This window comes from Micromonospora sp. NPDC020750 (assembly GCF_044334565.1).
GTDB lineage: Bacteria > Actinomycetota > Actinomycetes > Mycobacteriales > Micromonosporaceae > Micromonospora.
This window is the reverse complement of record NZ_JBIRTH010000015.1, coordinates 1-57083: the sequence shown is the minus strand read 5'-3', so window position 1 is coordinate 57083 and position 57083 is coordinate 1. Positions and strand designations below refer to the sequence as shown.

At 73.1% G+C, this 57083-nt stretch carries 51 protein-coding genes and 1 pseudogene (1 of these 52 running past the window's edge); 17 read left to right on the top strand and 35 right to left on the bottom strand.

Annotated elements, in window-relative coordinates:
- Window positions 1–233: the final stretch of a GNAT family N-acetyltransferase gene (locus tag ACH4T9_RS30335; protein ID WP_396674745.1), read on the top strand. It extends 352 nt beyond the left edge of the window; the window shows 233 of its 585 coding nt (coding positions 353–585); its start codon lies beyond the left edge, outside the window; it ends in the stop codon at window positions 231–233.
- Window positions 234–324: 91 nt separating this feature from the next.
- On the opposite strand, the gene ACH4T9_RS30330 is transcribed toward ACH4T9_RS30335, so the two are convergent.
- The 17 genes from ACH4T9_RS30330 to rimP all read right to left on the bottom strand — a co-directional run bounded on the left by ACH4T9_RS30330 (window position 325) and on the right by rimP (window position 18373).
- Window positions 325–807: a GNAT family N-acetyltransferase gene (locus tag ACH4T9_RS30330; protein WP_396674743.1), complete on the bottom strand. Its 483-nt coding sequence runs from the start codon at window positions 805–807 to the stop codon at window positions 325–327.
- Window positions 808–943: 136 nt separating this feature from the next.
- On the bottom strand, window positions 944–1717 hold the full coding sequence (gene dapB / locus ACH4T9_RS30325) for a 4-hydroxy-tetrahydrodipicolinate reductase (RefSeq protein WP_396674742.1): 774 nt from the start codon (window positions 1715–1717) through the stop codon (window positions 944–946).
- A gap of 87 nt (window positions 1718–1804) precedes the next feature.
- The gene (locus tag ACH4T9_RS30320) at window positions 1805–3172 is read right to left on the bottom strand and encodes a M16 family metallopeptidase (RefSeq protein WP_396674776.1); all 1368 of its coding nucleotides are present in this window, start codon (window positions 3170–3172) and stop codon (window positions 1805–1807) included.
- A gap of 140 nt (window positions 3173–3312) precedes the next feature.
- A complete protein-coding gene (locus ACH4T9_RS30315) occupies window positions 3313–5709 on the bottom strand; it encodes a polyribonucleotide nucleotidyltransferase (RefSeq protein WP_396674741.1) in 2397 nt (798 codons plus the stop codon).
- A gap of 233 nt (window positions 5710–5942) precedes the next feature.
- Window positions 5943–6212: a 30S ribosomal protein S15 gene (gene rpsO / locus ACH4T9_RS30310; RefSeq protein WP_007075299.1), complete on the bottom strand. Its 270-nt coding sequence runs from the start codon at window positions 6210–6212 to the stop codon at window positions 5943–5945.
- A 216-nt stretch (window positions 6213–6428) separates the two neighbouring features.
- Window positions 6429–7358 carry a bifunctional riboflavin kinase/FAD synthetase gene (locus tag ACH4T9_RS30305; protein WP_396674740.1) on the bottom strand — a complete coding sequence of 310 codons (930 nt, stop codon included), beginning with the start codon at window positions 7356–7358 and terminating at the stop codon, window positions 6429–6431.
- Window positions 7359–7417: 59 nt separating this feature from the next.
- Window positions 7418–8302, bottom strand: coding sequence for a tRNA pseudouridine(55) synthase TruB (truB, locus tag ACH4T9_RS30300; RefSeq protein ID WP_396674739.1), 885 nt, complete (start codon window positions 8300–8302; stop codon window positions 7418–7420).
- A 102-nt stretch (window positions 8303–8404) separates the two neighbouring features.
- Entirely contained in the window at window positions 8405–9733 is a 1329-nt protein-coding gene (locus ACH4T9_RS30295; RefSeq protein ID WP_396674738.1) for an MATE family efflux transporter, read from the bottom strand.
- A gap of 697 nt (window positions 9734–10430) precedes the next feature.
- Complete coding sequence (locus ACH4T9_RS30290) at window positions 10431–10640, bottom strand: DUF6186 family protein (RefSeq protein ID WP_396674774.1); 210 nt, start codon at window positions 10638–10640, stop codon at window positions 10431–10433.
- Complete coding sequence (locus ACH4T9_RS30285; RefSeq protein ID WP_396674736.1) at window positions 10640–11047, bottom strand: hypothetical protein; 408 nt, start codon at window positions 11045–11047, stop codon at window positions 10640–10642. The genes ACH4T9_RS30290 and ACH4T9_RS30285 overlap by 1 nt, the downstream gene beginning before the upstream one ends.
- A 64-nt stretch (window positions 11048–11111) precedes the next feature.
- A complete protein-coding gene (locus ACH4T9_RS30280; protein WP_396674735.1) occupies window positions 11112–12161 on the bottom strand; it encodes a bifunctional oligoribonuclease/PAP phosphatase NrnA in 1050 nt (349 codons plus the stop codon).
- The gene (gene rbfA / locus ACH4T9_RS30275; RefSeq protein ID WP_396674734.1) at window positions 12158–12649 is read right to left on the bottom strand and encodes a 30S ribosome-binding factor RbfA; all 492 of its coding nucleotides are present in this window, start codon (window positions 12647–12649) and stop codon (window positions 12158–12160) included. The genes ACH4T9_RS30280 and rbfA overlap by 4 nt, the downstream gene beginning before the upstream one ends.
- 138 nt (window positions 12650–12787) lie before the next feature.
- Window positions 12788–13081, bottom strand: coding sequence for a DUF503 domain-containing protein (locus ACH4T9_RS30270; protein WP_396674733.1), 294 nt, complete (start codon window positions 13079–13081; stop codon window positions 12788–12790).
- Between the two features lie 90 nt (window positions 13082–13171).
- On the bottom strand, window positions 13172–16207 hold the full coding sequence (infB, locus tag ACH4T9_RS30265; protein ID WP_396674732.1) for a translation initiation factor IF-2: 3036 nt from the start codon (window positions 16205–16207) through the stop codon (window positions 13172–13174).
- A 93-nt stretch (window positions 16208–16300) separates the two neighbouring features.
- A complete protein-coding gene (locus ACH4T9_RS30260) occupies window positions 16301–16633 on the bottom strand; it encodes a YlxR family protein (protein WP_350887882.1) in 333 nt (110 codons plus the stop codon).
- A 16-nt stretch (window positions 16634–16649) separates the two neighbouring features.
- Window positions 16650–17693, bottom strand: a complete 1044-nt coding sequence (gene nusA / locus ACH4T9_RS30255; RefSeq protein WP_396674731.1) for a transcription termination factor NusA — start codon at window positions 17691–17693, stop codon at window positions 16650–16652.
- Window positions 17690–18373: a ribosome maturation factor RimP gene (gene rimP, locus ACH4T9_RS30250; RefSeq protein ID WP_396674730.1), complete on the bottom strand. Its 684-nt coding sequence runs from the start codon at window positions 18371–18373 to the stop codon at window positions 17690–17692. The genes nusA and rimP overlap by 4 nt, the downstream gene beginning before the upstream one ends.
- A 228-nt stretch (window positions 18374–18601) precedes the next feature.
- Here rimP and ACH4T9_RS30245 point away from each other — a divergent pair, with 228 nt between their 5' ends.
- The 7 genes from ACH4T9_RS30245 (at window position 18602) to ACH4T9_RS30215 (ending at window position 25160) form a co-directional block, all read left to right on the top strand.
- Entirely contained in the window at window positions 18602–19054 is a 453-nt protein-coding gene (locus tag ACH4T9_RS30245; protein WP_396674773.1) for a hypothetical protein, read from the top strand.
- Window positions 19051–19500 (top strand): ferritin-like domain-containing protein, encoded by a 450-nt coding sequence (locus ACH4T9_RS30240; protein ID WP_396674729.1) that lies wholly within the window; start codon window positions 19051–19053, stop codon window positions 19498–19500. Before ACH4T9_RS30245 ends, ACH4T9_RS30240 begins: the two co-directional genes overlap by 4 nt.
- A gap of 90 nt (window positions 19501–19590) precedes the next feature.
- Window positions 19591–20190: a PadR family transcriptional regulator gene (locus ACH4T9_RS30235; protein WP_396674728.1), complete on the top strand. Its 600-nt coding sequence runs from the start codon at window positions 19591–19593 to the stop codon at window positions 20188–20190.
- Window positions 20187–20954: an ABC transporter ATP-binding protein gene (locus ACH4T9_RS30230; protein WP_396674726.1), complete on the top strand. Its 768-nt coding sequence runs from the start codon at window positions 20187–20189 to the stop codon at window positions 20952–20954. Before ACH4T9_RS30235 ends, ACH4T9_RS30230 begins: the two co-directional genes overlap by 4 nt.
- A complete protein-coding gene (locus tag ACH4T9_RS30225; RefSeq protein WP_396674725.1) occupies window positions 20951–23779 on the top strand; it encodes an FtsX-like permease family protein in 2829 nt (942 codons plus the stop codon). Before ACH4T9_RS30230 ends, ACH4T9_RS30225 begins: the two co-directional genes overlap by 4 nt.
- 97 nt (window positions 23780–23876) lie before the next feature.
- On the top strand, window positions 23877–24374 hold the full coding sequence (locus tag ACH4T9_RS30220; RefSeq protein ID WP_396674724.1) for a nitroreductase family deazaflavin-dependent oxidoreductase: 498 nt from the start codon (window positions 23877–23879) through the stop codon (window positions 24372–24374).
- A gap of 75 nt (window positions 24375–24449) precedes the next feature.
- Window positions 24450–25160: a nucleotidyltransferase domain-containing protein gene (locus tag ACH4T9_RS30215; protein ID WP_396674722.1), complete on the top strand. Its 711-nt coding sequence runs from the start codon at window positions 24450–24452 to the stop codon at window positions 25158–25160.
- Between the two features lie 37 nt (window positions 25161–25197).
- Here ACH4T9_RS30215 and ACH4T9_RS30210 read toward each other — a convergent pair whose 3' ends face one another.
- Both ACH4T9_RS30210 and map read right to left on the bottom strand, forming a co-directional pair.
- Entirely contained in the window at window positions 25198–25911 is a 714-nt protein-coding gene (locus tag ACH4T9_RS30210; protein ID WP_396674721.1) for a VIT1/CCC1 transporter family protein, read from the bottom strand.
- Window positions 25908–26765, bottom strand: a complete 858-nt coding sequence (gene map, locus ACH4T9_RS30205; protein WP_396674719.1) for a type I methionyl aminopeptidase — start codon at window positions 26763–26765, stop codon at window positions 25908–25910. Before map ends, ACH4T9_RS30210 begins: the two co-directional genes overlap by 4 nt.
- 128 nt (window positions 26766–26893) lie before the next feature.
- Between map and ACH4T9_RS30200 the strand changes: the two genes are divergently transcribed.
- On the top strand, window positions 26894–27208 hold the full coding sequence (locus tag ACH4T9_RS30200) for an STAS domain-containing protein (protein WP_396674717.1): 315 nt from the start codon (window positions 26894–26896) through the stop codon (window positions 27206–27208).
- A 37-nt stretch (window positions 27209–27245) separates the two neighbouring features.
- Here the strand turns inward: ACH4T9_RS30200 and ACH4T9_RS30195 are convergent, their stop codons facing one another.
- From ACH4T9_RS30195 to ACH4T9_RS30170, 6 genes are all read right to left on the bottom strand, one after another.
- Window positions 27246–30968: a SpoIIE family protein phosphatase gene (locus ACH4T9_RS30195; RefSeq protein ID WP_396674715.1), complete on the bottom strand. Its 3723-nt coding sequence runs from the start codon at window positions 30966–30968 to the stop codon at window positions 27246–27248.
- A gap of 239 nt (window positions 30969–31207) precedes the next feature.
- Window positions 31208–31759 (bottom strand): pyridoxamine 5'-phosphate oxidase family protein, encoded by a 552-nt coding sequence (locus tag ACH4T9_RS30190; RefSeq protein ID WP_396674714.1) that lies wholly within the window; start codon window positions 31757–31759, stop codon window positions 31208–31210.
- A gap of 107 nt (window positions 31760–31866) precedes the next feature.
- Window positions 31867–32634: a 3-oxoacyl-ACP reductase gene (locus ACH4T9_RS30185; RefSeq protein WP_396674713.1), complete on the bottom strand. Its 768-nt coding sequence runs from the start codon at window positions 32632–32634 to the stop codon at window positions 31867–31869.
- Window positions 32635–32638: 4 nt separating this feature from the next.
- Entirely contained in the window at window positions 32639–33994 is a 1356-nt protein-coding gene (locus tag ACH4T9_RS30180; RefSeq protein ID WP_396674711.1) for an aldehyde dehydrogenase family protein, read from the bottom strand.
- A gap of 49 nt (window positions 33995–34043) precedes the next feature.
- A complete protein-coding gene (locus ACH4T9_RS30175) occupies window positions 34044–35408 on the bottom strand; it encodes a glutamine synthetase family protein (protein WP_396674710.1) in 1365 nt (454 codons plus the stop codon).
- 85 nt (window positions 35409–35493) lie between these two features.
- Complete coding sequence (locus ACH4T9_RS30170; protein WP_396674708.1) at window positions 35494–35976, bottom strand: MarR family winged helix-turn-helix transcriptional regulator; 483 nt, start codon at window positions 35974–35976, stop codon at window positions 35494–35496.
- Window positions 35977–36067: 91 nt separating this feature from the next.
- On the opposite strand from ACH4T9_RS30170, the gene ACH4T9_RS30165 reads away from it, so the two are divergent.
- The gene (locus ACH4T9_RS30165) at window positions 36068–36925 is read left to right on the top strand and encodes a haloalkane dehalogenase (RefSeq protein ID WP_396674706.1); all 858 of its coding nucleotides are present in this window, start codon (window positions 36068–36070) and stop codon (window positions 36923–36925) included.
- Between the two features lie 35 nt (window positions 36926–36960).
- On the opposite strand, the gene ACH4T9_RS30160 is transcribed toward ACH4T9_RS30165, so the two are convergent.
- From ACH4T9_RS30160 to ACH4T9_RS30150, 3 genes are all read right to left on the bottom strand, one after another.
- Window positions 36961–37260 (bottom strand): hypothetical protein, encoded by a 300-nt coding sequence (locus ACH4T9_RS30160; protein ID WP_396674705.1) that lies wholly within the window; start codon window positions 37258–37260, stop codon window positions 36961–36963.
- Entirely contained in the window at window positions 37253–37444 is a 192-nt protein-coding gene (locus ACH4T9_RS30155; protein WP_396674703.1) for a hypothetical protein, read from the bottom strand. Before ACH4T9_RS30155 ends, ACH4T9_RS30160 begins: the two co-directional genes overlap by 8 nt.
- 77 nt (window positions 37445–37521) lie before the next feature.
- Window positions 37522–37779, bottom strand: a complete 258-nt coding sequence (locus ACH4T9_RS30150) for a hypothetical protein (protein ID WP_396674701.1) — start codon at window positions 37777–37779, stop codon at window positions 37522–37524.
- Between the two features lie 405 nt (window positions 37780–38184).
- On the opposite strand from ACH4T9_RS30150, the gene ACH4T9_RS30145 reads away from it, so the two are divergent.
- Both ACH4T9_RS30145 and ACH4T9_RS30140 read left to right on the top strand, forming a co-directional pair.
- Complete coding sequence (locus ACH4T9_RS30145; RefSeq protein WP_396674699.1) at window positions 38185–38982, top strand: helix-turn-helix transcriptional regulator; 798 nt, start codon at window positions 38185–38187, stop codon at window positions 38980–38982.
- Window positions 38973–39173: a DUF397 domain-containing protein gene (locus tag ACH4T9_RS30140; RefSeq protein WP_396674697.1), complete on the top strand. Its 201-nt coding sequence runs from the start codon at window positions 38973–38975 to the stop codon at window positions 39171–39173. Before ACH4T9_RS30145 ends, ACH4T9_RS30140 begins: the two co-directional genes overlap by 10 nt.
- Window positions 39174–39317: 144 nt before the next feature.
- Here ACH4T9_RS30140 and ACH4T9_RS30135 read toward each other — a convergent pair whose 3' ends face one another.
- Both ACH4T9_RS30135 and ACH4T9_RS30130 read right to left on the bottom strand, forming a co-directional pair.
- Window positions 39318–46211, bottom strand: coding sequence for a LamG-like jellyroll fold domain-containing protein (locus tag ACH4T9_RS30135; protein WP_396674695.1), 6894 nt, complete (start codon window positions 46209–46211; stop codon window positions 39318–39320).
- Window positions 46212–47064: 853 nt separating this feature from the next.
- Entirely contained in the window at window positions 47065–47268 is a 204-nt protein-coding gene (locus ACH4T9_RS30130) for a hypothetical protein (RefSeq protein ID WP_396674780.1), read from the bottom strand.
- Between the two features lie 154 nt (window positions 47269–47422).
- On the opposite strand from ACH4T9_RS30130, the gene ACH4T9_RS30125 reads away from it, so the two are divergent.
- Window positions 47423–48010, top strand: coding sequence for an AAA family ATPase (locus ACH4T9_RS30125; RefSeq protein ID WP_396674693.1), 588 nt, complete (start codon window positions 47423–47425; stop codon window positions 48008–48010).
- A gap of 126 nt (window positions 48011–48136) precedes the next feature.
- Here ACH4T9_RS30125 and ACH4T9_RS30120 read toward each other — a convergent pair whose 3' ends face one another.
- Window positions 48137–49042: an aldo/keto reductase gene (locus ACH4T9_RS30120; protein WP_396674691.1), complete on the bottom strand. Its 906-nt coding sequence runs from the start codon at window positions 49040–49042 to the stop codon at window positions 48137–48139.
- A gap of 59 nt (window positions 49043–49101) precedes the next feature.
- Between ACH4T9_RS30120 and ACH4T9_RS30115 the strand changes: the two genes are divergently transcribed.
- The gene (locus tag ACH4T9_RS30115; RefSeq protein WP_396674689.1) at window positions 49102–49485 is read left to right on the top strand and encodes a MerR family transcriptional regulator; all 384 of its coding nucleotides are present in this window, start codon (window positions 49102–49104) and stop codon (window positions 49483–49485) included.
- A gap of 299 nt (window positions 49486–49784) precedes the next feature.
- Here ACH4T9_RS30115 and ACH4T9_RS30110 read toward each other — a convergent pair whose 3' ends face one another.
- From ACH4T9_RS30110 to pcaF, 4 genes are all read right to left on the bottom strand, one after another.
- Window positions 49785–50285 carry a DUF456 domain-containing protein gene (locus tag ACH4T9_RS30110; RefSeq protein WP_396674687.1) on the bottom strand — a complete coding sequence of 167 codons (501 nt, stop codon included), beginning with the start codon at window positions 50283–50285 and terminating at the stop codon, window positions 49785–49787.
- The gene (locus ACH4T9_RS30105) at window positions 50282–52459 is read right to left on the bottom strand and encodes a putative bifunctional diguanylate cyclase/phosphodiesterase (protein ID WP_396674685.1); all 2178 of its coding nucleotides are present in this window, start codon (window positions 52457–52459) and stop codon (window positions 50282–50284) included. Before ACH4T9_RS30105 ends, ACH4T9_RS30110 begins: the two co-directional genes overlap by 4 nt.
- Before the next feature lie 6 nt (window positions 52460–52465).
- The gene (locus tag ACH4T9_RS30100) at window positions 52466–53278 is read right to left on the bottom strand and encodes an SAM-dependent methyltransferase (protein WP_396674683.1); all 813 of its coding nucleotides are present in this window, start codon (window positions 53276–53278) and stop codon (window positions 52466–52468) included.
- A 158-nt stretch (window positions 53279–53436) separates the two neighbouring features.
- Window positions 53437–54642 carry a 3-oxoadipyl-CoA thiolase gene (gene pcaF, locus ACH4T9_RS30095; RefSeq protein WP_396674681.1) on the bottom strand — a complete coding sequence of 402 codons (1206 nt, stop codon included), beginning with the start codon at window positions 54640–54642 and terminating at the stop codon, window positions 53437–53439.
- Window positions 54643–54755: 113 nt separating this feature from the next.
- On the opposite strand from pcaF, the gene ACH4T9_RS30090 reads away from it, so the two are divergent.
- The 3 genes and pseudogenes from ACH4T9_RS30090 to ACH4T9_RS30080 form a co-directional block, all read left to right on the top strand.
- A complete protein-coding gene (locus tag ACH4T9_RS30090) occupies window positions 54756–55721 on the top strand; it encodes a glutathione S-transferase family protein (RefSeq protein WP_396674679.1) in 966 nt (321 codons plus the stop codon).
- Window positions 55714–56451 (top strand): DUF998 domain-containing protein, encoded by a 738-nt coding sequence (locus ACH4T9_RS30085; RefSeq protein WP_396674677.1) that lies wholly within the window; start codon window positions 55714–55716, stop codon window positions 56449–56451. Before ACH4T9_RS30090 ends, ACH4T9_RS30085 begins: the two co-directional genes overlap by 8 nt.
- A gap of 169 nt (window positions 56452–56620) precedes the next feature.
- A pseudogene (locus ACH4T9_RS30080) lies at window positions 56621–57083 on the top strand (hypothetical protein); the annotation flags it as partial.

The following is a 57083-nucleotide window of genomic DNA, read 5'->3' as shown; positions in this document are numbered from 1 at the left end:
GCGGGCACGGCAGCCGGCTGCTCGCCGCGAGCGTGGACCTGTGGCGGGAGGACGGTTTCGCCCGCGCGGTGGCGTGGGCGTTCGACGCCGACCCGGCGACCCGGAAGTTCCTCACCACCGCCGGCTGGGAGCCCGACGGGGCGGCCCGGGCCCTCGACGTGGACGACATGCTGGTCAACCAGCTCCGGCTGCATGTCGCGGTCTCCGCCGACGATCCGGCCCCCGCCGACTGACCGGCCCTGGGCCGAACGCGAGGGCACCCGCGGGTGCCGGCGGCGGCCAGGCGTTCGTGTCGTACCGCGCGATCCGACGGCGGCGGGACGGTCAGGGGAGCGGGAGTGTCGTGAGTTCGGCGACCAGTTCGTCGTCCTCCACCACGCCCGTCGGGGTGAAGCCCAGGCGGGGGTAGAGGGCGGCGGCGGCCAGGTTCTCCGGGTGGTACGACAGGCGGACGGCCGGGCGGCCCGGCTGGGCGAGCAGCCAGGTGGCCAGGGTGGTCACGGTGGCAGCGCCCACCCCCCGGCCCTGTTCGGCGGCGTCGACGACCATGCCTCCGATCCACCGCGAACCGTCGTCGTCGACGCCCCACATGACGTGCCCGACGACGGCCTCGTCGGCGTACACCGCCAGGGAGGTCCAGACGTCGCCTCGGGCGCTGATCAGCAGGTAACGGGCCGCCATCGGGTACACCCAGGCCCGCTGGTCGTCGCGGGGCACCACGTCGGCGACGTCACGCCAGTTGTCGTCGTCGACCGGGCGCAGGGTGACGTGCCGCCCGGCGCGGTCGCGGAGGTTCGAGTCGATCATCCGGCGAGCCTAGGGCCGGTCCGCCCGTCCGGCGACCGTTTTCCGCGTCCTTCCGGGCCGCCGGCCGGCCGTGACCGCAATGGGCGTCGGCCGCCGACGGGGCTGCCTGCGGGCCGTCCGCGCGGCGGGGGCCGGGTCAGTCGAGCAGCGGGTCCAGGCCGATGGTGAGGCCGGGGCGGTTGCGCACCGCGCGGACGGCCAGCAGCACGCCGGGCATGAACGACGCCCGGTCGTACGAGTCGTGCCGGATGGTCAGCGTCTCACCCAGGGTGCCGAACAGCACCTCCTGGTGGGCGACCAGGCCGGTGGCGCGCACGGCGTGCACGCGTACCCCGTCGATGTCGGCCCCCCGGGCGCCCGCCACCTCGTCCTTCGTGGCGTCCGGAACCGGGCCGAGGCCGGCCTCGGCGCGGGCCCGCGCGATCTGTCGGGCGGTGTGGGTGGCGGTGCCGCTGGGTGCGTCGAGCTTGCGCGGGTGGTGCTGCTCGATGATCTCGACGGACTCGAAGTGCCGGGCCGCCCGCGCCGCGAACTGCATCATCAGCACCGCGCCGATGCCGAAGTTGGGGGCGATCACCACGCCGACCCCGGGCTTGCCGGCCAGCCAGCCGCGCACCCGCTCGAGCCGCTGCTCGGTGAAGCCGCTGGTGCCGACCACCGCGTTGATGCCCTGGTCGATGCACCAGTGCAGATTGTCCATGACGACGTCGGGCGTGGTGAAGTCGACGACCACCTCGACGCCGGCGTCGGACGCGGCGGGCAGGCCCTCGCCCTGGTCGATCATCGCCACCAGGTCCAGGTCGGACGCCCCGTCGACCGCCTTGCACACCTCGATGCCCATCCGGCCCCGGGCACCCAGCACGCCGACCCGGATCAGCTCCTCGGGGCTCTTCCCCAGCTCGTCAGTCACGGGGCACAACCTATCCCAGCCCGGCCGCCCACACCGGGCCGACCGCCGACCGTCCCACGTGCCGCCGCCGACGGGGCGGCACGGCGGTCAGGAGGTGAAGTCCCGATCGCCGAACGGGCCGACGACCGCGAGGGACATCGGCCGGGCGAGCAGCTCGGCGGCGAGGGTGTTCACGTCGTCCACGGTCACCGCGTCGACCCGGGCCAGCAGCTCGTCGACCGGCATCAGGTCGCCGTGGAGCAGCTCCCCCTTGGCGAGCCGGCTCATCCGGGAGCCGGTGTCCTCCAGGCCGAGCACGAACGAGCCCTTGCTCATCCCCTTGCCCCGGGCCACCTCGGCCTCGGTCAGCCCGTCGGCGGCCACCCGGGCCAACTCGGCGCGGGTCAGCTTCAGCACCTCGTCCACCTTCCCGGGCGCGCAGCCGGCGTAGACGGCGAACAGGCCGCTGTCGGCGTACTGGCTGGCGTAGGAGTAGACCGAGTAGGCCAGGCCGCGCCGCTCCCGGATCTCCTGGAACAGCCGGCTGGACATGCCGCCGCCGAGTACGTTGTTGAGCACCCCGAGGGCGAAGCGCCGCTCGTCGACGCGGTCGATGCCGGGGCAACCGATGATGACGTGCGCCTGCTCGGTCTCCTTCTGCTCGACCAGGGTGGCGGCCGGCTTCACGCGTACCGCCGGGGTGGCCGGACGGTGCGGGGCCGGCGTGGCCGGGTCGGTGTCCAGCGGGGTCCCGGCCAGCGCCTGGCGGACCAGCTTGACCACGGCGGCGTGGTCGAGGTTGCCGGCGGCGGCGACGACGATCTGTGCCGGGGTGTAGTGGCGGCGGTAGAAGCCGTGGATCTGCCGGCGGGTCATCGGGGTGACCGTCTCCTCGGTGCCGGAGATCAGCCGGCCGAGGGGGTGGTCGCCGTAGACGGCGCGGGCGAACAGGTCGTGCACCTCGTCGCCGGGCTCGTCGTCGTGCATGGCGATCTCTTCGAGGATGACGCCGCGCTCGATCTCCACGTCGGCCGGCTCCAGCAGCGAGTCGGCGACCGCGTCGCACATCACGTCGATGGCCAGCGGCAGGTCCTCGTCGAGCACGCGGGCGTAGTAGCAGGTGTATTCCTTCGTGGTGAAGGCGTTCGTCTCGCCGCCCACCGCCTCGATCCCGGAGGAGATGTCCAGGGCGGTGCGCTTGTGGGTGCCCTTGAAGAGCAGGTGCTCCAGGAAGTGCGCGGCGCCGGCCTGCGGGCCGGTCTCGTCCCGCGAGCCGACGGAGACCCAGATGCCGAACGAGACGCTGCGCATCGCCGGGATCGCCTCGGTGAGCACGCGAAGCCCGCTGGGCAGCACGGTACGCCGTACCGTGCCGCCCAGCGGGTCATCACTCAGCGTGCGGGTGACCGCCCGGGTCGACCCGCCGGCCCGCCCGGGCTGTGCCCCGGTGGCGTGCCGGACGGCCCCGGACGGCACCACCCCCCGTCGACCCGCAGGAAAAGACGCGCGCTGGGCCCGGCTCACGGAAACCTGCTCTCAGTTCGACGAGGGGTGGGTGGTGCGGTGTGACAAAACCGGCCGGGTGGCGACGTCGTCGCCACCCGGCCGGACCGTGATCAGCTGTGCCGGGTCCGGCGGCGCGGACGCTCGCCGCCCTCGCCACCCTCGCCGCCACCCTCGCCGCCGCCCGGGGCGCGCTCGCCGCCGCCCGGGCCACGACCGCCCCGGTCGCCGCCGCGCTCGCGGTCACCGCGGTCACGCGGGCCCCGGTCGCCGCCCCGGCTGGCCGGACGCTCGCCGCCGGCGACCTCGCCGGTGGCGGCCGGCGCCTCGGCGCCCTCCGGGCGGACCTTGTCGAGGTAGATCTTGCCGCGGGCGTCGATGTCCGCGATCTCCACCTCGACCCTGTCGCCGACGTTGAGGAAGTCCTCGACCCGCTCGACCCGCTTGCCGTCGCCCACCTTGGAGATGTGCAGCAGGCCGTCGCGGCCCGGCAGCAGCGAGATGAACGCGCCGAACGCGGCGGTCTTGACCACCGTGCCGAGGAACCGCTCCCCCGCCTTCGGCAGGGTCGGGTTGGCGATGCCGTTGATCCGGTCCACCGCCGCCTGGGCCGACGGGCCGTTGGTCGCGCCGACGTAGATGGTGCCGTCGTCCTCGATGGAGATCTCGGCGCCGGTCTCGTCCTGGATGGCGTTGATGGTCTGGCCCTTCGGGCCGATCACCATGCCGATCTTGTCGACCGGGATCTTCACGGTGGTGACCCGCGGGGCGTACTCCGACATCTCGGCCGGCCCCTCGATGGCCCGCTGCATCACGCCGAGGATGGTCTGCCGGGCCTCGTTCGCCTGCTGGAGCGCGGCGGCCAGCACGTCCGACGGGATGCCGTTGAGCTTGGTGTCGAGCTGGAGCGCGGTGACGAACTCCGGCGTACCGGCGACCTTGAAGTCCATGTCGCCGAACGCGTCCTCGGCGCCGAGGATGTCGGTCAGCGTCACGTACCGGGTCTTGCCGTCCACCTCGTCCGAGATGAGACCCATGGCGATGCCGGCGACCGGCGCCTTCAGCGGCACACCGGCCGACAGCAGGCCCAGCGTCGAGGCGCAGACCGAGCCCATCGAGGTGGAGCCGTTGGAGCTGAGCGCCTCGGAGACCTGCCGGATGGCGTAGGGGAACTCCTCGCGCGACGGCAGCACCGGGATCAGGGCCCGCTCGGCGAGCGCGCCGTGCCCGATCTCGCGCCGCTTCGGCGAGCCGACCCGGCCGGTCTCACCGGTCGAGTACGGCGGGAAGTTGTAGTTGTGCATGTAGCGCTTGCGGTTCTCCGGCGAGAGGGTGTCCACCATCTGCTCCATGCGCAGCATGTTCAGGGTGGTCACGCCCAGGATCTGGGTCTCGCCCCGCTCGAACAGCGCCGAGCCGTGGACCCGGGGCAGCACGCCGACCTCGGCGGTCAGCGAGCGGATGTCGCGCGGGCCGCGGCCGTCGATGCGGACCTGCTCGCGGAGCACCCGGTTGCGCACCTCGGACTTGGTCAGCGACCGGAAGGCGGCGGACAGCTCCTTCTCCCGGCCCTCGAAGCGACCGCCCAGCTCCTCGGCGACCTTGGCCTTGACCCGGTCCAGGGCCTCCTCGCGGTCGGCCTTGCCGGCGATCTTCAGGGCCTCGGCGACCTCGGCGCGGGCCAGGTCGGCCACCGCGTCGTACACGTCGGCCTGGTAGTCCAGGAAGACCGGGAACTCGGCGACCGGCTTGGCGGCCACCTCGGCCAGCTCGCTCTGGGCGCGGCACAGCTCGCGGATGGCCGGCTTGGCGGCCTCGAGGCCGCTGGCGACGATCTCCTCGGTCGGGGCGGTGGCACCGCCCGCGATCAGGGCCACGGCGTTCGGGGTGGCCTCGGCCTCGACCATCATGATCGCGACGTCGCCGTCCTCGAGCGTGCGGCCGGCCACGACCATGTCGAAGGTGGCCCGGGCCAGCTCCTCCAGGGTCGGGAAGGCGACCCACTGGCCGTCGATGTGCGCGACCCGGGTCGCCCCGATCGGACCGGAGAACGGCAGGCCGGAGAGCTTGGTCGACATCGACGCGGCGTTGATCGCGACCACGTCGTACGGGTGCTGCGGGTCGAGCGCGAGGATGGTCTCGACGACCTGGACCTCGTTGCGCAGGCCCTTGACGAATGACGGGCGCAGCGGCCGGTCGATCAGCCGGCAGGTGAGGATCGCGTCCTCGCTGGGGCGGCCCTCGCGGCGGAAGAACGAGCCGGGGATCCGGCCCGCGGCGTACATCCGCTCCTCGACGTCGACGGTCAGCGGGAAGAAGTCGAACTGCTCCTTCGGCTGCTTGCCGGCGGTGGTGGCGGACAGGACGACCGTCTCGCCGAGCTGGGCGACGACGGAGCCGGCGGCCTGGCGGGCCAGCCGGCCGGTGGAGAAGGTGATCTCACGGGTGCCGAAGGACCCGTTGTCGATCACGGCGGTGCGGGATTCGGTGCCGAGGTTTTGCCCGGTCATGGTTCGGTGGTGCTCCTTCGCATCGGGGGGCCCACGACGCGGGGAGCTGCTCAGACGGCCGGTCTTCGATCGAAGCGCCCGGGGTGCCGGCGAGCTGCCGGGGCTCCCGGGGGCCACTACCGGAGACCGGTACGCTGACCGGCTCCCTGTCGGGTGGTCGCGCGGCCCCTGTTTTTCGTCAGGTGGTGGACGCCGATCGGGGGAGCGACCCGCTGGGTCGCTCCCCCGTCACGTCAACGGCGCAGGCCGAGCCGCTCGATGAGCGAGCGGTAACGGCTGATGTCCTTCTTCTGGACGTAGTTGAGCAGCCGACGGCGACGGCCGACCAGCAGCAGCAGCCCACGACGGCTGTGGTGGTCGTGCTTGTGCACCTTCAGGTGCTCGGTGAGCTCGGCGATCCGCTTCGTGAGGACCGCGACCTGCACCTCCGGCGAACCGGTGTCGCCCTCGGCGGTCGCGTACTCCGCGCGGATCTTGGCCTTGGCTTCCTGGTCGAGCGCCATGTTCTCCCTGTTTCGATGGGTTGATTACTGGTGTCCGTCGTGTCGGTCGGTGGACCGGAGACGGACCGGCACCTCGCACCCGCGGCGTCGTGCAGGCACGCGAGGCCCCACGTCGGTCAGTCGACGTCCCGGCCAGCCTACCAGCCCTCGGCGGAACCGCCCGTCAAGGGCGTCCGACGTGGCGGCCCGACGTGGCGGCCCGACGTGGCGGCCGGCTCAGCCGAGGGCGCGGCGGGTGCGCTCGACGTCCTCGGCGATCTGGGCGATCAGCGGCTCGACCGCGTCGTAGCGCACCTGACCGCGCAGGTGGGTGACGAAGTCCAGGGCCAGCCACTCGCCGTACAGGTCCCCGGAGAAGTCCAGCGCGTACGCCTCGACCCGCCGCTCCAGGCCGGAGAACGTCGGGTTGGTGCCGACCGAGACGGCTGCGGCCAGCCACTTCCGTTGCCCCCGGCGGACCAGCCGGGCGGCATAGACGCCGTCGGCGGGCACCGCAACGTACCGGTGGCAGAGCAGGTTGGCGGTGGGGAAGCCCAGCTCCCGGCCGCGCTGGTCGCCCCGGACCACCACCCCCTCGACCCGGTGCGGACGGCCCAGCGCGGCGGCCGCCGCAGCGACGTCACCGGCGTCGACGCAGGCCCGGATGTAGGTCGACGAGAACACGGTGCTGTCCTCGGCGACCAGCGGCGCCCCCTCGACCGAGAAACCGAAGGCCCGGCCGAGGCGCTCCAGCAGCGCCACGTCGCCGGCCGCCTTGTGCCCGAACCGGAAGTTCTCCCCCACCACCACCAGGGCGGCGTGCAGGTGCTGGACCAGGATGTCGTGCACGAACGCCTCGGCCGGCACCCGGGAGAACTCCGGGGTGAACGGCACCACACAGAGCGCGTCGACGCCGAGCGCCTCGATCAGCTCGGCCTTGCGGGCGGGCTCGGTGAGCACCGCCGGGTGGGAACCGGGGCGCACCACCTCGGCCGGGTGCGGGTCGAAGGTCACCACCACCGACTGCACGCCCAGCTCCCGCGCCCGGGCCACGGCGTGCCCGATGGTCGCCTGGTGCCCCTTGTGCACGCCGTCGAAGACGCCGATGGTGACGACCGAACGGCCCCAGCCGCCGGGCGCCGCGTCGTACCCCCGCCACCGCTGCATGACGATCCTCCCCTGCCTTCCGCGACCGGCCGCGCCGGCGGGCCGTACCCCGCCCACCGTCAGGCCGGGGCGAGCACGATCTCCGCGCGGGCCCGGCCGTCCCGCTCGCTGACGATAGCGATCAGGCCGCCGTCGGGGCCGAAGACGGCGTACGGCCCGGCGAGGCCGACCGGGTCGAGCGGGCCGCCGTGGGAGAGCACCTTCGCCTCGTCGGCGGTGGCCCCCCGGCGCGGGAAGAACCGGTCGGCCGCGGCGTCGAGCGGCAGATTCACCACCTCGGGCGCGCGCTGCTCCAGCTCGTCGAGGGTCGCCGCCTCGGCCAGGGCGAAGCCGCCGACCGCGGTGCGGCGCAGCGCGGTCAGGTGGCCGCCGACCGAGAGCGCCAGGCCCGCGTCCCGGGCCAGCGCCCGGACGTACGTCCCGGACGAGCAGGTCACGTCGACGTCCACGTCCACCACGTCGGGGGTGTCCCGGCGGATGGCCAGCACGTCGAGGCGGCTCACGGTGACCCGGCGGGCGGGCAGCTCGACGCTCTCCCCATCGCGTACCCGCTTGTACGCCCGCTGGCCGTCGATCTTGATGGCGCTGACCGCGCTCGGCACCTGGTCGATCTCGCCGGTCAGCGCCGCGAACGCCGACCGGATCGCCTCGTCGGTGACCGTCCCGGCCGGGGCGGTGGCCAGCACGTCGCCCTCGGCGTCGTCGGTGACGGTGGCCTGCCCGAGCCGGACGGTGGCCGCGTAGCTCTTGCCTGCGCCGATGACGTACGTCAGCAGCCGGGTGGCCCGGCCGACCCCGATCACCAACACGCCGGTGGCCATCGGGTCGAGCGTGCCGCCGTGCCCGACCCGGCGGGTCCGGGCCAGCCGGCGGATCCGCGCCACCACGTCGTGCGACGTCATGCCGCCGGGCTTGTCGACCACGATCAGACCGTCTGCGCTCACGATCGCCAAGCCTGCCAGACGGGCGCACGCGCCCTGTCGCCGGCACGACGCCGCCGGGCCGGGGGGAGCCTGCGGGCGGGCGACGGCGAGGACTGCTGGGCCTCAGCGGACGGCGCCGACCACGGCCCAGCCACCGGAGCGCAGCCGCAGCAGCAGGGCCGCCAGCCGCAGCAGCACGAACAGGAACAGACCGGCCCAGATGCCGCCGAGGCCCAGGTCGAACGCGTACGCCAGCCAGATCGCCGGCAGGAAACCGCCGAACGCCGCGACGATCGTGAGGTTGCGCAGGTAGCGGACGTCACCCGCGCCGATCAGCACCCCGTCGAGGGCGAACACCACGCCGCCGACCGGCTGCAACGCCACCAGCCAGGGCCAGGCGACCATGGCCTGGTCGCGTACCTGCTCGTCGGAGCTGAACAGCCCCGGCACGACGCCGGACCCGACGGCGATGAGCACCGCGAACGCCACGCCGCATCCGGCGCCGAGCAGCGCGACCCGCCGGGCCAGTGCGCGGGCGCCGGCGTCGTCGCCGGCCCCGAGCGCCGCGCCGATCAGCGCCTGCGCGGCGATCGCGAGGGCGTCGAGCACCAGTGCGGTGAAGAACCACAGTTGTACGGCGATCTGATGCGCGCCGACCGCAGCCGCCCCGAACCGGGCCGCGACGGCGGTGGCGGACAGGAAGCTGGCCTGGAAGGCGACGCCCCGGACCAGCAGGTCCCGGCTGAGCACGAGCTGCTGGCGGATCACCCCCGGGCGGGGGCGCAGCGCCACCCGTTCGTTCACCAGCGCGGCGGCGAACAGCCCGCCGGAGATGGTCTGGGCCACCACGTTGGCCACCGCCGAGCCGGTGAGCCCCCACCCGACGGGGTAGACCAGCAGCGGGCAGAGCAGCGCGGAGAGCAGGTTGGGCCCGAGCACGAACCACAGCGGCCGACGGGTGTCCTGCACGCCACGCAGCCAGCCGTTGCCCGCCGCGGCGAGCAGCAGTCCGGGGGCCCCGAGCGCCGCGACCCGCAGCCACCGCCCGGCCGCGTCGGCGACCTCACCGGGCCCGGCGAGCGCCTCGACCAGCGGGCCGGCGCCGAACTGCATGACGAGCGCGACCAGCACCCCGACCCCGAGGGCCAGCCAGGACGCCTGCACGCCCTCGGCCACGGCGGCGGCCCGGTCGCCGGAGCCGAACCGGCGGGCGGCCCGCCCGGTGATCCCGTACGCCAGCACGGTGCCCAGCCAGGCGATCAGGGTCATCACGGTGCCGGCGACGGCCAGCGCCGCGAGCGGCAGCCGGCCGAGGTGACCGACCACGGCCGTGTCGACCAGGACATAGAGCGGCTCGGCGGCGAGCACCACGAGGGCCGGCAGGGCCAGGGTGGCGATCCGTCGCGGCGACGCGACGGCGGACGGGGCGGGGGCAGGGGCGGGCTGACTCATCGCCGCCGATCCTGACACGGCGGGGTAAGGATCACAACCCGCGCTATTCCTTACCCTCCCTCGATGGCGAAGCCTCCCGCCACCCGGCGGAGGATCCCTCACGCGTGCCCCCGACCCCCCGGGCGACCGACCGCGCCACGCCTCACCGAGCAGCCCCAAGAACGCGCACTTTCCGAGAAAGAGTGGCCTCGCGAGCGGTCTGAGGCACTCTTTCTCGGAAAGTGCACCGGCGTGTGCCTCGTGGGGTGGGGGGTAGTGGGTGGGTGGGTGGGGGTCAGGGGTGGGTGGGGTGGGTTACTGGCGGGTGTCCATCGACGTCTGGAGAGCGCGGCGGGCCTGCTCGCGCGCCTCGTCGGTGTTCTCGGTCTTGGGCTTGGGCTTGCTCGACATGATTCGGTCCTTCCAGGGTGCGGGCCACGGCGACGTGGTGGCCCTGCGGCCGGTCGTGCTGGCGCCTGACGGGCGGTCCGGGATCACCGGAACGGCCGGTCTGGGCGTGCGCCCGGGTCGGTCTGACCCTGGAGGGAGGCGATGCCGGGTGCGGCGCCACCACCGTTGGCCAGCACCGCAGGACACGGCACCGGTCGATTCCCAAGTTATCGTTCAGGTCCACATGCTGCCCACTCTTCCCGCCATCTGGACAGGGTGAGATGCCGCCGGTGCCGGCCAAAGGGTCGCGGACCGACGTTGGCGGCCCTCAGCGGGCCAGGAAGTGCCAGCCGAGCCACCACCAGAAACCGAACAGGCCGATCCGGCCGACCGGCACCGGGCCCACCTCGTAGCGCATCACGTAGGCGCAGACGTCGGCCAGCGACGGGATCCGGGAGCCCGGGCGGCGGGCGGCCCACTCGACCGCGGCGAAGAGCACCAGGGCGGTGACGAAGCCGCCGATGGCGAGTGCCCGCATCATCGCCGCACCAGCCCCCAGAACGCGGCGAGCCAGGCGAACCAGGCCGCCGAGCGGACCAGTTCGTCCTCCAGCAACGGGTCGGCCAGCCGGGAGAAGGTGGGAAACTCGTCACCGGCGTGCAGGACGAAGGTGACGCCCTCGAAGACGCCGAACACGGCCACCGGGAGCAGCCACCAGACCGTGCCCATGCCGAGCCGGCGGGGCGCCGGCCGCCGGGACACCCGGGCACCCAGGCCCAGCCAGATCAACGCGCCCCCGGTGCCGAGCGTGTAGAGGTTCGCCGAGGCGGAGAACGAGGGCAGTTGCCCGCCGACGAGGGAGAGGCAGATCAGCACCGGCACGGAGACCACGGGACGGTCCCAGACCCGGGGCTCCGTGACGATGAGCTCGCGCGGGTGATCCATCCCGCAATTCTCCCCGCCCCGGCGGAGCGCGGGAAGACCAACACCCCCCGGAGCCGTCCCTGATCTACGCCTCGATCAACGCCTTGTCCAGCTCGGTGCGGATGCCGGCCACCACGTCCTCGGCGGTGCCGCGACCGGTGAAACCGGCCGCGAGCCGGTGGCCGCCGCCGCCGAGGGCGACCGCGACGTGGCTCACGTCCACCGCGCCCTTGCTGCGCATCGACACCGCCCACTCCATCGCGCGGACCTGCTTGACCACGCAGCTCACGTCGGCCTCGGCGGTGCACCGCACCGAGTCGATCAGCGCCTCCAGCACGTACGGTCGCTGGTCGTGCCGGGCCAGGTCGTCGAGCGTGGCGTACGTCCAGACGAGGCCGTGGCCACCGGCCGCCGCCGGCTCCAGGCGGGCCCGGCAGAGCACCTCGCCGAACAGCCGCACCGCGCCGAAGGGCCGGGTGTCGAAGACCCGACGGGAGATGTCACCGGGCCGGATGCCGGTGGCCAGCAACCGGGCCGCCAGCTCGTGCACGGCCGGCGTGGTCGCCTCGAACCGGAACGACCCGGTGTCGGTGGTCAGCGCGACGTAGAGGCATTCGGCGATCGCGGCGTCCAGGGTCGCCCCGAGCCGGGTCAGCAGTTCCTCGGCCACCACCGAGGTGGCCGCCGCCCGGGGGTCGACCAGGTTGATCCCGCCGAACCGGGTGTTGGAGGCGTGGTGGTCGAGCACCAGCGCGGCCCCGGCGGTCTCCAGCCGGTCGACCAGGCCGCCGAGCCGCGACTCGCTCGCCGCGTCGAAGCAGACGACCAACTCCGGTGCCGGGTCCGCGTCGACCTCCGGGACCAGCAGATCCAGCCCCGGCAGGGCACGGAACGGCTCGGGCACCTCCGGCGGGCCGGGGAAGGTCGCCTGCAACCGGCGTACGCCGAGCTGACGCAGCCCCAGCCCGAAGCCGAGCATGCTGCCCAGCGCGTCCCCGTCGGGGTTGACGTGGCAGATCAGCAGGACCCGGGCGTCGTCCGGCAGGCGACGCACCGCCGCGACGGCGGCGGCCCAGTCGGCCTCGGCCGGGCCGGGCCCGGCCACGGCCGGGCCGGTGTCGGCGGGCCCCGTCACGGCCGGTCCGCGCCGCGGGGGGTGTGCTCCTCGTCGGCCCCCTCGTCGGCGGAATCCCCGTCCTCGTCCTCCTCGTCCACCCGGTACGGCTGGGCCTCGCCCGCGTACCGGGCGCCCGCGGCGAGGCGCTGCACCTCGGCGTCGGCGGTGCGGGCCTGGACCAGCAGGTCGTCGATCTGCTTGACCTGGTCCTGCACGTTGTCGAGGACGAAGGTCAGCGACGGCGAGTGGCGCAGCCCGAGAGCCTTGCCGACCGTGCTGCGCAGCATCCCCTTGGCGCTCTCCAGCGCCGCCGCCGTGCTGGACTGCTCCGCCGTGTCGCCGAGGACGGTGTAGAAGACCGTCGCTTCGCGCAGGTCGGCGGTGATCCGGGCGTCTGTGATAGTGATCATGCCGAGCCGGGGGTCCTTGATCTGGCTCCGCACCACCGACGCGACCAGTTCGCGAACCCGCTCCGCGTGCCGGCGTACCTTGGCCGGATCCGTCATCTTGCCCACCTCCACGGCGTCCTGCTCCCGGTCGGTCCGGGGGCGCGGTACGCCGCCGGATCCGACCAGCCAACAATTCAGACACTACCTTCGCCGTCGGGTCGACCGCCGGGCACGGGCATCACCGACGGACGCCGGTCAGTCGTCGCCGCCGTACAGATGGCGACGCACCGACAGCAGCTCGACCTCGGGACGGCCCGCGACCAGGCGCTCGCACGAGTCGAGCACCTCGCGCACGTGCGCGCCCTCCGCGGCCACCACGGCCACGGCTATCTCCGCCCGACCGTGCAGGTCGAGCGCTCCCACCTCGGCGGCCGACACCTCGAAGCGGCGCAGCGCCGCCACGATCGGCCGTACATATGATCTCTTGGCTTTGAGCGACCGGGAGTCGCCCGGCAGCAGCAGGTCGAAGACCGCGGTTCCGGTGAACATCGCCCCGGACGATACCCGCAGTGGCCCCCACATGATCAAGGGGTTTACGCCGTTGCCGGCGTAAACCCCTTGATCACTATGTCGAACGGGTCAGCCGCGCGGCTTCTCCCGCATCTCGAAGGTCTCGATGATGTCGCCGACCTGGACGTTGTTGTACCCGGCCAGGGTCAGACCACACTCGAAGCCCTCGCGGACCTCCGTCGCGTCATCCTTGAACCGCTTGAGCGAGCTGATGGTGAGGCTGTCCGCCACCACCTGCCCGTCCCGAAGCAGCCGCGCCTTGGCGTTGCGGCGCAGGATCCCGGAGCGGACGATACAGCCGGAGATGTTGCCGACCTTGGACGAGCGGAAGACGTCGCGGATCTCCGCGCTGCCCAGCTCGACCTCTTCGTACTCCGGCTTGAGCAGCCCCTTGAGCGCGGCGTCGATCTCCTCGATGGCCTGGTAGATGACCGTGTAGTACCGGATCTCCACGCCCTCGCGGTCGGCGATCTCGCGGACCTTGTTGGCGGCCCGCACGTTGAAGCCGATGATCGTGACCGCCTCGGACGAGGCGCTCGCGAGCATGACGTCGCTCTCGGTGATCGCACCCACGCCCCGGTGGATGATCCTGAGCTGGACCTCCTCCGGGATGTCCAGGTTGAACAGGGCGTCCTCGAGGGCCTCCACGGAACCGGAGACATCGCCCTTGAGCACCAGGTTGAGCGAGGTCTTCTCGCCCTCCTTGAGCTGCTCCATGAGCGTCTCGAGGGTGGCCCGGCCACGGGAGTTGGCGAAGGACGCCGCCCGCCGCCGCGCCTGCCGCTGCTCGGCGATCTGACGCACCGTGCGGTCGTCCGCCGCGGCGAGGAAGGTGTCGCCCGCCCCGGGGACCGCGGTGAGACCGAGCACCAGCACCGGACGGGCCGGACCCGCCTCGGCGACCTGGTTGCCGTTCTCGTCGAGCATCGCCCGGACCCGGCCGTGCGCCCCGCCGGCGACGATGGAGTCGCCCGCCCGCAGGGTGCCCTTCTGCACCAGCACCGTCGCCACCGCACCGCGGCCCTTGTCCAGGTGCGCCTCAATGGCCACACCCTGCGCCGGCCCGTCGATCGGAGCGGTCAGCTCCAGCGACGCGTCGGCGGTGAGCAGGACGGCCTCGAGGAGCTCCTCGATGCCGATGCCCGGCTTCGCGGCCACGTTGACGAACATCGTCTCGCCGCCGTACTCCTCGGCGACCAGTCCGTACTCGGTCAGCTGCTGGCGGACCTTGTCCGGGTTGGCGTCCGGCTTGTCGATCTTGTTGACCGCGACCACGATCGGCACGTCCGCCGCCTTGGCGTGGTTCAACGCCTCGATCGTCTGCGGCATCACGCCGTCGTCGGCCGCGACCACCAGCACCACGATGTCGGTGACCTGGGCACCACGGGCACGCATGGCGGTGAACGCCTCGTGGCCCGGGGTGTCGATGAAGGTCACCGCCCGGTCCACGCCCTCGTGCGGGACGTGCACCTGGTAGGCGCCGATGTGCTGGGTGATGCCACCCGCCTCGCCGGCCACGACGTTCGCCTTGCGGATCGCGTCGAGCAGCTTGGTCTTACCGTGGTCGACGTGGCCCATGACGGTCACGACCGGCGCACGGCTGACCAGGCGGTCCTCCGCGACCTCGGCGTCGAGGTCGATGTTGAACTGCGCGAGCAGCTCGCGGTCCTCGTCCTCCGGGCTGACGATCTGCACGTCGAAGCCGAGGTGCTCACCCAGCAGCAGCAGGGTCTCGTCGGAGCACGACTGGGTCGCCGTGACCATCTCGCCCAGGTTGAACATCTCCTGGACCAGCGAACCCGGGTTGGCGTTGATCCTGTCGGCGAAGTCCGACAGCGAGGCGCCACGGGAGAGCCTGACGACCTGACCCTGACCCCGGGGGGCACCCGAGCTCATGGTCGGGGCCGACAGGTTGTCGAACTCCTGTCTGCGCTGCTTCTTGGACTTGCGGCCACGGGTCGGCCTACCGCCCGGACGCCCGAAGGCACCCGCGGCACCGCCGCCACGGCCACGACCGCCGCCACCCGGACGACCGCCGCCACCGGCCGGTGCACCCGGGCGGAAACCGCCGCCGGGAGCACCGCCGCCGCCACCGGGACCGCCACGGTAGCCACCGCCACCGGCACCGGCACCGCCGCCACCGGGACCGCCGCGGAAGCCACCGCCGCCGCCACCGCCGCCGGGACCGCCGCGGAAGCCACCGCCGCCGGCACCGCCGCCGGGACGACCCGCGCCACCGCCGCCACCGGGACGACCCGCGCCGGGGCCGCCACCTGGACGACCGGGGCGCTGGCTCGGCATGGAGGCCGGGCTGGGCCGGGGCGGCATGGAGGCCGGACTCGGCCGGGGCGGCATCGACGCCGGGTTCGGGCGGGGACCGCCACCACCGGCGGCCGGGGGCCGCTGCTGACCGCCCTGGATACCGAACGGGTTGTTACCAGCGCTGCGCGCCGGCGGACGACCGCCCGGACGGGCACCCGGGCCCGGGGCCGGCGCACCGGGGCGACCGGCGGCCGGGGAGCCCGGCCGGGGCGGCATCGCACCCGGACCCGCACCCGGACCCGTGTTCGGGCGCGGGCCGGGACGGGGACCACCCTCGGTGGGTGGCTCCCGACGGACGTTCTCTCGCTGCTGCTGCCGGGCGGCCTGGGCGGCCTTGACCGCGGCCTCCTGCTCGGCCTTCAGCGCGGCGGCACGCGCCTCGGCGGCCGCCACCTCGATGTCGTGGGCACTCGCCGGCTTGGCGACCGGGGCCACCGGCTGCGACAGGCCGGGAACTGGTCCCTTGGGCTTCGGGCCGGGGGTCGGCGGACCGGGCCGCCGCGGCGGCATCGGCTTCGCCGCGACCCGGGGGGCACCCGGGGACGGAGACGGGGACGGAGTCGGGGTCGGCGTCGCACTCGGGGCGGCCGCCGGAGGGGCGGACGGCGCCGGCGAACCGGCGGAGGCGACGAATGCGTTACGCAGCCGCCGGGCGACGGGCGCCTCGACGGTGCTGGACGCGGACTTCACGAACTCGCCCATTTCCTTCAACTTGGCGAGAACGGTCTTGCTTTCGACCCCGAGCTCCTTAGCAAGCTCGTGTACGCGGGCCTTACCTGCCACTGCACTCCTCACTCCGAGGTCGTGCGGGCAGCACCCGCAGCAACCTCACTCGTGCACTTGAAGCCTGGTCATTTCAGGGACTTCATCGTGTGCTCATGTCGGTCGTCCTACCTTGCTAGCGACCCTCGCCCGGTCGGGATGACCTGACGTAGTGGTTGGCGCATCGAGATGCTCGGCCAGCTCACCGTGATCGACGACCCCGGTGACCCGCAGCGCACGCCCGAAGGCACGCCGCCGCACCGCCAGCGCGAAGCAGGCCGGATCTGGGTGCATGTTCGCTCCCCGACCCGGCAGCCTGCGAGCCGGATCGGGGCGGAGGCTGTGACCAGCCTCGTTGCCGACCGCGACCATTCGCAGCAATTCGTTGGCCGGCGCACGTCGCCGGCAACCCACACAGGTGCGCTCCGGCAGCGCGTGTCGTACCACCGGAAGAAGTCTACCCCTAGCTGCCCGAGATCGCTCCGCCCGGCTCCCTGACGTGATCAGCCCCGCCCCGCGCGGACGTGGTGGCCTGCTCCGCATCCGACCGGATGTCGATTCGCCAACCGGTCATCCGGGCAGCCAGCCGGGCGTTCTGCCCCTCCCGGCCGATCGCCAGCGAGAGCTGGAAGTCCGGCACCGTCACCCGGGCGGTGCGGGTGGCCAGGTCGACCACCTCGACCCGCAGCGCCTTGGCCGGCGACAGCGCGTTGCCGACGAAGGTGGCCGGGTCGTCCGACCAGTCGATGATGTCGATCTTCTCACCGTGCAGCTCGCTCATCACCGCGCGGACGCGCTGGCCCATCGGGCCGATGCAGGCGCCCTTGGCGTTCACGCCCGGTGTGGTGGAACGCACCGCGATCTTCGTGCGGTAGCCGGCCTCGCGGGCGATGGCGCCGATCTCCACGGTGCCGTCGGCGATCTCCGGGACCTCCAGCGCGAACAGCTTCTTCACCAGCGCCGGGTGGGACCGGGAGAGGGTGATCTGCGGGCCGCGCATCCCCTTGGCGACGTGCACCACGACGCAGCGGATCCGCTCGCCGTGCGTGTACCGCTCGCCGGGGACCTGCTCGGACTGCGGCAGCACGCCCTCCAGCTTGCCGAGGTCGACGCTGACGATGCCCTTCTCGGACCGCGCCTCGTGCGCCTGCACCACGCCGGTGACCAGGTCACCGTCGCGGCCGACGTACTCGCCGAAGTGCACCTCGTCGGTGGCCTCCCGCAACCGCTGGAGGATCACCTGCTTGGCGGTCATGGCCGCGATCCGGCCGAAGTCGTGCGGGGTGTCGTCCCACTCCCGCACCACGCTGCCGTCCTCGTCCACCTCCTGGGCGTAGACCAGGGCACCGCCGGACTTCCGGTCGATCTCCACCCGGGCGTGCGATTCGGCCCCGTCGGTGTGCCGGTAGGCGGTCAGCAGCGCGGTCTCGATCGCCGCGAGGATCGTGTCGAACGGGATCTCCCGCTCGCGCTCGAGTGCGCGCAGCGCCGCGAGGTCGATGTTCACCTCTCCTCGTCCTCCACATCATCTTCGTCGTCGATGTCGTCAATGTCCTCGTTGTCGCCGAGCTCGTCGTCGCCCACCTCGTCGAGGCGGTTGAACTCGACCTGAACCCGGCCGGGGCCGAGCTCGGCGTGGCGGAACTCCGCACGGCCCGAATCGGTCTCCAGCACCACGCGCTCGTCGTCGGCCTCGATTACCCGGCCGGTGACCTGGCGGTCGCCGCCGGACTGCTCGGGCAGCGCGCCCCGGGCGGTCACCTTCACCAGTCGGCCGACGTTACGCCGCCAGTGCCGGGGCAGGGTGAGCGGGCGGTCCACCCCGGGGGAGCTGACCTCCAGCTGGTACTCGCCGGCCAGGATGTCGCCACCGGCCTCCTCGGCCGCGTCGAGCGCGGCGGAGACGGCCCGGGAGACGTCCGCCACCGCGTCCAGGCTGATCCCGCCGTCGGCGTCCACGATCACCCGCACCACGTGCCGACGGCCGGCCGGGGAGACGGAGAGGTCCTCCAGGTCGCACCCGGCCTCGTTGACGACCGGCTCGATCACCGCGCGCAACCGGGCTCGCCGAGCCGCGAGGTCGCCCCGGGGAGGGCTGCCGACGCGGTCACCGCTCCGGGGGCCGTCGGCGCGCCGGGGTCTCCCCGTCGGCCCCGTCGACCTGGTGGCACGGCCACGCTGCGTCATCTGGCGCACCCTCTCGTGATCGACGGCGCCCCGGTCGGGCACCATGCCGGCGCACCACCGGAGCGGAGCGCCGGTGGTGCGCAGAGCGTAACGCGCCCACCGCGCGGCGGGCCGGGCGGCGCACCGACGCCGGTCGCCCACGTCCGTGCTCGAATGGTGTTGACTTGCCCGGTGGCGAAGGGCAGAACGACATGGCACGACCCGGCACAGGGACATTCCCGGCGAAAGCTGCTGCGGGTCGGCGCGCTGCTGACACTCGGTGGTGCCACCGCACCGCTGACCGGCTGTGATCTTTTCGACGGCGACGAGCCGGACCCGGCTCCCGACCCGCTCGAACCCCTCGCCGCCGAGGCGCGCGAGCTGGCCGCCCAGCACCGCGCCGCGCTGGCCGCCGACCCCGACCTGGCCAAGAGGCTCACCCCGATCGCCGAGGCCCACGAGGCACACGCGGCCGAACTGGCGAAGCTGTTCGGCCGCCCGGCGTCCGCGTCCCCGGGCACGCCGTCGGCCGGGGCCAGCGCCGGCGGCGACCGGACGGCCACGCTGACCGACCTGCGTCAGGCGGAGCAGCGCGGGCGCGAGTCGGCCGCGAAGCTCTGCGCCGGGGCGCCGGCCGAGCGGGCGGCGCTGCTCGGCTCGATCGCCGCCGCCCGGGCCACCCACGTGGAGGCGCTGAAGTGATCCGTCGACAGACACCGTCCGGGCCGGCCCAGGCGCTGGCCGACGCGCTCGCCGCCGAGTACGCCGCGGTCTACGCGTACGCGCCGATCGGGGTCCGGCTCACCGACGCCGCCCGCACGGCCGCCCGCCGGGCCGAGGGGGCGCACCGGGCCCGGCGCGACGCGCTGGTGCTCCAGCTCAGCGCGGCCGGCGACCCGGTCCCCGCCGACAAGGCCGGGTACGCGCTGCCCTTCCCGGTCACCGACGCGGCCAGCGCGCTGCGGCTGGCGGTCGAGGTGGAGGAGCGCACCGCCGCGTTCTGGCGGGCGGCGCTGCCGCACACCACCGGCGCGGACCGCAATCGGGCCCTCGCGGCGCTGACCGACTGCGCGGTGCGGGCCACCCGCTGGCGGCGCACCGCGGGGGTGACTCCGGTCACCGTCGCGTTCCCCGGTCGGCCCGACTGACCGGCCCCGGAGCGGTTTGCCGCCCGCCGGACAGCCGCCGCCCGCCGCCCCCGGTTGCGGGTGGCATACCAGGTATGCATACTCCGGACCATGTCCATCCGTCACGGCCTGCTCGCGCTGCTCGAACGCGGCCAGATGTACGGCTACCAGCTCCGGGCCGCGTTCGAGGAGTCGACCGGCTCGACGTGGCCGCTGAACATCGGGCAGGTCTACACCACCCTGTCCCGGCTGGAACGGGACGGGCTGGTGCGCCCGCTGCCGGAGCACGAGGGCGGGCAGCGGCCGTACGAGATCACCGACGCCGGGCGGGCGGACCTGGCGCTGTGGTTCGCGACCCCGCTCAGCCGGACCGACCGCCCCCGCGACGAGCTGGCCATCAAGCTGGCCCTCGCGCTGACCACCCCGGGCGTGGACGTGCGATCGGTGGTGCAGACCCAACGCACCGCCACCATGCGGACCTTGCAGGAGTTGACCCGGTTGAAGTACGCCAGCGACCGCCCCGAGGACCTGCCCTGGCGGCTGGTGCTGGACGCGATGGTGTTCCAGGCCGAGGCGGAGGTCCGCTGGCTGGACCACTGCGAGACGAGCCTCGTGCGGTACCGGCCGGCACCGCGGCCCGACGGCCGGGCGGGGGAGGTCGGTCGGCCGACGGACGCGGCTGGTCGGGACGGCGAGGAGGCACGGCGGTGAGCGGACCGGACGACGCGCCGGGGACCGGCCCCACCGCGCCCGGAGCGGCGGTGCTCGACCTGCGCGACGTCCACCGCACCCACGGCAGCGGCGAGGCCACCGTGCACGCCCTGCGCGGGGTCAGCCTCACCGTCGGCCCCGGCGAGTTGGTCGCGGTGATGGGGCCCTCCGGCTCCGGCAAGTCCACCCTGCTCGCCCTGGCCGGCGGGCTCGACGGGCCGACCGCGGGCGAGGTCGTCGTCGAGGGGCAGCCGCTGGGCGCGCTCGACCGCCGCGCGCTGGCCCGGGTGCGCCGCCGGCGGATCGGCTACATCTTCCAGAACCTCAACCTGCTGGGCAGCCTCACCGCCGCCGAGAACGTCGCGCTCCCCCTCGAACTGGACGGCGTCGGCGTACGCCAGGCGCGGCGGGCTGCCCGGGTCGCGCTCGACGAGGTGGGGCTGACCGAGCTGGGCGGACGCTTCCCGGACCAGTTGTCCGGCGGGCAGCAGCAGCGGGTGGCCATCGCCCGGGCCCTGGTCGGCGAGCGGCGGCTCGTCCTCGCCGACGAGCCGACCGGCGCGCTCGACTCGCAGACCGGCGAGGCGGTGCTGCGCCTGCTGCGCCGCCGGGTCGACGCGGGCGCCGCCGCCGTGCTGGTCACCCACGAGGCCCGACACGCCGCCTGGGCCGACCGGGTGGTGTTCCTGCGCGACGGGGTCATGGTGGACTCGACGGCGCCGCTGGGCGGCGTCGAGCAACTCCTGGCCGGCAGCGGTCGGTGAGCCCGAAGCGGGCGACCATCGTCCCGTCGCGGCGGGACCGACGCCCGGCCGACGTGCCACCGCCGGCCCCGGCGGGCGGGATCGACGGCGGTCCCCGGCAGCGGCGGATCGTGGCGGCGCTGCGCTCCTGGCGGGCCGCGTTGCGCATCGCGCGGCGGGAGGCCGGGCGGGCCCGGGGTCGCACCGCGCTGGTGCTCGCGATGATCACCCTGCCCGTGCTGGCGCTGGCCTTCGCCGCCGTCAGCTACGACATGTCCCAGCTGACCCGGGCCGAGCGGATCGACCGTCAGCTCGGCACCGCCGACGCGGAGCTGCACTGGCTGGCGGACGGCCCGCTGGTGCAGGACGCCTGGGGCGACAACGGCTATCCCCGCGAGGGCGTCCGGCACCGGAATCGGCCGGTCACCGCCGCCGAGCTGACCGCCCAGCTCCCGGCCGGCAGCCGGGTCCGCGAGGTGCGGTGGTGGGTGACGTTCGAGGCGCGCGTCGGCAACCGGCGCGTGCCGTTCGACGGCCGGCAGCTCGACCTCAGCGACCCGCTGCTGCGCGGGCAGGCCCGGCAGCTCGCCGGCCGCCCGCCGACGGCCGCCGACGAGATCGGGCTGAACCGGGCGGCGCTGCGCCGGCTGCACGTCCGGCCCGGCGACCGGGTCACCCCGGCCGACGGCTCGGGCGACCGGACCGTGGTCGGGGTGGTGGAGTTCCCCGACAGCCTGGGCCCCATGGTGACCCTGCCACCGACGGCCCCCATGCCGGTCGAGTCGCAGGGCGAGACGAGGTGGCTCGCCGACCTGCCGGACGGCGTCGACCCCGGCCTGACCGACCGGCTCAACGCGCGCGGGATCACGGTGGTCGCCCGCACCCCGGCGCCCCACCCCGGCGTCGACGCCGGGATGCTCAACGCTTCGGTGAGCGCCGAGGACGCCAGCAACGCGGTGCTGATCGGCGGCCTCGGCCTGCTGGAGGTCGTGCTCCTGGTGGGGCCGGCGTTCGCCGTCGGGGTGCGCCGCCGGCGCCGGGATCTCGCCCTGGTCGCCGTGGCCGGCGGGGACGCCGCCCACCTGCGCCGCATCGTGCTGGCCGACGGGGTGGTGCTGGGCTGTGCCGGGGCCGCCGCCGGGCTGGCGCTGGGTGTCGTCGCCGCGATCGCCGCCCGGCCCCTGACGGAGGAGTACGTCTTCCAGGAGCGCTTCGGGGCGTACCGGATCTTTCCGGCCGCGCTGGCGGCGATCGCCGTGGTCGCGGTGCTGGCCGGGGTGCTCGCGGCGCTGGCGCCGGCCTGGACCGCCGCCCGCCAGGACGTGGTGGCCGGGCTGGCGGGCCGGCGCACCTCGCCCCCGCACCGGCGGCGCTGGCCGCTGCTCGGGGCGGCGCTGACCGCCGGCGGCGCGGCGGTGGCCGCGCTGGGCGCCGCCCGCAGCGTCACGCCGGTGCTCTTCGCCGGCCTGGTCCTCGGCGAGCTGGGGCTGGTTTTCGTCACCCCGACGCTGGTCGGGGTGCTCGCCCGGGCCGGCAGGTGGCTGCCGCTGGCCCCCCGGGTCGCGTTGCGGGACGCGAGCCGCAACCGCGCCTCGGCCGCCCCGGCCATCTCGGCGGTGATGGCCGCGGTCGCCGGCAGCGTCGCCCTCGGCGTTTACGTGGCCAGCGACGACGCGCGGACGACGGTAACCTACCGGCCGGGCATGCCGTACGGCCACGTCCTGGTCGTCGGCTCCGATTCCGCGACCGGGCCGCTGCCGCCGGTGGCCCGGATCGCCGAGGTGGCGTCCGCCGAGCTGCCGCCCAGCGCGGTGACCCGGATCGACGCCCCGGCCTGCTCCGCGCCCGCCACCCCCGCCACCACCCCCACCGTCGAAGACTGGTGCGAGGTCCAGGCGGAGCTGCCACCCGGACAGACCTGCCCGTACGAGGCGGGGCAGGTCCGGGACGCCGCCGTCCGGCTGCGCGTCCGAGCCGACCCACGCTGCGTCGAATGGTTGTCGGGCGGGTACAGCAGCTACTCGGTGTCGTCGGTGGTGGACGACGGCGACGCGTTGGCCGCGCTCACCGGCGCCGCCCCGCAGGAGATCGCCGCCGCCCGCCGGGTGCTGCGGGCCGGCGGCGCAGTGGTGACCGACCCGCGCTACGTCCTCGACGGCCGGGTCACCCTGGCGGCGACGCGGACACGCAACGAACCGGAGTCGACGAGGACCGTCCGGGCCACCGTGCCCGCGTACGTGCTGCGCGGCGAGACCGGGTTGAACCAGCTCGTCCTGTCCCACGCCGCCGCCGCCCGGGTCGGGCTCGCCGCGTACCAGTTCGGCTATGTCCTGGCCACCGACGCGGTGCCGACCCCCGACCAGCAGGACCGCTTCGACGCCGAGCTGCGACGCCTCGCCCCGCTGCGGGTGGTCGTCGAGCGCGGACGTCCGGACACCGACCAGCGGCCGATCCTGCTGCTGCTGGCCATCGTCTCCGGCCTGATCACCGTCGGTGCGGCGGCCGTCGCCACCGGCCTCGCCGCGGCCGAGGGACGGGCCGACCTGTCCACCCTGGCGGCCGTGGGCGCCAGCCCCCGGGTACGCCGGGTGCTGTCGCTCTGCCAGGCCGGGGTGATCGCCGGGCTCGGCTCGGCCCTGGGCATCGCGGCCGGGCTGGGCACCGCCGTGATCATCCTGGCCGCCACGAACCGCCGGTACGCCGAGGCCTGGCCGCTGGAGGAGCCGTACCCGGTCGTGGTGCCCTGGCTCACCCTGGGGGTGCTGGTGGTGGTGCCGCTGGTGGCGATGCTCGGCGCGGGCCTGTTCACCCGGTCCCGGCTGGCCGTCGAGCGCCGCCTCGACTGACGCCCGGGACGGCGTCCGGACTGCCGGCCGGGACGTTCCCACACCCGCCTCCGGCCTCGGGGTGCCGCCCCCGGGCCGGGGGCGGCAGACTGGTCGCGTGTCCGCTCTCGGAACCCTCACCCGTCGCTTCGGCCGCCACCGCTGGTTCGGCGCGGCGGCCCGGCTGCTCGTCCCCGCCGACCGGGTGGTCGGCCGGCTCACCCGGGGCCGGGTGGTCGCGCTCGGCCTGATCCCCTCACTCGTCATCACCACCACCGGCCGCCGCTCCGGCCTGCCGCGCAGCAACCCCCTGCTGTACGTCCCGGACGGCGACGCCTACGTGGTGATCGGCTCCAACTGGGGGCAGCGGCACCAGCCCGGCTGGGCGATGAACCTGCTCACGCACCCCGAGGCGGAGGTGGACGTCAAGGGCCGGCGGGTAGCGGTCCGGGCCGAGGCGGCCACCGGCGCGGAACGAGACCGGCTCTGGACGCTGCTGGTCGCCGAGTGGCCGGCGTACCGGACGTACGTCGAGCGGGCCGGCGGGCGGGAGATCCGCATCTTCCGGCTGGTGCCGGCCGGGCGCGGCGGTCCGGGCGGCGTCGGCGACCGGTGACTAGGGTGGAGCCGGCGTCGCGGCGGCCCTCCCGGTGGCCGGTCCGGCGGGCAGTCGGCGAGGCAGAGGTGGTTCGTGGACCCGTACCAGGACGATCCCCGGTGGTCGGTGGCGGAGCGGGTCGCGGACGCGGCGAGGCGGCGCTTCCCGGCCGATGTCCTCGCGGTCGCGGTGCACGGCCCGCTGGCCCACGGTGACGACGACGGCGGCGGGGACGGCGAGGTCGGGCTGCTGATCGCCACGTACCGGGCCGGCGTGGGCCCGGCCCCGGCGACCCGGCGGGTGGACGGCGTCCTGGTCGATCTGAGCGTCGCCGCCGCCGAGGAGCATCTCCGCCGGGCTCGGGCGATCACCGCGCTGTGGCCGCTCACCGCGGACCGGTACGTCACCACCCGGCCGGTGCACGACCCGACCGGCTGGCTGCCGGCACTGCGCGACGAGCACCTGGCCCGGCTGGCCCGGGCCCGGCCGGCGGAGTTCACCGATCCCGCCCGGCAGGCGTGGTACCGGGGCTGCGCCGCGCACTCCCGGGCCGCCCGGCTCGCCGGGTGGTACGAGACGGACCAGGCGCTGCTGATGCTCGGCGAGGCCCGGCTGGCCGCGGCCACGGTGAACGGGCTGCTCAGCCGCACCTACTTCCGCGACCCGGGGGATGCGGTCCGGCGTACCGGCCTGGCCGGGGCGGACATGATTGAGGTCGGCGCGGTGCTGGCCCGGCAGGCCGAGGAGCTGACCGCCCGGGGCCGGCCCGTCGACGGCACCATCGACGACCTGTTCGCCGGCTGACCCGCGCCCTCGGGCCGCCTGCGCGGGTGGGAGCGGCCTACAGGCCGCCCTGGACGCCGATCATGGTGCCGATCAGGTACGTCGCGCCGGCCGCCGCCGCGCCGAGCAGGAGCTGCCGCAGGCCGCTGGACCACCAGGGGCGCCTGGTGAACCGGGCCACGACCGCCCCGGCCACGAACAGCCCGACCCCGCCGACGGCCAGCGCCAACCACAGGCTGGTCGCGCCGAACAGGTACGTCAGCAGCGGGACCAGTGCCCCGACCGAGAAGAACAGGAACGACGAGATCGCCGCCGTCCACGGGCTCGGCTGTTCGTCCGGGTCGACGCCCAACTCCTCCCGGACGTGCACCCGCAGCGCCTCCTCCGGGTTGCGCCGCACCGCCTCGGCGACCTGGGTGGCCAGGTCGCGGGACAGGCCCCGGGCCACCCACGCGTCGGCCAGCTCGCGGGCCTCCGCCTCCGGGTGCCGTTCCAGCTCCCGGCGTTCCTTGGCCACCTCGGCCGCCACCTGCTCGTTGGCCGACCGGACGCTGGTGTACTCGCCGAGGCCCATCGAGATGGCCCCGGCGACCAGGCCGGCCGCACCGGTGAGCACGATGCTGCGCGGCGACACCCCGCCGCCGCCGACGCCCGCGATCAGGGCGATGTTGGTGACCAGGCCGTCCATCGCGCCGAAGACGGCCGGCCGCAGCCAGCCGCCGGACACGTCCGCGTGGTGCGCCTCGCGCAGGGCCGCGGGGGTATCGGTCACGGCAGGGTCAGGATTTCGTGGCCGTCCTCCGTCACGAGGATGGTGTGCTCGAACTGGGCCGTCCACCTGCGGTCCTTGGTGACCACCGTCCAGCCGTCGTCCCACATGTCGTACTGGTAGGTGCCGAGGGTGATCATCGGCTCGATGGTGAAGGTCATCCCCGGCTCCATCACGTCCGTGGGGCGGGGGCTGTCGTAGTGCGGCACGTAGAGCCCGCTGTGGAAGGACTCGCCGATGCCGTGGCCGGTGAAGTCGCGGACCACGCCGTAGCCGAACCGCTTGGCGTACGACTCGATGACCCGGCCGATCACGTTGATCTGCCGGCCCGGGACGACCGCCTTGATCCCCCGCATCATCGCCTCGTGGGTCCGCTCGACCAGCAGCCGGGCCTCCTCGCTGACCTCCCCCACGCAGAAGGTCGCGTCGGTGTCGCCGTGCACCCCGTCGAGGTACGCGGTGACGTCGACGTTGATGATGTCGCCGTCGGCCAGGACCGTCGAGTCCGGGATGCCGTGGCAGATCACCTCGTTGAGGCTGGTGCAGCAGGACTTCGGGAAGCCCTTGTAGCCGAGCGTCGACGGGTAGGCCCCGTGGTCGCAGAGGAAGTCGTGCACCACCCGGTCGATCTCGTCGGTGGTGACGCCGGGTTTGCAGTGCTCCCCGGCGAGCTGGGTGGCCTGGGCGGCGAGCCGGCCGGCGACCCGCATTTTCTCGATGGTCTCCGGGGTCTGCACGTGCGAGCCGCGCCACTCCTGGGGACGCTTCTTGCCCACGTACTCCGGTCGGACGATGTGACCCGGCACCGGTCGCATCGGGGAGAGAGTGCCGGGGGTCAGCGGCGCACGGACGGTCATGGCGCAAGCCTATCGCCGGCCCGACTCGCGGCCCGTCGGCGCGGTGCCCGGCGGCGGCGGTGACCTCCACCACGGCGCCGACCGGGTGGTTGTTGCCGGGCAACTTCCGCTGTGCCATCGTGTTCTGCGTGGATCAAGGGGGAGCGGCGCCCGTCTTCGCCGCCCGGGTGGAGACCGACGGCGACCACGTCCGCGTGGTGGTCTCCGGCGAGGTGGACATGGCCACGGCCGACACGATGCTCCAGACCGTCCTGCGTGAGCCGGCCGGGCGGGTCACCCTCGACCTGCGGGCGGTCACCTTCTTCGACTCCGCCGCGATCCACGCCGCGGTCCAGCTCTCCCAGCGGTACCCGGACGCGCTGACCGTGCTGCCGTCCCGTCAGGTCCGGCGGGTGCTGGAGATCTCCGGCCTGGCCGACCAGTCCTGGGTCGCGCCGGCCTGAGCTCCACGAGCCGCCCCGCCCGACGGGCCGGGGGCGATCAGTCCTTGAGCCGCCGGCGCAGCGTCACCTCGGTCCCCGCGGGTGTCCGGCGCACCGTCAGGTCGCCCAGCGCCTTGATCAGCTCCAGCCCCCGGCCACGGAAGCCCGCCCCGGTCGACTCCCGCCACTGCCCGCTGTCCAGGATGGTGGCCACCACGGTGCGGTCGGCGATCGTCACCTCCACGCCGATGGTCGGCTCGGCCGGCTCGACCGGGTGCTCGATGGCGTTGGCGGCGGCCTCCGAGACCGCCACTGTCAGGTCGAACAGGTCGATCTCATCGACCCGGTGGGCGACGAGGAAGTCCTCCAGCCGACGACGCAGCACGCTGAGTCGGGTCGGGTCGGCCGGCAGCCGCAGCGCGAACCGGTTCAGCTCGGTCACCTCCAGCCCGAGGACCGCCACGTCGTCGCGGCGCGGCTGGGAGGCCACCCGCTCGACGACCACGTCGACCAGGTCGGCGACGTGCCCGACGTGCCGGGTGGCGTCGTCGCGCAACTGCCCGAGGGCGGCGTCGATGCCGAGCTGGCGGTCCTCGATCAGGCCGTCGGTGTAGAGCAGCAGCCGGGCCCCGGGGGCCAACTCGTCCTCGACCGTCCGGTACGACGCGGCGGGAATGGCGCCGACCGGTGGCCCGAGCGCGTGGTCGTGCAGGAATCCCACGTCGTCGCCCTGGATCAGCAGGGGGGACGGATGCCCGGCGCTGGCGTAGCGCAGCCGCCCGGTGCGGGGGGAGAACTGGAGGCAGACCACCGTCGCGAAGGAGGACTGCTCGGTCGAGCCGACCAGCCGGTTGAGCCGGGTCAGCGACTTGCCCGGGTCGTAGCCCTCCAGGACGTACGCCCGCAGCGCGTTGCGGAGCTGGCCCATCGCGGAGGCGGCCCGGACGCCCTTGCCGACCACGTCGCCGATGACCAGGACGAGTTCGTCGTCGTCGAGCTCGACGACGTCGTACCAGTCACCGCCGACCTCCACGTCGGCGCTGCCGGGCAGGTAGCGGCTGGCCAGCACCGCGCCGGGCAGCCGGGGCAGGGTGCTGGGCAGCAGGCTGTGCTGGAGGGTGGTGGCGATGCGGTGCTCGGCCTCGTAGAGCTGGGCGTTCTCCAGCCGTACGCCGATCAGCCGGGCGAGCTGGGTCAACGCGGCCTGGGCGGTGTCGGTGGTGTCCTCCCCGCGCCCCCAGACCCGCAGCTCGCCGAGCTGCTCCCCGGCGGTGCCGGTCAGCGGCAGCACGATGGACGGTTCGGCGGCGGTTGTGCCGCCGCCGTCGGCCTCGGAGCGGGCCCCGGTCGCGGTTACCACCACCCGGGCGGCCTCGGCGAGGCCGAGCGCGTGCCGGGCGGCCACCTGGAGCACCTCGGCGGTGGTGCGGGCGGTGTTCACCGCGACGGCGGCGTCGGCCAGCGCGCGCAGTCGCCGGATGATCTGCCCGCGTAGCTGGCCCAGCTCGACGTTCGCCCGGACCCGGGCGATCAGCTCCTCGCTGGAGAACGGCTTGGTCAGGTAGTCGTCCGCGCCGACCGACAGTCCGGCGACCGCCTCGGCCGAGCCGGCCCGGGCGGAGAGCAACACGATCGGCACATGCCGGGTACGCGGTTCCGCGCGCAGCGCGGTGACCAGGCCGAACCCGTCCAGCCGGGGCATCATCACGTCGGTCAGCACCAGATCGAACGGGGACTGCACGGCCTGGCGCAGCGCCTCGACGCCGTCCGGCACGGCCACCACCTCCCAGGACGGGGAGAGCAGCCGGGCGACGTGCTCGCGCAGGTCGGCGTTGTCGTCGGCGAGCAGGATGCGGCCGGCCGTCACCCGGTCGGCGGCCACGGCCGACGAGGTGACCGGGGCCGCATCGACCCACAACGCGCTCTCGGCGGCGAAGAGCCGGGCCTGCGCCAGCTCGGCAGGGGCGGAAGAGGCGGCCGGGACGTCGGTCGGGACCCGGTCGGCGGGCAGGTGGGCGGAGCCGAACGGGAGGGTCACGGTGAAAGTGCTGCCCGCGCCGACCCGGCTGCGGGCCTCGACCCGACCGCCGTGCATCTCCACCAGCTCGCGGACCAACGCGAGCCCGATCCCGGTGCCCTCGTGGGTGCGGGAGCGGACGCCGGGCACCCGGTGGAACCGGTCGAAGACATGCGACAGCTCCTCGGGGGGAATCCCGACGCCGGTGTCGGTGACCTCCAGCCGGGCCGCGCCGTCGACCGCCCGGATCCGGACCCGGACCTCACCGTAGAAGGTGAACTTCACCGCGTTGGCGACCAGGTTGAGGACGATCTTCTCCCACAGGTCCCGGTCGACGAAGACCGGCCCGGGCAGCGGCGGGCAGTCGACCGCCAGGCGCAGGCCGACGCGTTCGGCGGCCGAGCGGAAGGTGCTGGCCAGCCGGGAGGTGTAGTCGGCCAGGTCGGTGGGCTCGTAGTGGGCGGCCAGCCGGCCGGACTCCAGCCGGGAGAAGTCCAGCACCGTGTTGACCAGCTTGAGCAGGCGCAGCGCGTTGCGGTGCGTCATGGTGAGCTGGTCGGTGTAGGGCTCCGGCAGCGCCGGGTCGGCGAGCAGGTCCTCCAGGGGCCCCAGCACCAGGGTCAGCGGGGTGCGGAACTCGTGGCTGATGTTGGCGAAGAAGCTGGTCTTGGCCCGGTCCAGCGCGGCCAACTCGGCGGCCCGGGCCTGTTCCTGCTCGTACGCCCGCTGCCGGCCCACCGTGCGGGAGAGCTGGGCGGCGATCAGGTCGAAGAACGTGCGGTACTCGTCGGTGAACGGCAGCCGGGCGGACACCCCCACCACCAGGGCCCCCGCGGGCTCGTTGGTGGCGGTCAGCGGCAGCACCAGCGCCTGCCCGGCGACCCCCTCGGGCACCTCCGCGAGCAGGTCGGCGACGTCGACCGTGGCGGCGGGCCCACCGTCGGCGACCCGGCTCAGCACGGCCGCGGCGGTCCCGCCGAGCGGCGGCGCGGCGGTCCCGGTCCCACCCAGCGGCGGCGCGGCGACCGCCGCGGAGCCGCTGGAGCCGCTGCGCCCGGCGAGGGTGAGCCGGCCGGCGTCGTCGCGCAGATAGACCAGGCCGAACGGGACGTCGGCCCGGTACCGGTCCAGCACCCGGGCGGCGGCCGTCGCCAGCTCGCCGGACTGCTCCGCCTCGGCCAGGCCGACGCCCAGCTCCGCCAGGGCCCGCAGCCGGCGCTCGCCGAGCACCCGGCCGGTGGTTTCGCTCACGATGCAGAAGACCCCGCTGATGCCGCCGTCCGCGTCCCGGATCGGGTCGTAGGAGACGTCGAAGTAGACGTCCTCCAGGAAGCCGCGCCGGTCGAGCACGAAGGGGTGGTTCTCGCCCCGGTAGGGCTCGCCGGTCTCCCGGACCGAGGCGAGCAGCGGCCCGAGCACGTCCCAGGTCTCCACCCAGTGCTCCCGGGCGGGCTGGCCGATCGCGTGCGGGTGCTTGGCGCCGATTGTCGGCAGGTAGGCGTCGTTGTAGAAGGCGCGGTGCTCCGGCCCCCAGAACATCACGATCTGCGCCCGGGAGGAGAGCATCGTGGCGACCGCGTGGCACAGCGCCGCCGGCCAGCCGGCCGGGAAGCCGAGCGGACTGGTCGTCCAGTCGAACCCGCCCAGCCGCTCCCCCATCTCGCCGCCGGCGGCGAACGCGGCCGTGAGCAGCGGCGGGATCGTCTCATCGACGTTCCCGGCGGACGGGTGCAGCCCGTCCTCGCCCCCCTGGGCCGAGCTCATACAGCCTCCCGCATCGGCCGTTCCCCCCGACGACCGCACGATCGTCGTCCCCTGCCGACCACATGATCGCCGTCGTGCCCCGCCTTCTACCCAGACGGACCAGCAACGTAACGCATCCGCCCGGCGCGACGCTGGTAACCCGGGTCTCACCACACATCACCGCCGACCGCCTGCGGAAATCGGTACGGAGGGCAGCCACCGCCGGCCGGTGGAACACTGGGTGCGGCCGGCGTCAGGCGTCAGAAGACCGGGAGGCCGTCGATGCTCGCGGCGTTCTTCGTGGCCCGGTAGGTGACCAGGTCATCGGTGGTGCGCCGGGAGTGTGACCTGACTAACAGGTCCCGGTCACCCTGATAGTCCATCAGGGGCACCGCGTACCCGCAGGAGTCGCTGACCCGGTCGACGTCGACCGTGATCACCGCGCGGGCGGAGTGCAGGTCCGGCGGGTCGGGGAAATCGCCGAGCCGGTCGGCGAAGCCGGCGTCCTCCACCGTCACCGCCGTGCCCCGCCCGTGCAGCCGGACGATGTTGGGCGGGCCGGCGAAGGCGCAGAACATCAGCGTGATCCGGCCGTTCTGCCGCAGGTGGGCGATGGTCTCCGCGCCGCTGCCGTGGAAGTCGAGCCAGGCCACCCGGTGCGGGCCGAGGACGACGAAGGTGCCGCGCATCCCCTTCGGCGAGAGGTTGACGTGCCCCTCGGCGCCGGAGGGCGCGGTGGCCACGAAGAAGACGGACTGCTGCTCGATGAAGTCGCGCAGCCGACCGTCGATAGCCGGATAGACCTTCCCCATGCCGCCATCCTCGCACCACCTACCGAAAAGTGGGACGGCCCTCCCGTCAGTCGGAACGCGCAGCGGCCCGGACCAGGGCGGTCACCCCACCCCGGTCAGCGGCCGGGTCACAGCGGGGTGACGTACGCGCCGGTGATCCCGCCGTCGACGACGAACTGCGCGGCGGTCATGAACGACGAGTCGTCGCTGGCCAGGAAGGCCACCGCCGCGGCGATCTCCTCCGGCTGGCCGAACCGACCCATCGGTACGTGCACCAGCCGGCGGGCGGCCCGCTCCGGGTCGGCGGCGAACAGCTCCAGCAACAGCGGGGTAGCCACCGGGCCGGGGCACAGCGCGTTGACCCGGATGCCCTCCCGGGCGAACTGCACGCCCAGCTCCCGGGTCATCGCCAGCACCCCGCCCTTGCTCGCCGTGTACGCGATCTGCGAGGTGGCCGCCCCCATCAGCGCCACGAACGACGCGGTGTTGATGATCGACCCCTTGCCCTGCCTGCGCATGTGCGGGATGACGTGCTTGCAGCACAGGTAGACGCTGGTGGTGTTGACCCGCAGCACCCGCTCCCAGGCGTCCAGGCCGGTCTCCAGGATCGAGTCGTCCTCCGGCGGGGAGATGCCGGCGTTGTTGAACGCCACGTCCACCCGGCCGTGCCGGTCGACCACCCCGTCGAACAGCTCCCGCACCGCCGCCTCGTCGGCCACGTCGCAGGCGACGAACTCGCCGCCGACCTCCTCGGCGGCCCTCCCGCCCGCCGCCGCGTCGATGTCGACGCAGACCACCCGCGCCCCCTCGGCGGCGAACCGCCGCACCGTGGCCAACCCGATCCCGCTGCCCGCCCCGGTGACCACCGCGACGCGCCCTTCCAACCGACCCTGCACCTGCTCACTCCTCCGTGGCGATGAAGACGTTCTTGACGTCGGTGAAGGCGTGCAGCGCGTCCGGGCCCAGCTCGCGGCCGAGCCCGGAGCGCTTCATCCCACCGAACGGGGTCCAGTACCGCACCGAGGAGTGCGAGTTGACGCTCAGGTTGCCCGCCTCCACCGCCCGGGCCACCCGGATCGCCCGGCCCACGTCCCGGGTCCAGACCGAGCCGGACAGGCCGTACTCCGTGTCGTTGGCCAGCCGGACCGCGTCCGCCTCGTCGTCGAACGGGAGCACCGACACCACCGGGCCGAAGACCTCCTCCCGCCAGTGCCGGTCGGCCGGCGAGTCGGCGAGCAGCACCGTCGGGGCGTACCAGAAGCCGGGGCCCTCCGGGCAGGAGCCGGTGAACGCGACCTTCGCCCCGTCGACGTACCCGGCGACCCGGTCGCGCTGGCCGGCGGAGATCAGCGGGCCCATCTCGGCGGTGTCCAGCGCCGGGTCCTCCACCCGGAAGCTCTTGACCGCCGGCTCCAGCAGCTCCAGGAACCGGTCGTACACCGGGCGCTGGACCAGGATCCGGGACCGGGCGCAGCAGTCCTGGCCGGCGTTGTCGAAGACCGCGTACGGCGCGGTGGCCGCAGCCTTTTCCAGGTCGGCGTCGGCGAAGACCACGTTGGCGCTCTTGCCGCCCAGCTCCAGGGTCACCCGTTTCACCTGTTCGGCGCAGCCGGCCATGATCCGGGTGCCGACCTCGGTGGAGCCGGTGAAGCACACCTTGCGTACGGCCGGGTGGGTGACGAACCGCTCCCCCACCACCGACCCTTCGCCGGGCAGCACGGTGAACACGTCATCGGGCAGCCCGGCCTCGCGGCCCAGCTCGGCCAGGCGCAGCGCGGTCAGCGGGGTCAGCTCGGCCGGCTTGAGCAGCACCGTGTTGCCGGCGGCGAGCGCCGGGGCGAAGCCCCACGCGGCGATCGGCATCGGGAAGTTCCACGGCACGATCACCCCGACCACGCCCAGCGGCTCGTGGAAGGTGACGTCCAACCCGCCCGGCACGGGGATCTGCCGGCCGGTCAGCCGCTCGGGCGCGCCCGCGTAGTAGTCGAGCACGTCCCGGACGTTGCCCGCCTCCCACCGCGCGTTGCCGATGGTGTGCCCGGAGTTGCGCACCTCCAGCGAGGCCAACTCCTCCAGGTACGCGTCCACCAGCCCGGCGAACCGCCGCAACACCCGCGCCCGCTCGCCCGGCGCCACCTTCCGCCACCCCTCGAAGGCCCGAGCCGCCCGCCCAACGGCCACGTCGACCTCCGCGAGCGAGGTGGCCGCCACCTCCCCCACCACAATCCCGCTAGCGGGATTCACCACCTGCGTCATGCCCCACCCTCTCTCTCCGTCGGGGGCCAAAAGTGCAAGATCGCGGGGGTCAGAGGCGTTCGAAGCCACGGGTCAGTTCCCAGTCCGTGACTGCGGCGTCGAAGGCGGTCAGCTCCACGCGCGCCTGGTTGGCGTAGTGGGCGTGGACCTCGTCGCCGAAGACGGCTCTCGCGATCGTCGAGGACTCCCATAGGGACAGGGCGTCGCGCAGGGTGGCCGGCACCCGCTCGGCGGCCGGGTCGTCGTACGCGTTGCCGGTGCACTCCGCACCCAACTCCAGCTCGCGTTCGATGCCGTGCACCGCGCCGGCCACCAGCGCGGCGATCGCCAGGTACGGGTTGACGTCCGCGCCGGGCACCCGGTTCTCCACCCGCATCCCCTCGCCGTGGCCGACCAGCCGCAGCGCGCAGGTGCGGTTGTCGGTGCCCCAGCGCAGCGCGGTCGGAGCGAACGAGCCGGGCTGGTACCGCTTGTACGAGTTGATGTTCGGGGCGAACAGCAGGCTGAACTCGCGCATGGTGTCCAGCAGCCCGGCCAGCACCCGCTGCCCGGTGACGCTGAGGTGCGCCGGGCCCTCGCCGAGCATGGCGGAGCGGCCGTCGGCGTCGCGCAGCGAGAAGTGGATGTGGCAGGAGTTGCCCTCCCGCTCGTTCGGCTTGGCCATGAAGGTGATCGACATGCCCTCCTGGGCGGCGATCTCCTTCGCCCCGTTCTTGTAGATCACGTGATGGTCGGCGCAGGCCACCGCCTCGTCGTAGCGGAAGGCGATCTCGTGCTGGCCGAGGTTGCACTCGCCCTTGGCGCTCTCCGGGGTCAGGCCCGCGCCGGCCATCTCGGTGCGGATGCGGCGCAGCAGCGGCTCGACCCGGGAGGTGCCGAGGAGCGAGTAGTCCACGTTGTACTGGTTCGCCGGGGTCAGCTCGCGGTAGCCGCGCCGCCAGGCGTCCTCGTACGAGTCGCGGTAGAGGACGAACTCCAGCTCCGTGCCGGCGTACGCGGTCAGCCCGTGCGCGGCGAGCCGGTCGAGCTGGCGGCGCAGGATCTGCCGGGGCGAGGCGACCACCGGCCCGGACCCGTCCGGCCACGCCAGGTCGGCCAGGAGCATCGCCGTGCCCGGTTGCCACGGCACCCGGCGCAGCGTGTCCATGTCGGGCACCATGGCGAGGTCGCCGTAGCCGCGCTCCCAGCTCGACATCGCGTACCCGTCGACGGTGTTCATGTCGACGTCCACGGCGAGCAGGTAGTCGCAACCCTCGCTGCCGTTCTCCACCACCTGGTCGAGGAAGAACGGCGCGTGGAACCGCTTGCCCTGCAACCGGCCCTGCATGTCGACCAGCGCCAGCACCACCGTGTCGAGCTTGCCGGCGGCGACGGCGGCCCGTAACTCTTCGAGGGACAGGGGTGCTCTGCTCATGCGCGGGCCTCCATCACCAAGGTCTACTGCCTGACCGGATCACCGTCAATGCCCCGCCGCGACGCGCCGGCAAACACCGCGCGGTTCACCCGTCGCGGCTCCGGCCGTACACCAGGGCGGCGAGCAACCGGGTGAGTTGCTCGCGTTCCGGCGGGGTCAGGGGTGCGAGCACCTCGTCCTCCACGTCGGCGAGCAGCCCGTCCAGCTTGCGGAGCTGGCGGCGGCCCGGCCCGGTGAGGGTGACGACGTTGCGGCGGCGGTCGGCGGGATCGGGCGCGCGGTCCACCAGCCCCCGGTCGGTCAGCTCGTTGAGCACCGCGACCATGTCGCTGCGGTAGATGCCGGTGCGGCTGCTCAGCTCCGCCTGGCTCGCGGGGCCGGCCTCGTCCAGGGCGGCGAGCACCGCGTAGTGCCACTTGCGGGCGTCCACGCGGGCCAGTTCCTCGTTCACCCGACGGTCCGAGTGGATCGCCGCCAGGGACAGCAGCCGCGTCGGCAGGTTACGCAGCCGCGCGGGGGCGGCCGACCGGTCGGCGGCGCGCGTCGGCTCGGACCCGCTGTCGCTCATGCCACGAGCATACCCCTTGCGTTAGTCACACTAACGAATTAGCTTCGGCGGGCAGAACCGTTAGTGAGACGAACGATTGAGGGGCCCCGCCATGCCGGTGACGACCGTCCTGGACTCGACGATGTACCACGAGGAGGCCGGCAGCGGCCCGGCCTTCGTATTCCTGCACGGCAACCCCGGCTCGTCCCGGCTGTGGCGCAACGTGCTGCCCGCGCTCGACCTGCCCGCCCGGCTGCTCGCCCCCGACCTGATCGGAATGGGCCGCTCCGGCAAGCCTGACCTGCCGTACCGTTTCGCCGACCACGCCCGCTACCTCGACGCCTGGTTCGACCGACTGGGCCTGGACGAGGTGGTGCTCGTCGGCCACGACTGGGGCGGCTCGCTCGCCTTCGACCGGGCCGCCCGGCACCCCGACCGGGTGCGCGGCGTGGCCTTCCTGGAGACGATCGTGCGGCCGATGTCCTGGGCCGAGCTGGGCCAGGGGCCCCGGGCGCGCGCCGAGGCCATGCGCGGGCCGCAGGGCGAGGCCCTCGTGCTCGACAGCGACTTCTTCCTGGACTCGGCCTACACCGGCGGGGTGCTGCACCCGCTGACCGAGGCGGAGCTGGACGCCTACCGGGCGCCCTACCCGACCCGGGAGAGCCGCCGCCCGCTGCTGGAGTGGGCCCGCTCGCTGCCGCTCGACGGCGAGCCGGCCGACGTCGCCGAGCGGGTGGCCGGGTACGGGCACTGGCTGGCCACGAGCGACGTGCCGAAGCTGCTGCTCACCTTCGACTCCTCGCCCACCCTGCTCATCGGCCCGGAGCAGGCCGACTGGTGCGCGGCGCACCTGGCGGCCCTGGAGACGGAGCACTGCGGCCCGGCCGGCCACCACGCGCCCGAGGACCGGCCCGACGCCATCGCCGCAGCGATCGCCCGGTGGGCACGACGGCACACCCTGGCACGCTGACCACGCCCCGCCGGTCGGCGAGGACTGAGCCTTCCTCAACGCCTGCCGGTCACGCTGGGTCGCCGGACGGGGCCGGGAGGCGCTGTCGACGGGCTCGGGGCGGCGGTCAGCCACCGTAGCCCCGGCGGCTGGACATAGATCGAGCGGCGGGCCACGGCATCGCCCTTGGCGTCGATCTGGTATCCGTCCAGCCACAGCCACCCGTGGTAGGTGTGCCAGTCGTCGTGGACGCGGATGACCCGGAAGACGATGGGCCGGACGAACTGGACGCTGGCGGCACGGGTGACGTGCAGGAGATCCCCGCACTGCGGCTTCCTGGGCCCGGCCTCAGGCATCGCCGCTGCGCTGCTCGCCCTGCGCCGGCAGGACCATGTCGAGCCACCCCAGGTGCCGCAGCTCCATGTCCGGATCGGGCGGCAGGCCACGCCGCTTCCGCTCGTCAACCCCCAGGCGGTACCAGTCACCCAGGTACGCCACGAGTAGTTCCCCCCGGCCGGCGAACTCGACGAGACTCGCCAACTGGCGCTCGAAGCACGGCCACGGCCTGCCGCAGGTGAGACACGGGCCGCCGGCGTGCCTCGGCGGGTGGCGGCCCGTCACAGCTCCCGCGCCCCCGGCTCCAGCCGGACCGGCGGGTCGTCGATGATCGCCTGCACCCGGACCATGACGACGCGCTCCCGCCACGGCGTGCCGTCGGGACGCAGCTCCAGCCCTTCCAGCCGCACCCACCGCGACGCCAGGAAGTTCGCGTACCGGGGGACGTACGTGACCTTCAACCATAGGACGGTCTGCCCGATGCAGTAGTCGCACGGCTGAAGGGTCAGCACGTCGCCCGTGGCGACGAGCGGGTTCACTCCCGACCCCCGCCGATCCTCGGGAAGATCGGGGGCGGCACCAACGGCCCGATGGGGCCGGGAATGTACGGCGCGGGCTCGACAGGCCGATCCGGCTTCGGCTTCGTGTCCGGCTTCGGCTTCGGCTCCGGTCGGCGGGCCTGCTGCCAGCCTCCATGGTGTCCGCTCATTCTCTCCCCCTCCTCGCCGCACAAGGTGGGGGTCGCCAGCTCTGGGAAGGACCGGGCGACCCCCCGGCGCAGAACCCGCCCCCGCCGTAAGGCCAGAAGCGGGTCCGCGTAGTGACAGTCTGGTGAGGACACCGTTACCGTCGATACGCGCTCGCCCGGTCCGCGCAGGTCGGAGGGCTGGTCGAGCGACCAAGCGAGACACACCCGACGAGGCTGAGCAAAAATTGGGGGACTGATGGGTACGGCCACAAACTATGTGCTCGGAGAGCTACGACTGTTCCGCGCGTCGCTCGGGGCCAGCCAGGAGGAATTCGGCCGGGCCATCGGGTACTCCGGCTCCCATGTCAGCTCGGTCGAGACGGGCGGTCGCCCGCCGACGAAGGAGTACATGAAGACGATCGACGACCAGTACAACCTCGGTGACCGGTTCGGTCGGATGCTCCGCGAGCTGGCCAAGCTTGACGCCGAGCCGGTCTGGCTGCGCGAGTGGATCGAGTTCGAGCGCGAGGCGACCACGCTGCGATGGTTCGAGTTGTCCTACCTTCCCGGCCTGCTCCAGACGGAGCGGTACGCGCGGGCAACGCTGGCCGGCGGCCGGTTCACCGCCGACGAGGTCGAGCGGATCGTCACGTCCAGGTTGGCGCGGCAGGAGGTCCTGGAGCGCGACCGCCCGCCGCAGTTCATCGCTGTCGTGGACGAGAGCGTGCTTCGCCGGCCCGTGCTCGATCAGCCGGGGCTCATGGCGGAACAGCTCGACCACCTGGCCGGGCAGGCGCTGCGGGAACACATCCAGGTGCATGTCGTGCCGGTGGACGCCGGGATGTACCTGGGGCTGGCCGGTCAGTTCATCATCGCCGAGCTGCCCAACGGCGCGCGAGTGGCCCACGCGGACAACCAGCTCAGCGCGCAGATCGTCGATGCGCCCGCCGATGTTGCTAGGCTGGCGAAGACGTGGGAGATCGTGCGGAACGAGACGCTTCCCCGCCGGCAGTCAATCGAGCTGATCAAGGAAGTGGCGAAGTCATGGACGTGATGACCCCACAGTGGCGGAAGTCGACCAGGTCCGGCGGCAACGGCGGGTCCTGCGTCGAGGTCTCGGACAACATGCCGGGCGTCGTGCTGGTGCGCGACACCAAGGACCGCGACGGCGGCACCCTCCACCTCACCCCCGGCACCTGGCAGTCCTTCGTCGACCTGGCGAAGAAGATCGGCCCCAGGAGCTGATCCTCCGAACGAAGAGAAGTCCCCCAGCGTGAAGCGAAGCTGGGGGACTTCCTCGTTCGAGGCCCCGGCGCACCGATTGGCTGCGCCGGGGGCCGCCGGCCTTGAGGTACCTACGGGCCGATCACCTCGGCCCAGGTCGCGAGGTCACCGGTCGATGCCGAAGTAGCGGGCGACGTGCACGGTGATCTCCTGGGCGTACGGGGTGAGCCGGTACAGCTTCTTGGTGAGTGCCTCGGTGGTGGCTGCGGTCAGGTTGGCGAGGTTGGCGACGTTCGCCGGGTTGCTCCTGATGTTGGATTCGAGGGTCTGGATCAGGTCGTAGATGCTGCTGAAGCCTTCGCCCTGCAGGGCCTTGGCCAGGGACGGCGGGGCGCTGGGAGAGGCGGCGACGGGGTCGAGCAGGCGGCTGACGAAGGTGACCCGGTGGAAGACCCGCCAGCAGGGTGGTTTCTGGTCGGCCTGATTGGCTTGGCGTAGGGCGGCGGCCTGGGGCGAGGTGGCGAGCCAGAGCGGGTCGACGATCTTGCCGTAGAAGTCTTCGAAGTTGTCCTTGGTGACGTCGAGGTAGAAGGTCATGAACCGGTAGGCGTCGACCCTGCCGGGGCTGGTGACGGGCTGGTTGGTGGTGGGGTCGTAGACGGGGGTCTCGCCGTTGTTGTATCGCTGGAGGTCCCGGCCGCCGGTGCAGGCGACGTCGAGCCCGAACGTCCTGCTGGATGACTTGGACCTGGTGCGGGTGACGCTGGTGCCGCCGCCGATGCTGGCCTCGAAGCCCATCTTCGCGCCGCCGGCGGCTCCGGAGAGTTCGAACATGCCGCCGCCGCTGAGGGTGCCCTTGATCGAGTAGGAGCCGCCGGTGGTTTCGGTCACCGAATCGGTGGATTCGGTGGATTCGGCGAAGAAGCCGCCGCCGGCGGTCCAGACGTAGGTGTTGGCCAGGTTGCGGCGGGCCGACGACCTGTTGGCGACCTCCTTGGCCTTCTCCGCGGTCCGGTTGGGAGCGTGGGTCTCCGTGGACACCGAGTCGTAGTAGCTCTGCAACTGTTGGGCCTGGCGCTCGACGCGGCGCTTGAGGGCGTACGCCTCGCGGGGTTTGAAGTAGCTGTACTCCGCGCCGTCACCGGCGGTCGGATAGTGGGCGGGGTCGGGGAAGGGGCCGGCCAGCCCGTAGCCGACGAGCCCGTCGAGGGTGCCCTGCTTCGTGTACAGGGGGTTGATCTGGAACTCGATGATGTTCCAGTCCCGGGGAATGTCGGGGTTGGGCATCATCCGGTAGGCGACCAGCGCCCCGGTGTGTTCGAGGCGCAGCGCGAAGACGTCCGCGGTCTCGGACTGGACGAGGGCGTAGCCGGTGTTGGCCGGTACCCAGCGCTGGCCGGCGGCCGGGTTGAGCGGGCGGTTCGGGTCCTCCCACGCGCCGCTGAGCGCGACGGTGCTGGTGCGGGTGGTGTTGCTGCCTTCGGACACCTCGGCCTCGCTGGTCCAGCCGTTGGAATAGTCGAGGCCGAACTCCAGGTTGCCCTCCAGGGAGAGTTTGGCGAGCGGTTGAGCCGTGCCCACACCGAGGGGCGCGGTGATCGACAGGATGTCGGCCGAGACCTCCCAGGAGAACTTCAGTTTCGCCGAGACGTCCATGCTGGTCTCTTTGCTGGACGACAGCGTGTTGGTGACCTCCTCGGCCTGGACGAAGGAGACGGTGGCGGCGTCGATGTAGTCGTCGGTGCCCGGACGCTTGACGAGGTTCTCCGAGGGCACCGGCGGCGCACCCTCGATGTAGCCGACGAGTTGCGGGTCGAACTGGGCCTGGCCGACCCACTTGCTGACCAGGTTGCCGACCTTGTAACCGGTGATGAGGTACCAGCGTCCGGCCTGCTGGTAGGTGTAGGAGCGTTTCATCACGCCCTGCATGCCACGGTGCGGGATCCGTTGGACGTCGGCGTACTCGGCGACGGCGGGAGAGTTGCCGATGACATCGTGGAAGGCGGTCCGGATGCCGGTCAGCGCCGAGCGGACCTCCGCGGTGTCGGTCGAGACGGGTGCCGTGGAGAGCACGATGGTGGGCTCGCTGCCGGTGGCGGTGACCAGGTTGTTCCCGCGCGGTCCGGCGTCGAGGACCGGTGCGCCGGTGGCGGTCGAGGCGGCGTCGAACGGGTAGTAGCAGACGAGGTCCTCGGACTCGCCGCGCAGTCGGGTGAAGGCGTTGTCGAGGATCTGTTCGCCGGTCCGTGCGGTCTGCCACACCCGGATCTCGTCGAGGGTGCCGGCGTAGGCGTCGCGCATGATGTTGCCGGTGGTCGTGTAGCCACCGATGGTGAACTGTTCGGGTCCGTAGCCGGCGGTGACGAGGGCGTCGGTGGCCGGGATCGGGTCGGCGGGGGTCGCGTCGCCGTTGCAGTAGAGCCGGAACAGGTTGCCGTTCGGGTCCGGTGTCTTGACCCAGGCGGCACCGTGCAGCCTGCCGGGGTAGGCGCCGGTGACGTCGGCGGTGGTGTTCCCGGCGTCCTCCGGGAACGTCCACTGGGCGACCAGTCCCGGCGTGCTCTCGGTGACCGTCGCGCCGATCTTCGCCGCTTCCCGGGCCACGTTCCACAGCCGCACCTCGCTGAGCACGCCGCGCAGCCCGTACCCGGTCTGGCCGCTGCGGTAGCGGCCGATTTCGAGGAGCCCGTCGTTGCCCGTCGGCGCCGGGCCGCTGAGATTGGAGGAGCCTGCCGCAGCGCCGTTCACGTAGAACTGGATCTCCGACGCATTGCCGTTCGAGATGGCTTTGCGGACGACCGCGACCCGGGTGAACCCGCCTGCCTGCAGTTTGGTCGTGGAGACGGCGGTGCCCGGCTGGGTGGCCGAGGTGTTCTCGTAGGTGAAGGCCAGCGCCCCGTCGGGCTGCACGTAGAGGGTGTACGGCACCGTCCCGCCGGCACCATCGGCCAGCCCGCCCTTGCAGACGAGTCCGTGGGTGTGGCCCAACGCGTCGAGCCGAAGGGACAACTCGATCGTCAGGTCGCCTGTGACGTCGAGGGCGTCGGCCCGGCCGGCGTCGAGCCACGCTGCGCCGTCGAAGCGCAGCGCCCAGTCCTGCTCGAAGACCGCCGCCAGGTGGCCCCACTGGCCGGCCGGGTAGACGTCCCGGCTGCGCACGAGCTGGTCGCCCACTCCGGCGAGGATCTTGTAGCCGGGAAACTGGGAGCTGACCACCCTGGGGTTTCCGGCGATGGTGGCGTCGTTGCCCCGTCCGGTCAGGTCCGTGGTCCGGCGGCCGGTGAAGTTCCAGTAGCCGAGCAGGCCGGTCTCCCGCCCGGTCAGCCGACGGTCCTTGTCCGCCGTCAACTCCTCCGGGGTACGGACGCGGCTCCAGATCCGCACCTCGTCGAACTGGGCGTACGCCCTGAGGTCCCAGTTTTGGCAGGCGATCCGGCCGAGCAGGAGCTTGCCGGTGCCGGTGAAGTGCCCGGTGGCGGTGCGGCGGCCGACCTCCACACCGTCCCGGTAGATGATCTGGAGACGGTTGGTGCCCTCCCGGTCGTACACGCACGCCCAGTGATGCCAGTTCTGGTCACTGGAGGACGACGCGTTCAGGTTGTCGTTGTAGAAATCCATCGAGAAGACGTTGCCGGAGCGGAACCCGATGTGCAGGTACTGGTCCGTCGCGCCGGTCGTGCCGAGGCCGACGATGAAGTCTTCCCGGCCGGTTGTCAGGCGCCTGGCCCAGAACTCCACGGTGAAGGAGGTGCTGGTCAGGTCGATGCCGGTGCCGCAGTCGAGGTAGTCACCGCTCCCGTTGAGTTCGAGCGCCGAGGGGTAGGACGCGCCGGACACGCCGAGGGTGTATCGGGTGGTGGGGCTGCCGGGCAGGTTGGCGTGCACGATGCGGCTCTGCGTGCCGGCCGGGTTGGCCCAGGCTTCCAGGGTGAGATCGCCGGTCATCGCCGCCCGAGGCTGTTGGGCGGCCGGAAGAGCGAGCCGCTTGGTGCCGTCGAACCCGAACGCGCGCCCGGGGGCGTTGCCCTGCCAGCGGTTGCCCCGCCCGGCTACGACGTCGGCGGCCGTGCCGTTGGGCACCGCGCCGGTGGCCGCACCGGCGGCGACCGCGACGATCAGCGAGCCGCCGCCAAGCCGCGCCCCGGGGCGGCTGGACGTGGCCGAGGCGTAGTCGTAGACGACCGTCCGCACCTGGGCGCCCGCCGCCACCGTGCCCGGGGCCGTGGTCAGGGTGAAGCTGGAGACGGCGGGCACGGCGTCCCGAAGCTGGTAGACCGCCCCGGCCACACTGACCTTGGTGCCCGCCGCCAGGCCAGCGGCCAACGGTGCGGTGAGGGTGACGGTGCTGGCCTGGACCGAGGCGACCGTCCCCAGCAGGTCCCCGGCCGGGGTGCCGTTGAGGACGGCCGCGAACTGGTCGGCCCGGCGGGGCACCGCGTTGAACGTCTCGGTGTGGGTCGTGTTGTTCGCCGTACGGGTGACCACCACCGTGCAGCGATCGGCGTCCGGACCCGCCGACACGGTGAAACCCAGCTCGGGCAGGGCGACCCCGGTGTCCCGGCTGGTCAGCGTCAGCCGACCGGACGGAAGCATGATCTTCTTGGCCGCCCGGGAGGCGGTGACGTCGTAGTAGACGGAGAAGAACTGCCCGTCCACACCGCGGAAGTACAGCACCACCTCGCCGGTCGCGCTGTCGAGCAGGACCGGGGTGTTACGGCTCCACGCGAACGCCAGCACCGCGCCGAAGATGCTCAGCCCGGCGTTGTCGACGGCGACTGTCGGCATCGCCAGCACGACGTCGTCGCCGCCCTGCAACCCTCCGCTGAGCGCGGCCAGTATGGCCTGCCGGTCCACCAGCAGCGTCTGGTCCCGGGCCAGTTGCGCCTTCGCGTCCTCCTGTGACCGGAGGGCGGCGTTGCGGGCCGAGGATGCCGAGTTCAGCGACCCGAGCAGACTGTTCGCTCGACCCGAACGCTCGTGGGGCCAGACGAACCATCCCTCGTCGTAGGAGTAGTCGGAGTTCACGAAGGCCCAGTACCTGTTGTTCCAGTACTGGTACCCCGGGTCCGCGTCCCGTACCGCCTGGTCTGCCTGGTCGAGGAGCTGCTGGTCGAGAACCAGCTTCGCCTGCGTGGCCGTGACCGCGTCCTGGGCCGCGCTGAGCACGTCCATGTCCTTGGTCGGGTCGGGACGCCCGATGGTGGACAGCGTGACCGACCGGGGTACCTGCGCGAGCCGGCCGTCGGCGGCGAGGGCGAGGTCGAGGGTCGCGAGCAGCGGATTGCCGCCCGGGGCGGCGGCGTCGGCCGTCGGGCACGCCAGCAGGACCCGCGCCTGCCGCTTCGCCGGGCTGGGCTGCTCGGCGTAGCCGGCGGTGGTCTCTTCCTGCTGGAAGTACAGCGCTGCGGCCACCCCGGAGGTGAGCGACCGGCCCGCGAAACCGAACGTCTCCCGGGACAGCCCCGGGCTGTCGCCCACCGGCGCGCCCGAGGTCACCCACGCCGCGCCGCCCCTCACGGTGCCGTTGAACCCGTTGTCGGTGTGGTCGGCGACGCTGGTCCCACCGCCCTCGTCGAAGCGGTAGTAGGCGACGAGGCCGGGCTCGACGCCGGCGAGGCGGCGACGGAAGTCGCGGGCCAGATCGGCGGCCGTCCGCGCCTGGCTCCAGATCCGCACCTCGTCGACATCACCACGGAAGAACTCGGCGGCGGTGGTCCCCGACCGCCGGGCACCGACATACGTCACCACCCCGGCGGAGGAGGGAGTGAACGACATCGAGCCGTTGGCCACCTCGACGCCGTCGACGTACAACCGGCCCTTGGCCCCGGTGCCGCCGGTGAACACCGCCGCGACGTGAGCGAAACGACTGGTCGACACCGCCGCCTCCGGCGAGGTGACCGTGTTGCCGGTACCGGGATGGGTCAACACCAGCGCCTTGGCGGAGGTCAGCCGCAGCGTGAACGACCCCGCCTGCGTCCCGTCCCCGGCGGCCACGATGACCCCACCGGCGGCGGCCGGATTGACCCACGCCTCCACCGTGTACGCACCCTGCAGCCGCGCGCTCGGCGTACTCCCCAGGTCGAGGTGGTCGTCCTGGCCGTCCAGCCGCAGCGCGGTCCCCGCCCGGTCGGTCGGCAGCGGCACCGGCACCAGCGGCTTCTTCGTGAACGGGTCCGCCCCGGGCTCACGCTCCAGCACCGAGGCCGCGTACCTCGGGTCCGGGCTGGTGTAAAACTGGGTTCCCGCCAGGTTGAACAGCCCGTCGTCGGCCCGCTCGACGTTGAACCCGTCGATGCGGCCGGTCACCGCGTTCACGGCGAACAGCTGCCACCGCGACACCTCGTTGACCTGGGTCGGCAGCAGCATCACCGCGAACTCGCCGTCGGTGACGTTACGGACGAACGACAACTGCCGGGTGGGCTCGTAGAACGGGTTGCCGTCCAGGTCCCGGGTGCCCAGGGTGTCACCCGTGGAGGCCGGCGAGGTCTTGGTCCGGCTGCGCCGGTAGCGCACCTCAAGCACCGGCTTGACCGTCGCGCCCACCTGCACGAAGCGGTCGCACAGGACCGTGCGGGCCACCACCGGCACCTTGGCCCCGCCCGCCTGGGCGTAGTCCGTCCGGCTTCCATCCCCGGAAGCGCCGCCGCCGGCCAGCCGGAACAGCGCGTCCGGGTGCGTCTCGTCGACCGACTGGCGGAACAGCATCAGGTACCTGCCGTCCGAGACGACCTGGAACGGCGCCTGGCCGCCCAGCCGGGCCGTCGTGGACAGGAACGCGTCCAGGTCCTCGGGCTGGAGCTGCGTCCCGGCGCCCACCTCGGCCCGCCCGCCCAGCCGCACCGCCGGCACCCCGACCGTCTCGCCGCCACCGAAGCCGACCTCGGTGATCTCGTTCGGGAAGGTGAGCAGTGGCGGGTTGTCGTTCCAGTACGAACTGTCGATCTCGCCTCGCTCGCGGCTGCCCAGGTCCAGGTTCAACACGTTGTAGTAGATGCGCCGGGAGTCATCCATCGCGAACGCCACCGTCGTGCCCTGGTGACGCACCATCGTCGTGTACACGTAATTCCTGTCGCTGTAAACCCTGACCAGATTCTTGTTCGGCATTCACTCCCCCAAGTCGATGAATCACACATTGGGCGCAAGAAACTGCAGAATCGGCCCGGACGCGCACCGGGCCGATTCCTTTCGGAACATGGTCTACCTCGGATTCCATATCACCTGTCCGGAACCCGTGAAGTTACGACGAATCGACGCCGGAATCGACGCCGGGGACCTGCCCCAATTCTTCGAGCGAACAGGGGCCTCTGAGAGGTTATTCAGGCGGCCCGCACGGTGTCATCGACGCTGCCATGGTTGGGAATTGCGGCACCGATCGGCCCCGCTGCCTGCTGTGACGTCGTTCGCCACCCGCCTCGATGGCCAGTCCTTATTTCCACCCCTTCCCCGCAGTGGCATTCCTGATTCTCGGATGCCGCGTTGTATACGTCAAGGGGTGGCTCGCATTCCCGACTCGACGTCAGCCATAATGTCAGGAATAGAGCATGTCGGGAGATGTCCGACCGATAGCGACTCCAACAAAGCGGACGCAGCAGTGGAAACTCCGGCAAAGTCTTCAGCCTTTGGATTCGCTCAACGAGCACGCTATTTCTCGCGCCGATCAAACGCAATGACACGGCATTCCCGCCGCTGGGAATACCGGTAGTCGGGCGAAACGCGCGCATCGACCGGACCTGGCAGTGGTCGAGACGAACCTCGGGCCTGACACGTTCTGGAAGAGCATTCCTCGATCGCCCACCGACCCCCGGAAACCCACTCGCCACACCGGTTCAGTGGGCGACGAGCAAGGTGCCGCGTCACGTACGGCGATCCGCCCCGCGCCGCCACCCCGAACGCACCCGGCGACCGCCGACGCTCACGCGCACAGCAGGCCCGCGACCCCCTGCGCCGGCAGGACCATGTCGAGCCACCCGAGGTGCCGCAGCTCCATGTCCGGGTCGGGCGGCAGCCCGCGTCGCTTCCGCTCGTCGCGCCCGCCGATGTTGGCTAGGCTGGCGAGAACGTGGGAGATCGTGCGGAACGAGGCGCTCCCCCGCCGGCAGTCGAACGAGCTGATCAAGGAAGTGGCGAAGTGGCCCCCGGCACGACGCTGAGGGCCTTTCTTCGCGCCCGCCCACCTCACGCCACTCAACGGGGAGCGATCTGGCCTTGCACGGCTACCGAGCGTCGAGTACGACCGGCGTACGACGTCCCGTCCCGCCGCGAGCGCGGCCATGAGCGACCTGGCGCGGAGTAGACCGACTCTTGTCGTGGTCAGCGGGCCGCCCGGCGCGGGCAAGACCACGCTCGCCCATCGGCTCGCCCGGCGGATCGGCTGTCCGGCGATCTGCCGGGACGAGATCAAGGAGGGCATGGTCCACGCGGCCGGTGACTTCATCGCCGCGCCGAGCGACGCGCTGACCCTGCGCACGCTGCCGACGTTCTTCCAGGTGCTGGAACTGCTCCTGACGTCAGGTGTCACGACGGTGGCCGAGGCGGCCTTCCAGGACCGGCTCTGGCGTCCCCACCTGCGGCCCCTGGCCGGCCTTGCCGACATCCGGGTCGTGCATTGCCAGATCGCGGCCGGGATCGCCTGGGACCGCATCCGGCAGCGGCAGAACGAGAACCCCGCGCGGCGCGCACACGCCGACGCGTCCCTCGGCGAGCAGCAGGTGCACGCGGTCGGCCACGGCAGCTTCGACCGCGTCCGACTCGACGTGCCCGAGCTCGAAGTGGACACCAGCGACGGCTACCGACCCGGCCTCGACGAGATCGCCGACTTCGTGCAGCTGGGCAGGGCCCCCACCGTCGTGCTTCCGTGATCGTGTGACGACTCCGTCGTACTCCGTTCGGGGCCCCGCCCGGTGGCCCGCCCACCCGCCCTCGGTCAGTGCGACGTCGTAGGGGCAGTCGCCGACGTGGGCCGGGGCCGGGCCACCGGGTCGGGCTCACGCGGCCGATTCGGCCTGCTCGGCGATGGTGTCCAGCCGGGCGATCTGCTCGTCGGTGAGCGCGATGTCGAGCGCGCCGAGGTTCTCGTCGAGGTGTTTCGGTGAGGTGGTGCCGGGGATCGGCACGATGTTCGGGGAGCGGTGCAGCAGCCAGGCCAGGGCCGTCTGCGCGGGGGTGGCGCCGACCTCGGAGGCGACCTTCGCGACCGGGCTGTCGTTGGTGGCGTGGCCTCCGATGGCGATGGGGAAGAACGGCAGGAAGGCGATGCCGCGCTCCGCGGTGAAGTCGACCACCGCATCGTGCTCGCGGTGGGCCAGGTTGTACCAGTTCTGCACGGACGCTATCGGCGCGACCTGGAGTGCCTCGCGCAACTGGTCGACGGTCACCTCGGACAGGCCGATGTGGCGGACCTTGCCCTCCTGCTGCAGCTGCCTGAGCGCGCCGATCTGGTCCGCGAGGGGGACCTCGGAGTCGATGCGGTGCAGTTGCAGCAGGTCGATCCGCTCGACCTTGAGCCGGCGCAGGCTGAGCTCGGCCTGCTGACGCAGGTAGGCAGGATGACCGACGGGCACCCACTCGGCCGGGCTCGGCCGGGTCATGCCGATCTTCGTGGCGATCACGACGCCGTCCCGGTACGGGTGCAGCGCCTCGGCGATGAGCTCCTCGCTGCCGCCCAGGGCGTAGGCGTCGGCGGTGTCGATCAGCTGCACGCCGCGCTCGACGGCGTGGCGCAAGATCGTGATGGCGTCGGCGCGCGGTGTCGGAGGCCGCCAGACGATGGCCTCGGTCGCGGGGATGTCGGGGGTGTCGGACAGTCGCATGGTGCCGTAGCCGATCCGGCTGACTGTCAGGTCGCCGCCGATACCGGTGTTTCGGCTGTTGGTGCTCTGTGTGGTGGTCATGTCGGTAACGCTAGAATCTCTCATCGGTGTCAGATTCAAGTGGATGGGAGGGGGATCACATGCGAATCGGTGAGCTGGCCCGCCGTACCGGCGTCAGCGTTCGCCTGCTGCGGTACTACGAGGAGCAGGGGTTGCTGACGCCCGAGCACCGGGAGGGAGGGCACCGCCGCTACGGGCCCGGCGCACCGTTGACTGTCGGGCATATCCGCAGGCTGCTGCGTGCCGGCCTACCCACGAGCGTCATCCGCGACGTCCTGCCATGCGTCGACGGCGACGGTCAGGTCGCGCCGTGCATGCTGGAGGTGCTCCAGTACCGCCTGGGGGAACTCGACGAGCAGCTGACCACTCTCCAGGAAAGCCGGTCCGCTCTGGCCCAGATCGTCTCCGTCGCCCAAGAGGACCAGCGCTCCGCTCCGGCCAACGCACCAGCACTGGCCGGATAGCCCGACTGCCTCATGCTCGGTGCGGACAGGGCCAATGCCCGCCGCCCCAGAAACGGACCACCCCCGCGTGAGCACCAAGACGAAGCCAGCACAGTGCGGGATTGGGGCCCACGGCGCTCACGCGCGCGGCGTACCCAAATTGCCTTGCCCCCAGCGGTGCTCCGGCGCATCCTTGAGCCTGTGACCAGGCCCGATCCGGACGGGCCCCGCCGGGCGCTCGGCAACGCCCGGCACGCGGCGGCGCGGGGTGTTCACCTCTCTCTCACGTACGGCGATCCGCCCCCGCCGCCGCACCACGCTCACGCGAACAGCAGGCCCGCGATCCAGAGCACGCCGATCACCAGGCCGGCGAGGAACTCGACCAGCATCGACAGGCCGGCGGCCTTGAGCGCCTGCACCGTCGACGGCCAGGCGAGCTGGTTGCTGCCCAGCCGCAGCCGCTCGGCACCCCACACCCCGCCGACGAAGCCGACCACCAGGCCCACCACCGGGATCACGAAGAACCCGACCAGCCCCAGCACGCCGCCGGCCAGCAGGGACGACGTCGGCACCCCGGCGCTTTTCAGGTTGCGCCCCGGCCACAGGTACTTGACCACGGCACCGCCGACTGCGACCACGGTGGCGGCGGCCAGCACCAGCCAGCGACCCGCCCCGGCGTCGCCGAACAGCGCCCACACCAGCACCCCGCCCCAGCACAACGGCAGCGCGGGCAGCCCCGGCACCACCACCCCGGCCAGCCCGGCCACGATGGCCAGCGCGGCCACCACCGAGACGACCGTCTGCGAGTCCGTCAGGCTCATGCCACTCCCTCTGGGGAATCGTCGCCGCGCAGCCGGGCGGTGATCACGTCGGCCGGGGCCGGGGCACCGAACCAGCACCCCTGCCCGGTGTCGCAGCGCAACGCGCGCAGCCGCTCGGCCTGCGCCTGGGTCTCCACCGCCTCGGCGGTGACCCACAGCTCCAGGGCGTGCGCCAGCCGGACCAGCGCGTCCACGATCCGCTCGTCCCGGTGGTCGGCCGGGTCCAGCGGGTCGTCCGCCCGGATCCCCTCCACGAACGGCCCCGCCAGCTTGAGGCAGTGGATGGGCAGCCGCCGCAGGTACGCCAGGTTCGAGTATCCGGTGCCGAAGTCGTCGATCGCCAGCCGTACGCCGAGGTCGGCCAGCTGGCGCAGCGACCGCAGCGGCTCCCCCGGGGTGCCCATCACGGCGCTCTCGGTCAGCTCCAACTGGAGCAGGCCGGCGGGCAGCCCGGTGCGGCTCAGCGCGCTCGCCACCGTGTCGACGATGCCCGGGTCGTCGGCCTGCCGCGCGGCCAGGTTGACGCTGACCACCAGCTTCGCCTCCGGGAACTCCCGGTGCCACGCCTCGGCGTCGCGGCACGCCTGCCGGAGCACCCACTCGCCGAGCCGGACGATCAGGCCGGTCTCCTCGGCCAGCCCGATGAACCGGTCCGGCCCGACCAGCCCCAGCTCCGGGTGCTGCCAGCGGACCAGCGCCTCGACGGCCACCATCGAGGAGTTCCACAGCGACACGATCGGCTGGTAGTGCACGACGAACTCGCCCCGGTCCAGCGCCGCGGGCAGGCCGGCGACGAGCGCCGAACGGGCGATGTCCTGGGCGCTGCGCTCGGGGTCGTAGACCGCCCACCGGCCGCGCCCCTCCGCCTTCGCCCAGTACAGGGTGGTGTCGGCGGCCTTCATCAGCTCCGACGCGCTGGTCTCGGCGCACAGGCAGTCCACGATGCCGATGCTGGCCGACACCGCGAGCTGCTGGTCACCGACGTGCACCGGGGCGGAGACCGCCGCGAGGGCCATCTCCGCGACGCCCACCGCGTCGTCGATGCCGTCACCGCCGTCGACGAGGATGACGAACTCGTCGCCGCCCATCCGGGCGACCAGGTGGCCGTGCCCGGCGACGCACTCGGCCAGCCGCCGGGCGATCACAACCAGCAGCCGGTCGCCGAGGTCGTGCCCGAGGCTGTCGTTGACCGCCTTGAAGCCGTCCAGGTCGAGGAAACAGACCCCGATCCGGTGGTCCGGGCCGGCGTCGCCGAGCACCTCGCCGAGGGTCTCGAAGAACAGCGTCCGGTTGGGCAGGCCGGTGAGCGGGTCGTGCAGGGCCTGGAAGCGCAGCCGCTGCTCCAGTTCGTACCGCTCGGTGATGTCCTCGATCATCGCCACGGTGAAGCGCGGCCGTCCGTCGTCGTACCGGATCAGCGAGACGGCCAGGTCCGTCCACACCACACTGCCGTCCTTGCGGTGGTAGCGCTTCTTCACCCGGGCCGAGTCGTGCTTGCCCCCGATCAGCTCCTGGTACAGCTCCCACATTCCGGCCGCGTCGTCGGCGTGGAACAGCCCCGCCACGTTGGTGTGCCGCAGTTCCTCGGCGGAGTAGCCGAGCATGTCGGCGAAGGACTGGTTGACTTCGATGATCTGCCCGTCTGTGCCGGCGATGCCGATCCCGATCGCCGCCCCGGTGAAGAGCGCCCGGAACCGCGCCTCGCTGTCCCGCAGGGCCTGTTCGACGTCGTCCCGGGCCTGCCACGCGCTGCGGGCGATGCGTTCCTGCTGGGCGAAGGTGCGGGCGCGCAGCGCCCGGGCGAACCCCCCGGCGAGAGCGCCCTGGAGGGCGGCGACCCGTTCGGCCGTGCCGGGCCGGGCCTCGTGGCCCGGCAGCACCTGGGCCGCGAACCGTTCCCCGAGCGCGGTGACCGACCAGTCCAGGAGCCCGGGCTCGGTCAGGTGTGCCTCGACCAGCGCCCGGCCGACGTCCTCGGCGGGCTGGGCGGAGAACGCCTCGGCGAGCAGCGCCTGGGCCAGCCGTACCGTGTGCACGAGCAGGAGCCGTTCGGTCTCGTCGGCGCTCAGCGGCACGAACCCGACACGGCGTGCCACGCGGGTCCACCCGGCGGCGTACGCCTGGGCGCCGGCCCGGCTGAGTTGCTCGCCCCCGGGCTCCGGCACGGCTGTCATGTCCGCCTAGCCGGCTGGCTGGTCGTACCGGGCGACACCGCCGAACGCGCCGAACCGCTCGGGATGGTCGTCCACGTCGGACGGCGAGTCTGGTCGCCACAGCGGCATGTGCACCACGCCCGGCTCCAGGATCGTCCAGTCGCCGAAGAAGCCGGTGACCTCGGCCCGGGAGCGCAGGGTGATCTCGGTGTCGGTGCGCGCCGACAGGCGCTGCGCGTCCAGCATCTCCTGCGGCTGGTCCTCGAACGTGGAGTGGGAGACGACCAGGAAGCTGCCGGGGACGGCGGCGGCCCGCAGGGTGGCCAGGACGTCGGCGGGACGGTCGGCGTCCGGGACGAAGTGCACCACCCCGGCGAGCAGGATGCCGACCGGGCGGCCGAAGTCGAGCAGGCCCGAGGCCCGGCACTCGGCGAGGATGCGCTCCGGCTCCCGCAGGTCGGCATGGATGACGCCGGTCAGGTCGTTGCCGGCCAGCAGCTCCCGGCTGTGCGCCACGGCCACCGGGTCGATGTCGACGTAGACCACCCGGGCCTTCGGGTTCGCGCCCTGGGCCACCTCGTGGACATTGCCCACGGTGGGAATCCCCGAGCCGATGTCGAGAAACTGGTCGATGCCGGCGTCGAGCAGCACCCGGACCGCGCGGCGCAGGAACTCCCGGCCGGCGCGCATCGTGGCGGGCAGGTTCGGCGTCATGCCGGCGATCTGCTCGGCCAGCCTCCGGTCGATCTCGAAGTTGTGCGCGCCGCCGAGGAAGTAGTCGTAAACCCGGGCCGCGCTCGGCCGGCTCAGGTCGATCTCGGTGGGAAGTCCGTCCGGCATGTGTCGCTCCCGCCAATCGTCGCCGCGCCACGGGCCGCGCCGGCCGCCGGGTGCGCCGCACCCGACGGTGGCCGGCCGACCCGCAGGTCTGTGGTGGTCCACACTCTAAGCCGCAGACTCCACGGTAGGCGAGATCCGATCCGGCCGCCCGGTACCGGTCAGCCGACTGACTCCAGCATCAGCGAGATGCCCTGCCCCACCCCTACGCACATGGTGGCGAGCGCCCGCCGGCCACCCCGGCGGCGCAGCTCCAGCGCGGCGGTGAGCGCCAGCCGGGCCCCGCTGGCCCCCAGCGGGTGCCCCAGGGCGATCGCGCCGCCGTTGGGGTTGACGTGCTCGGCGTCCTCGGGCAGGCCCAGCTCGCGCAGCACCGCCACCGACTGGGCGGCGAACGCCTCGTTCAGCTCGATCACGTCGACCCGGTCGAGGCCGACGCCGAGCCGGTCGAGCAGCCGGCGGGTCGCCGGCACCGGCCCGATCCCCATCACCCGGGGCGGCACCCCGGCGGCGGCGGCGCCGGTGACCCGGGCCAGCGGGGTCAGCCCGTACCGGGCCACCGCCGCCTCGCTCGCCACCAGCAGGGCGACCGCGCCGTCGTTGACGCCGGAGGAGTTGCCGGCGGTCACCGTGCCGCCGGCCCGGAACGGGGTAGGCAGCGCGGCCAGCTTCTCCAGCGAGGTCTCCCGGGGGTGCTCGTCGACCTCGACCAGCCTCGTCTCGCGCCGCCCGGCCGGCACGGTCACCGGCACGATCTCCTCGGCGAACCGGCCGCCGGCCTGCGCCCTGGCGGCCCGCTGCTGCGACCGGTACGCGAACGCGTCCTGCGCGGCGCGCTCGACGCCATACTCGGCGGCCACGTTCTCGGCGGTCTCGGGCATCGAGTCGATGCCCCACTCCTTCTCCATCAGCGGGTTGACCAGCCGCCAGCCGATCGTGGTGTCGTACACCTCGGGGGCCCGGGAGAACGCCGAGGTGGCCTTCGGCATGACGAACGGCGCGCGGCTCATGCTCTCCACCCCGCCGGCCACGAGCAGATCCGCCTCCCCGGCGACGATCTGCCGGGCGGCGGTGGCCAGCGCGTCCAGGCCGGAGCCGCAGAGCCGGTTCACGGTGCTGCCGGGCACCTCGCCGGGCAGCCCGGCCAGCAGCGCGGCCATCCGGGCCACGTTGCGGTTGTCCTCGCCGGCCTGGTTGGCGCAGCCGAGCACCACGTCGTCGACCCGGGCCCAGTCGACCGACGGGTGCCGGGCGACCAGTTCGCGGATCACGTGCGCGGCGAGGTCGTCGGGGCGTACCCCGGACAGCGCGCCGGCGTACCGGCCGATCGAGGTGCGGACACCGGCCACGAGATATGCCACGGTCATCGACGTAGTCCTTCGGGGTGGGAAGGCCGGCACGGAGCCGCCGGGTCACGGGGCCGCCGGGTCACGGCGACGCGGGCCAGGATATCCGCGCGGAGAGCCGATAGGTTGTCGGCATGGCCCGGGCCCAGTTCAGCGCAGAGACCTCCGGCAGCGGGGAGTTCGTCCGCCAACCCAACCGGTTCACCGGGCGGGTCACCCCCGACTCCGACTCCCCGCCCGGCGGCGGGCCGGACGCCCAGGGCCGGTGGCCACTCGAAGCCGGCCGGTACCGCCTCGTCTGGTGCCGGGCCTGCCCGTGGGCGCACCGGGCCCGGATCGTGCTCGGCCTGCTCGGCCTGGACGACGCGATCTCGCTCGCCACGGTCGACCCGATCCGCGACGAGCGGGGCTGGCGGTTCACCCTCGACCCCGGCGGCCGGGACCCGGCTCTCGGCATCTCGTACCTGTCGGAGGCGTACCTGGCGACCGACCCGGGATACACCGGCCGGGTGACCGTGCCGGCCCTGGTCGACACGCTCACCGGACGGGTGGTCAGCAACGACTACCCGCAGCTCACCCTGGACCTGTCCACGCAGTGGCGCAGCCTGCACCGCCCCGGCGCGCCGGACCTCTACCCGGCCGGGCTGCGCGACGAGCTGGACGCGTTGATGGCCGAGATCCACCGCGACGTCAACAACGGCGTCTACCGGTGCGGCTTCGCCACCTCCCAGGCCGCGTACGACGAGGCGTTCACCGCGCTGTTCGCCCGGCTCGACGCGCTGTCGGAGCGGCTGGCGGGCCGGCGCTACCTGCTGGGCGACGCGATCACCGAGGCCGACGTGCGGCTGTTCACCACGCTGGTCCGGTTCGACGCGGCGTACCACGGGCACTTCAAGTGCAACCGGCACAAGCTGACCGAGCTGCCGGTGCTGTGGGCGTACGCCCGGGACCTCTTCCAGACCCCCGGGTTCGGCGAAACGGTCGACTTCGACCACATCAAGCGGCACTACTACGGCACCCACCCGGCGATCAACCCGACCGGGATCGTGCCGCTGGGCCCGGACACCTCCGGCTGGACCGCGCCGCACGGGCGTGGCTGACCGGCGTCGACCGACCCCGGCCGAGCAGGCCGGTGCCCGACGCCGGCCGGGCGGTCCCGCCACGGCCCCGGCATCACCCGCGTCCCGGGTCGCCGCCGCGTCGGCCGCAGCCGCCGCCGGCTGCCTCCTGGCCGGCGTGGTCGCGGTGACGGTCGCCGTGGTCGCCGGTCCGGGCCCGGGCCTGACCGGGTACGTCAGCGAGGCGGGCGTCACCGACAGCGGGTACGCCGCGACGTACCGGATCGGGGTGTTCGCCCTGGCCGGCGCGCTGCTGCTGCTCGCTACGGCGCTGCCGGCGGCGGCGCGGGTCGCGGCCGGCCTGCTCGCCGCCGGCGGCGTGTGCACGGCGCTCTCCGGCGCGGTGACGTGCAGCGCCGGCTGCCCGCTGCCGCCGTTCGAGCGGGCCACGATGGCCGACCTGGTGCACGGCGGGGCGAGCATCGCGGCGACGGCGGCCGTGGTGTTCGCGATGCTGGCGGTGCTGTTCACCCCGGCCGTGGCAGCCCGGCTGCGGTGGCTCGCCGCCTGCGGCGCGGCGGTGTCGCTGCCGCTGGCCGGGGCGGTGGGGCTGGCGATGCTCGTCGTCGGCCGGGGCAACCTGGTCGGCGTCCTGGAGCGGGTGCTGCTCGCGGTGTGCGCCGCCTGGGGCCTGGCCACCGCCCTCGCCCTCGCCCGGCACCTGGGCGCGGGGGGCGGCCCTGGCCGGAAGCGCCCGGGGCGAACCGACTGATCACGAATCGGTAACGATGAATGTCCAGCGAGACGAGCAAAAGCATCGCAGTGAGTCCGAAAGGGACAACCAGCGGCCACGGAGACGCTTTCCGAAGTCGGTCACGGCTGCTTCACTGTCCGCTCATCGGACGCCATTCGCGTCCCCGCACGGGGGAGTTCACTTCGTCATGCCCGAAAGACGATCACCACGACTTCTGATCGCGTCCTCGGCGGCGGCAACGCTGTTCCTCGGCACCGCCGGGGTCGCCCTGCCCGGCACGCCAGTCGCCGCCGCGCCCGCAGCCGCCAAGCCGGCACCGACCTCACTGGGCGTCGACCAGGCCGTGGCGCAGGCCCGCCGCACGGGCAGACCGGTCGAGGCCACCGCCGCCGGCACGTCCACCGCCACCCTCACCGCCCGCCCCGACGGCACCATCGAGCTCACCCAAACCGCCCTACCCACCCGCACCCGCGTCGACGGCAAGTGGAAAAACCTCGACCCCACCCTCATCCAGCACCCCGACGGCAGCATCACCCCGGCGGTGACCACCAACCTGGTCCGCCTCTCCCCCGGCGGCACCGGCCCCCTCGCCGAACTGACCAGCGGCGACCGCGCCCTGTCACTCGCCACCCCCATGCCCCTACCCAAAC

Coding starts and splice junctions, on each gene's coding strand:
- ACH4T9_RS30315 (WP_396674741.1), bottom strand. CDS start 5,709: ATGACCGGGCAAAACCTCGGCACCGAATCCCGCACCGCCGTGATCGAC.
- ACH4T9_RS30105 (WP_396674685.1), bottom strand. CDS start 52,459: ATGACAGCCGTGCCGGAGCCCGGGGGCGAGCAACTCAGCCGGGCCGGC.
- ACH4T9_RS30195 (WP_396674715.1), bottom strand. CDS start 30,968: ATGAGCTCGGCCCAGGGGGGCGAGGACGGGCTGCACCCGTCCGCCGGG.
- ACH4T9_RS30305 (WP_396674740.1), bottom strand. CDS start 7,358: ATGCAGCGGTGGCGGGGGTACGACGCGGCGCCCGGCGGCTGGGGCCGT.
- ACH4T9_RS30145 (WP_396674699.1), top strand. CDS start 38,185: ATGGGTACGGCCACAAACTATGTGCTCGGAGAGCTACGACTGTTCCGC.
- ACH4T9_RS30165 (WP_396674706.1), top strand. CDS start 36,068: ATGCCGGTGACGACCGTCCTGGACTCGACGATGTACCACGAGGAGGCC.
- ACH4T9_RS30100 (WP_396674683.1), bottom strand. CDS start 53,278: ATGCCGGACGGACTTCCCACCGAGATCGACCTGAGCCGGCCGAGCGCG.
- ACH4T9_RS30235 (WP_396674728.1), top strand. CDS start 19,591: ATGTCCATCCGTCACGGCCTGCTCGCGCTGCTCGAACGCGGCCAGATG.
- ACH4T9_RS30170 (WP_396674708.1), bottom strand. CDS start 35,976: ATGAGCGACAGCGGGTCCGAGCCGACGCGCGCCGCCGACCGGTCGGCC.
- ACH4T9_RS30115 (WP_396674689.1), top strand. CDS start 49,102: ATGCGAATCGGTGAGCTGGCCCGCCGTACCGGCGTCAGCGTTCGCCTG.
- map (WP_396674719.1), bottom strand. CDS start 26,765: ATGACCGTCCGTGCGCCGCTGACCCCCGGCACTCTCTCCCCGATGCGA.
- ACH4T9_RS30175 (WP_396674710.1), bottom strand. CDS start 35,408: ATGAGCAGAGCACCCCTGTCCCTCGAAGAGTTACGGGCCGCCGTCGCC.
- ACH4T9_RS30160 (WP_396674705.1), bottom strand. CDS start 37,260: ATGCCTGAGGCCGGGCCCAGGAAGCCGCAGTGCGGGGATCTCCTGCAC.
- ACH4T9_RS30120 (WP_396674691.1), bottom strand. CDS start 49,042: ATGACCACCACACAGAGCACCAACAGCCGAAACACCGGTATCGGCGGC.
- ACH4T9_RS30290 (WP_396674774.1), bottom strand. CDS start 10,640: ATGCGGGCACTCGCCATCGGCGGCTTCGTCACCGCCCTGGTGCTCTTC.
- ACH4T9_RS30190 (WP_396674714.1), bottom strand. CDS start 31,759: ATGGGGAAGGTCTATCCGGCTATCGACGGTCGGCTGCGCGACTTCATC.
- rpsO (WP_007075299.1), bottom strand. CDS start 6,212: ATGGCGCTCGACCAGGAAGCCAAGGCCAAGATCCGCGCGGAGTACGCG.
- rbfA (WP_396674734.1), bottom strand. CDS start 12,649: ATGACGGATCCGGCCAAGGTACGCCGGCACGCGGAGCGGGTTCGCGAA.
- ACH4T9_RS30110 (WP_396674687.1), bottom strand. CDS start 50,285: ATGAGCCTGACGGACTCGCAGACGGTCGTCTCGGTGGTGGCCGCGCTG.
- rimP (WP_396674730.1), bottom strand. CDS start 18,373: ATGACGCAGCGTGGCCGTGCCACCAGGTCGACGGGGCCGACGGGGAGA.
- ACH4T9_RS30125 (WP_396674693.1), top strand. CDS start 47,423: ATGAGCGACCTGGCGCGGAGTAGACCGACTCTTGTCGTGGTCAGCGGG.
- ACH4T9_RS30295 (WP_396674738.1), bottom strand. CDS start 9,733: ATGAGTCAGCCCGCCCCTGCCCCCGCCCCGTCCGCCGTCGCGTCGCCG.
- pcaF (WP_396674681.1), bottom strand. CDS start 54,642: ATGACCGTGGCATATCTCGTGGCCGGTGTCCGCACCTCGATCGGCCGG.
- ACH4T9_RS30270 (WP_396674733.1), bottom strand. CDS start 13,081: ATGTTCACCGGAACCGCGGTCTTCGACCTGCTGCTGCCGGGCGACTCC.
- ACH4T9_RS30330 (WP_396674743.1), bottom strand. CDS start 807: ATGATCGACTCGAACCTCCGCGACCGCGCCGGGCGGCACGTCACCCTG.
- ACH4T9_RS30285 (WP_396674736.1), bottom strand. CDS start 11,047: ATGGATCACCCGCGCGAGCTCATCGTCACGGAGCCCCGGGTCTGGGAC.
- ACH4T9_RS30180 (WP_396674711.1), bottom strand. CDS start 33,994: ATGACGCAGGTGGTGAATCCCGCTAGCGGGATTGTGGTGGGGGAGGTG.
- ACH4T9_RS30090 (WP_396674679.1), top strand. CDS start 54,756: ATGGCCCGGGCCCAGTTCAGCGCAGAGACCTCCGGCAGCGGGGAGTTC.
- ACH4T9_RS30140 (WP_396674697.1), top strand. CDS start 38,973: ATGGACGTGATGACCCCACAGTGGCGGAAGTCGACCAGGTCCGGCGGC.